Genomic DNA, 54,288 nt, shown 5'->3' with positions numbered 1-54,288 from the left:
ACGCGGGCTTCCCCGGCGCCGGTCAACGCGGGAAAGTTGTCGATGCTGAAGGGGCCGGATGGGACCTTGGAAGTTTGCCGCAGTGCGTCGTTGACATAGAGCTCAACGGTGCTGGGCGCCGCCGACAGGCCGGTCACCGTGGGAATGGGCTGGGTGACGAAGCCTGGTTGCAGCGAGAAGTTTTTGCTGAACTGGATCCCGCCGAAATACACCTGGCGTCCCGAAATGCCGGTGCGCGTGCTGCTGTCACCCAGTCGCAGGGAGCTGTTGCTGTCCAGGAAATTCCGGGTGTAGGTGGTTTCAAGCCGACGCCATGAGGCCTTGAGCGTCGGGTCCTGGCTGATGAGGTTGCGACCCACGTAGCTGCTTGTCAACAGCCCCATCTCGCCCGACACGCCGAATTCAGTCAGGGCACCCAGGTCTTTCGAGTCCATGGTGTTGCCGCCGACGCGGTTGCGGGTGGTGATGTAGTTCAGGTCATAGTTGGCAAATGCGGCGGGAATCGACGGTGACAGCGGAGGGCGCATGGCCGATTCCTGCGTCAGGCGCACGGCGTTGAAGGCGGCCGGCGAAAACACCAGATCCACTGACTGGTCGGCAAAATTCAGCCGCGCTTCGAATCCCGGAATAGCAGACAGCGGAAACCACTTTTGGCCCTGGAAATCAACGTCCTGCGCGCTGGGCCGATGGTTCAGCCGCCACTCTTCAAAGGCATCTTCCGGCGCATACAGGATGCCGTTGCGCTCAAGCAGGGTCCAGACGCCGCCCTTGGTGCTGTTGATGAAGACTTCCAGCGGAAGGAGCCGGTCGCTGGATGACCGGGCCGCTGGCGGCGCATTAGAGGAGGCGGGTGTCTGGGCGTGTGCCAGCAGGCCGTAACAAAGGCCTGCAATGCCAATCGCTACGGGGTGTTTTCGTAAAGTCCACCAGCGCCTCATTGAAATCGGGTACCAAATCAAGGCAGCGTGATGCTGGTCGTCAGGCTTTGTCCGTCATCAAAGGTCACCACCAGTTGGGCGTCCCCTTTTGTAAGGGCCTGCTCTGCCTTAAGCCCGACCGTTTTACGGGCACCGGGCAGGATGTAACTGCCACCCTCAAACCGGGCCAGGACTTGTGTGCTGCGCGTAACGGTCGCTTCCCGTATCTGGGCGTAAGCCGTACCGGTATTGCTGCATTGCAGGTTGAGGGTTTTGGCGTCCGCCAGCTGGTTAGTGCAACTAACCTGGCGTTTGGCCACAGGGGGCGTGATGAACACGGGCATGCTCAAGGCCAGCGCGATGGGAACCTGAATGCCAGTTGCGGGTACAGCTTCAGGAACTTCGCGAATGATCATGCGATAGGTCAGCTGCCGGCTTGCATCTGCGGGTTTCAGCAGGGCAAGGCGTACCACTTGCCGGGCCTTGGGTGCCAGCTTGATGATGGGAGGGGCCAGGATCAGGTCTTCGGTCAGGACGAGTTCGTCAGTACCGTCGGGTTTCTGGGTCCAGGTGTTGATGTCAGCCTGCAGCACGACTTCGGTATCGGCTTCGTTGGACAGTGTGACGGCGATGGCGCGATCGCGCGGGGTCATGTAGAGCCGCACCGGTGTCACGGAAAAAACGCCTGCCGTAGCAGCCGCCCAAGGCCCCAGCAGGCTTAGCAGGAAGGCGTAGGTAACAAGCTTGCTTCGGCGCTGTGAGACGTTCATCCTCAGAAGGATACCAGCATCTCAACCGATTTAGAGAGGTTACCGGCATGGGCGAGGTGCAGTGCCGTCACGGTACCGCGGTCATCCTGAAGCCGCAAACGGGCCTGTTTTTCAACCGCTGCGGCATCTGTGTCAAGGGCGTAACGCCGGCTTTCGATTTCCCAGCCGTCATCCGATTCTTCATCGGCCGTGGCCACCTGGCGCTGGTCTTGAAGCCGGCAGGTATAGCGGGCGCCAGGGTCGTTGCGGGACAACTCATTGCGGCAGTAGTCGGGCAGCAGGGAGTCCCGCGTGGGCCGGTAACCGGGCATGAAGCGGGCATCCCCTAGGCTGCGGACTTGCGAGATATTGACAAAGACATTCGAATTGCAGGTCACCTGTACCGAGGCGCCGCTGCCGCCAGAGCCGGTGGCGCTGGTACAGGCGTTGCCATTGCCGGTGGTGTTTCCCGGGACGTTCAGCGTGATCTGGACCGACAACTGCCCCGCCGCCGCGCCCGCAAAGCAGGCAGCAGCGGCAAGCATCAGGAGAACACCGAAGGCGGCCTTGCGGATCATGACTGTCGACGTGGCTGACATCAAGCCCGGGGGGCGATCAGTAGGTGATCGTCAGGGTCTTGGTCTTGTTGGTCGCGGCGGTATTGGTGCAAGTCGCCGTGGCGCAGGTACCAGCCTGGCCGGCGGCCATGGTGCCGTTGACCGTGAAGGCCTGGTCGGTGCCGTTGCCGGTGCCCGCAGCAGCGCTCAGTGCCAGGGTATAAGCCAGGTTGACGGCATCATCGGTCACGCCGGAGTTGCTCAGTGCCAGGGTGTAAGGCAGGGAGTTGGTGCAACGAACATTGAAACCGCCGCCGGTGGAGGTGGCCGCCGTGGTCTGGAACGAGGTGTAGTTGAACACCACGTTGTTGATGACCGCGCCGGTGGCGGCGTTGGTGGAGTTGATCTCGCACTTCGAGGTCAGGTTGATCACCACGTTGAAGGTGCCGGCAGCCGTGGCAGCGTAAGCAGGCAGGGTGGCGATAGCGGCAAGGCCGAGGGCGATTACTAAAATGAGCTTTTTCATGACTGTTCTCCAGTTAAAAAACGAATAACAAACAAGGGAAATGTGAAGGTGAATGGACTGTAACTAGATATTTCTGAAATCGGGTGATTTGTATCTGTAACAGCGCACCCTAGTGGGGAATTTGTCACGTCAAACCGTTGAAATTATTGGATTTATTTATAAATAGAGTCAAAAGACTTACAAGTAACAAGCGTAAATACTGCCGTCTGAAACGGCTTTTTCTTTCCGGATCCAGTGAATCAGTAACAAACCTGAAACAACCATGCCTCAAACCATGCAGAAACAAACCCTGTCTTTTCAAGCCGAAGTCGCGCAGCTGCTCAAGCTGGTCACGCACTCCCTGTACTCGAACCCGGACATCTTCTTGCGCGAGCTGGTTTCCAACGCGTCGGATGCCTGCGACAAGCTGCGCTTCGAAGCGTTGAACGATGCGTCGCTGTATGAAAGTGATCCCGAGCTCAAGGTGAAAGTGAGCTTTGACAAGGCGGCCGGTACGTTGACCATCACCGACAACGGCATCGGCCTGTCGCAGCAGGAAGCCATCGACAACCTCGGCACGATTGCCAAGAGCGGCACGCGCGACTTCATGGCCAAACTCTCGGGCGACCAGAAGAATGACGCGCAGCTGATCGGCCAGTTCGGCGTCGGGTTTTATTCGGGCTTTATCGTGGCCGACCGCATCGCAGTGGAAAGCCGCCGCGCCGGCCTTCCGGCAAACCAGGGTGTGCGTTGGAGCAGCGACGGCACTGGCGAGTTTGAAGTCAGCGAGCTCGAACGCGCCGAGCGCGGAAGCAGCATCATCCTGCACCTGAAAGAAGAGTCGCTCGACTACCTGAACGCCTGGAAACTCAAAGGCATCATCAACAAATACTCCGACCACATTTCGCTGCCCATCCTGATGCAGAAAGAAGCATGGAAGGAAGGCGAAAACGACCAGCCCGGCGAGATGGTGGTGACCGGCGAATGGGAAACCGTCAACCAGGCCGCGGCGCTGTGGACGCGCGCCAAAAAAGACATCACGCAAGACCAGTACGACGAGTTCTACAAGCAGATCAGCTACGACAGCGAAGCGCCGCTGGCCACCACGCACAACCGCGTGGAAGGCGCCACCGAATACACGCAGCTGCTGTTCATCCCGGCCAAGGCGCCCATGGACATGTTCAACCGCGACAAGGCTGCGGGCGTCAAGCTCTACGTCAAGCGCGTCTTCATCATGGACGACGCCCAGGCGCTGATGCCGACCTACCTGCGCTTCGTCAAGGGTGTGGTGGACTCGTCCGACCTGCCGCTCAATGTCTCGCGCGAATTGCTGCAGGAAAGCCGCGCCGTCAAGGCAATCCGCGAAGGCTGCACCAAGCGCGTGTTGTCGATGATTGAAGACCTGGCCGCCAATGACGCCGACAAGTTCAAGGCTTTTTATGGCGAGTTCGGCGCCGTGCTCAAGGAAGGCCTGGGCGAAGACTTTGCCAACCGCGAGCGACTGGCCAGGCTGCTGCGCTTTGCCAGCTCAACGACGGATACCGTCAGCGTGGGCTTTGCCGACTACAAAGCCCGCATGAAGGAAGGCCAGGACGCGATCTACTACATCACCGCCGACACACTGGCCGCGGCAAAGAACAGCCCCCAGCTCGAAATTTTCCGCAAGAAAGGCATCGAAGTGCTGTTGATGGCCGACCGCGTGGACGAGTGGGCGCTCAATTACCTGCACGACTTTGACGGCACGCCGCTGCAGTCGGTCGCCAAGGGGGCGGTAGACCTGGGCAAGCTGCAGGACGAAGACGAGAAGAAGGCCGCCGAAGAGGCGCAGACACAGTTCAAGCCCATCCTCGACAAGCTGAAAGAAGCATTGAAAGACAAAGCCAAGGATGTGCGCGCCACCTCGCGCCTCGTCGACTCACCTGCCTGCCTTGTGGTGCAGGACGGCGACATGTCGACCCAGCTGGCCCGCATGCTCAAGCAGGCCGGCCAGGCCGTGCCCGAGTCCAAGCCCATCCTGGAAGTCAATGCCCAGCACCCGCTGGTCAAAAAGCTCGAGGCTGGCGTGGACGGTGCGCATTTTGACGACCTGGCCCACATCCTGTTTGACCAGGCCTTGCTGGCCGAAGGCGGCATGCCTGAAGACCCGGCGGCATACGTGCGCCGGGTGAACGCGTTGCTGGTGTAGGCACCGCGCGCCGGCTGAGCGAATACAGGGCCTCCAGAAAGGCGGAGGGAGGCCTTTTTGTGAGTCAATTCGGCCTCTGGCCCTTTAAGGGTGTGCGCGAGCAGCTATTAAATTCATAGCGACAGCATGGACATGGCTGACTGCCTGGAGAGAGCCAGCAGTCCCTCAGCACACCAGCGGCGGATCCTGCATGGCCTCGGTTTGCTCTTCCAGCATGTCGACCTGGCTCTTCCAGTAGTCGCTGGAGCCGAACCAGGGGAAGTTGATCGGGAAGATCGGGTCATGCCAGCGCTGCGCCAGCCAGGCGCTGTAGTGCACCAGGCGCAGCGTGCGCAGCGGCTCGATCAGCGCAAGCTCACGCCGGTCGAATTCGCGAAACTCCTCATACCCGTCCACCAGCGCACCCAACTGGCGGGTGCACTGCGCGCGGTCGCCTGACACCAGCATCCACAAATCCTGCACCGCCGGCCCCGTACGCGCATCGTCCAGGTCGACAAAATGCGGGCCGGCCAGCGGCAGGCCCTCGGGCGTCCACAAGATGTTGCCGGGGTGGCAGTCACCGTGCAGGCGCAGGTTTTTCACGTCGCCCACGCTTTCAAATATTGTTTGCGCCACCAGCATGGCTTCTTCAAAGGCCTTGCGCCAGCGCGACTCCATGTCCAGCGGGATGTAGCCGTGGGAACCTTTGGCACCATGGTCGCTGCCCGCCAGCAGGATGTCGCGCGAGGCATAACCAAAGGTTTGCAGGTTCAGGGCCGGCCGGTGCGCAAAGGGCTTGGCGCTGCCGACGGTGTGGATGCGGGCCAGGAAACGGCCTATCCACTCCAGCACTTCCAGGTTGTCCAGCTCGGGCCTCCGCCCGCCGCGGCTGGGCGAAACGCTGAAACTGAAGCCCTTGAAGTGGTGCACGGTGCGGCCTTCCAGTACCAGCGCGCCCACCACCGGTATCTCGGCGGCCATCAGCTCGGCGGCAAAGGCGTGTTCTTCGGCAATCTGTTCGTCGGTCCAGCGGTCCGGCCGGTAAAACTTGGCCACCACGACATCGCCCGCCAGGTCGGCGTCACCCACGGGGCTCTCCAGGTGAATCTGGTAAACCCGGTTCTCGTAGCTTGAAAGTGCCATCAGGCGGCCGTCGCCCAGCAAACCGACGCTGGCCAGCGCATCGAGCACCACGTCGGGTGTCAATGTCTCGTATGCGTGCAGCGTTGCGTGCGCCTCAGCCTTGTGTTTTTCTGTCATGCCTGATTGTCGGCGCAGATGATGGTGCGCTGCCAGCAAGGGCTTGTAAACGCCTGTTTCTCGGATGAAAAAGGCCTGCAGCGCAATACCAAACTGCGCGAGAAGCTATAAAAATCATAGCAACTGCCGGTGAGGCAGGATGATTCAGGGCTGCAGGATATGGCCGGTGCGCGGGTCTCCCTTGCCGGCCAGCACTTCCTGGTAAGCGGCTTGCACCGCAACTTGCCCGGCATGCCGCTGGGCGATGAGCCAAGGCGTTTTGGCGCCCGTCACTTGCCGCGTGAAATCCCGCCAGGCGCGCACCAGCTGCTTTCCAAAGCCTTCTTCACCCCAGTCGGTGATGCGTTTCTTGACCTGTGAAGGTGCAAAGAACAGCGTGGGCCGGGGGCCGGGCAACTCCTTGGCGCTGCCTTTGGCGGCCAGGTCGTCCACGTGCGTGCCGCCTATCGAGCAGTTGTAGCGAAGCTGGCCAAAGCGGCTGTGAATGCGCTGGCGCAGGCTGGCGCTGCCCGCGAAGTCGACGTAAACGCAAGCCGTGTCGGCGCCAATCGCGTCGAGCTGGTCATAGGTCACCACACGGCTGTAGCACCCCAGGCTTTCACAAAAAGCGACGTTGCCTGGCGAAGTCAGCGCTATCACCTCAATACCCGGCCGCTTGGCCAGCTGAAAGGCCGTGCCATACGCCGTTTTGCTGGAGGCGCTGGACAGCAGCATGGCATTGGCACCAAAGAAGTCGTTGTCCGCCAGGAAGTCGTCAATCAGGAATGAGGTGATGAACAGCGGGCGCAGAAGCGACTGCACGTCTTCGGTGGCCGCGTCATAAAACGGGTCCGCGCTGCAGCGCATGTATTGGTTGTAGGCCACCGGCAGGGGCCGCCGGTGCGCGGCGCCGTCGAAGAAACCAGCGGGCGTCACGCGCGCCGGCTGCAGCACCAGCTCGCTCGCCATGGGGTAGTAGCCGTAAAACTTTTCCCCCACAGCCACGCCTTTGCATTGCGACTCCGCCACCACGGCAAAACCCCAGACGGGGATGCTGCCCCAGCCCTCTTCCCCGGTCGGGAAAAACTGCCAGTAATTCATAGCGTCGCCAAAGGCCGCATAGGTGATGTTGTTGGAGGTCAGCGCAAATGATTCGATGCCGAGCCGCACCTGGCCGGGCGTGAGCGGCAGAGGCGCATCGGTATGCCAGCGGGTTTCGGCAAGGGCGTCCTTTCGGACCTGGAAGGTGGTTGAAGCTGCGGTGTTCATGCGCACACCGTAAATGAAACGGCCCGCCGGTTCAACACCGGCGGGCCGCGTAGGTGACAACCACCCCCGTCCAGGCTCACTGCGTGTAGCCTGTTCCCCCCTCGAGGGGGCGGCGCCTGCGGTCTGGCAAAGCCAGTCCCGCGGCCCCTGCTGGCTTTATTTCAGGGTAATGGTCACGTCAATATTGCCGCGGGTCGCGTTGGAGTACGGACAAACCTGGTGGGCTGCATCCACCAGCGCTTGTGCAGCGGCGCGGTCCATGCCGGGCAGGGTGATGTCCAGGCGCACGGCGATGCCGTAGCCGTTCGGGATCTTGCCGAGGTCAACGCTGGAGTCGATGGAAACGTCTGCAGGCACGTCGATTTTCTTCATGCCGCCGACAGCCTTCATCGCGCCGATGAAGCAGGCTGCGTAGCCGGCAGCAAACAACTGCTCGGGGTTGGTGCCGGTGCCGGCGGTGCCGGGCGAGCTCAGCGTGACGTCCAGGCGGCCGTCGTCGGTCTTGGACTTGCCGTCACGGCCGCCGGTGGTGTGGGCGTGGGCGGTGTAGAGAACTTTTTCGAGTGTGGTCATGGTGGCTTCCTTTGGAAAATACCCCGGATCGGGGCGGGTTAAAAATTCAGTGAAATGGTGAAAGAAATCAGGCGGTGAGGCGGTTGCGAAACGACTGCACCTGCTGCGTCAGCGACACCAGCTCGGGAATCGAGCACTGGGTGGCACTCAGGATGCAACCCGGAATCTTGGCGGCCTTGGCCTTGAGCTTGCGGCCAGCCGCCGTCAGCGTGATGTGAACACGGCGCTCGTCTTCGACTGCACGGATGCGTGAAAGCAGCCCGGCGGATTCCATGCGCTTGAGCAGCGGGGTCAGAGTGCCCGAGTCCAGGTAAAGCCGTTCACCAAGTTCCGAGACTGTCAGGCCGTCTTGCTCCCACAACACCAGCATCGCGAGGTATTGCGGATAGGTGAGGCCCATCTCTTCGAGCATGGGTTTGTACAGCTTGGTCATGGCCAAAGAGGTGGAATACAGCGCAAAACACAGCTGGTTGTCCAGCTGCAGCATGGCGTCAGTGGCATTGGCGGTGTCGGTTTTGTTGGGCATGATTTGAATTATAGCGAGCAATTAAATTGTGTGCAAGTTAATTGTTTCCGGATGTTCCATGGGCGCTTTTCAAGGGCTTTGTACCGGGGCAGCCTGTAACGAGGGCGCGCCACTAAACTTGAGGCCATGCAACCCCCCAGTACCGCGCGCGCCGCAAAACCTCTTAAAGGCAGTGGAAAGCCCGCGCCCATTCCGCAAGTCATCGAAGAACTTCGCCCTGGCCAGTCGATTGAGCTGCTCAAGGAACTGCACATCCTCACGCGCGAAGGCAAGCTCAACCAGGACACGCGGCGCAAGCTCAAGCAGGTCTATCACCTGTACCAGTTCATCGAGCCCTTGCTCAATGAGGTGGCTGCGGAGAAGGCCGCCTTCAGCCTGGCCGACCACGGCGCCGGCAAGTCCTACCTGGGCTTCATCCTGTACGACCTGTTCTTTAATGTCGCGCACCGCGGCGAAAAAACCGCAGGCCATGTGTACGGCATTGAAACGCGTGCCGAGCTGGTTGAAAAGTCACGCGTGCTGGCCCAGCGGCTGGGTTTTGCGCGCATGTCGTTCCTGAATCTGTCGGTGCAGGAGGCCACCACTTCGGCTGAACTCCCGCCCACCGTGGACATCGTCACCGCCCTGCATGCCTGCGACACCGCCACCGATGACGCCATTGCATTCGGGCTGGCCAAAAATGCCCGCCACATGGTGCTGGTGCCGTGCTGCCAGGCCGAAGTGGCCGGTGTGCTGAAGAAAAGCCGTGCCCTGTCACTGTCCCGCACGCCGCTGGCCGAACTCTGGCGGCACCCGCTGCACACGCGTGAATTCGGCAGCCAGATCACCAATGTGCTGCGCTGCCTGCAGCTCGAAGCCAACGGCTACCAGGTCACCGTGACCGAGCTCGTGGGCTGGGAGCATTCGATGAAGAACGAACTCATTCTTGCCAGCCGGCCTGCGCAGCCGCAGGCCGGTAAAACCCGTGCCGCCCAAGCGCGTTTGCGTGAGGTGCTTGAAGAGTTGGGCCTGGGTGAACTGACCGCCCGCTTTGCGGTGCAGGCCGAGCCAGCCTAGAGCAGGGCCGGCGCTTCGCTGCGGCGCTCTGCCGCCAGCACCCGGATGGTGGTGATCAGCTGGTGCTGAGCCTCGGTGGGCGCCATGTCGGCGCGCAGCGTCAGCCCCACCAGCTCTTCGGTGCCGGCCATGCTGACGGGCAGGCGCACCAGCGTTCCTTTGTCCAGGTCCGGCCGCACAGCCCCCAGCGGCGCAAGCCAGACCGCATCGCTTTGCAGCGCATAGCCGCGTGCAATGGACACCGACAGCGTTTCGACCAGGCGCACGGGGGGCGGCAGGCCGCGTGTGAGGAAAAATCCGTCGGCGGTATGGCGTATGGCCGTGCCCTGCGTGGGCAGGATCGTGGTGAAGGCCTGCAAGCCGACCAGCGGATCGGCCTTGCGCCCTGCTTGCGCCAGCAGCGGGTGGTCGGGGCGTACCGCCAGTACCAGTGGGTCGGCATACAGGTGCTCAAACGTCAGGCCCAGCATATGGGCCGGTTCGGCAAAACGCCCAATCACCAAATCCAGCGCGCGCTGGCGCAGGCTGGCCAGCAGTTCTGGGTTGGCGCCGGTCTGGATGCGCAGGCTGGTGTGCGCATCCGGCCCGGACTGGGCCTCTTGCCGCGCCAGCAGCAAGGGCATCAGCCACGGTGCCACCGTCGGCAGCACACCGATGGCAATCACCGCGCTGCCCTGCCGCCGCGTCTGCGCAACGCTGGCGACAGCTTCGCGCAGCGCGCTCACGCTGGCGCCGGCATGCCGCAAAAAGGCTTCGCCCTCGCGCGTGGGCACGGCGCCCTTGCGCCCGCGCTCAAACAATCGCACCGCCAGCAGGCCCTCAAGTTCTTTCAGGGTTTTGGATACGGCGGGCTGCGTGATGGCGAGTACGTCGGCCGCCTTTTGCAGGCTGCCATGCTGCGCCACCGCCAGAAAGCACTGCAGGTGCCGGTATTTGATGCGTTCATCAACCATGCTCCAATTTGACCATTTGGTTATGGATAAGTCGAGAAAATGTCAATATACATAACTGTTTTGGCCGATTAAAGTCAGCTCAGCACGAAAAGCCCGAAAAGCGCCTGCTAAAAAGGCGCCCACCTCTTTCGACCTCTGGAGACATCGATGAAACCCGACCTGAACAACAGTTTTCTGGCCCCGCGCGACTGGACCAGCCATTCGCCCCATATCTACCCCGGCTACAAATCCACCTTGCTGCGCGGCCCCAAGCAGCCGCTGGTGCCCATCACGCAGGCGCTGGCGCAACTCAATGCACCTGTCTATGGCGCCGACCAACTGGGACTGCTGGACAACGATCTGACGAAGAATGCCGTCATGAACGGCGACCCGCTGGGCGAACGCATCATCGTCACCGGCCGCGTGCTGGACGAAGACGGCCGGCCCGTGCGCAATACGCTGGTGGAAGTCTGGCAGGCCAATGCCGCCGGCCGCTACGTGCACAAGGTCGACCAGCACGACGCGCCGCTGGATCCGAACTTCCTGGGTGCCGGCCGCTGCATGACCGACAACGAAGGCCGCTACAGCTTCAAGACCATCAAGCCCGGTGCCTACCCCTGGGGCAACCACCCCAACGCCTGGCGGCCGCAGCATATTCACTTCTCGCTGTTTGGTGATTACTTCGCCAGCCGCCTGGTGACGCAGATGTATTTCCCCGGCGACCCGCTGCTCGGCTACGACCCCATGTACATGGGCGCGCCCGAAAGCGTGCGCGAGCTGATGGTCTCGAAATTCAGTCTCGACGTGACCCAGCCCGACTACGCGCTCGGTTATGTGTTCGACATCGTGCTGCGCGGCCCCAAAGCCACGCGTTTTGAATAAGCGGCAGGAAGACAACGCCATGACGACTACAAGCCCACTTAAACAAACCCCTTCGCAAACCGTCGGCCCCTTCTTTGCCTATGGCCTCACACCTACGCAATACGGCTACGACCTCAAAAGCCTGTTCACGCCCGTGCTGGCCCAGCCGAATGCCAAGGGCGAGCACATCCGTATCACCGGCCAGGTGTTTGACGGCGCCGGCAATGCCGTGATGGACGCGATGGTCGAGATTGCCCAGCCCGACGGCAGCGGGCAGCCCATCTCGTCGGTGGCCGATGCCGAAGCACGCGGCTTCACCGGCTTTGGCCGCTGCGGCACCGGCACCCTGCCGCAAAGCCATTACGAATTCTTCACCGTCAAGCCCGGCGCTGTGGCGGGGCAAGCACCGTTCATCAACGTCTGCGTCACCATGCGCGGCCTGCTGGTGCATACCTTCACGCGTATCTACTTTGATGATGAGGCGGAAGTGAACGGCAAAGACGCGGTGCTGGCCAGCGTGCCGGCCGAACGGCGTGCCACCCTGGTTGCCCAACGCGACATGACGGGCGCCGGACCGGTTTACCGATTCGACATCCGCATGCAGGACAGCGCGGCCGGCAAGGAGACGGTGTTCTTCGACCTGTGAGTGTGGACCGGGGTTGTGCGGCTGGCCTTGTCTGCTATCAATAAGATAGCTTGTTGCGCTCGTCCCTATTGGCCTACGCCCACTTTTCTTATAAGAACCGCCCGTAAGGCTACAGCCATGCGGCCATGGCGGCAACGCCGCCATGAAGGTTGTTACGCACGCTGGTGTACAGGCGCGGCCCGCACACGCTATAAAACAGGCCATCACCATCAAGAGGCCTGCCATGACCATTCATCTGGACCACTTCATCGTATCGGCGCGAGACAAGGTGGCTTCGGCCAGGTTTTTGGCAGAGCTGCTCGGCGTGCGGTGGGCTGAAACCACGATAGGGCCTTTTTCAGCCGTCTACATCAACGACGGCTTGACGCTGGACTTCATCGACACCGACGAAGACTTTCCCGTCGAGCATTTCTGCTTTCGCGTGAGCGAGCCGGAGTTTGATGCGATCCTGGGGCGCATCCAGGCGGCCGGAATCCAATACCGCAGCTCGGTTCGCGGCCCCATGGACATGCAGGTCAGCACATACCTTGGCGGCAAGGGCATCTACTGGAATGAGCCCGAAGGGCATCAGTGGGAAATGCTCACGGTGAGTTATGCGCGTGGATGAGATCCACCCCCGTCCAGGCTCACTGCGTGTAGCCTGTTCCCCCCTCAAGGGGGCGGCGAAGCCGGACCCTCGGCCCCCGCTGGTAAATAACTTCGCCCCTGTTACGCTCCTGAATTCTTAACCCAGCATGAGCCGCGGGACTGGCTTTACCAGACCGCAGGCGGGCGGCCCCCTTGGGGGGCAGGGAGCTACACGAAGTGAGCGACCGTGGGGGCTCAGTCACCCTCCCCGTAATCGTGATCCGGGTGATTGACGGTGCCCAGCTTCCAGTAACCGCGGCCCACGATGTGTCCACGCTCCATGCCCAGCTCTTCAATCAGCAACTTGCGAATGCGGCGCATGGCCGCGGCCTCGCAGGCCAGGTAAATGCGCGTGCCGGGTGCGGGCGCGCCGGCTTTGCGCAACGCGGCTTCCAGTGCCTGGCCAGCCTGCGTGTTGTCACTGCCGCGTGCGGTCCAGTGCGCTTCTACTTTGGCAGCACTGTGCAGCGCGCGTTCTTCCGCCGCATCCACCACTTCGACCAGCACGCGCGCCTGCGCCGTGGCGGGTAGGGCGGCCAGAATGGTTTCAAACGCGGGCAAGGCACTGTCGTCACCGATCAGGAAATGCGCAGGCGCATCCAGCTGAACTTTGTAGCCAGGGCCGGGGCCCATCAAATACAGCACCTGGCCCGGTTGAGCCTGCGCAGCCCAGGTGGAGGCAGGGCCGTCGCCGTGCAGCACAAAATCCACATCGACCTCGTGCACATCGTTGCGCACTGCCAGCGGCGTGTAAGTGCGCATGGACTTCGGCCGCGGCCCATCGGGCAGTGGGCGCTCGGGCTCGGTCTGACCTGGCTCAGGAAAAATCAGTTTCATGTAGCAGGCCGGGTCGGCCACCTCAAAGCCTTCCAGCTCAGCGCCTTGCAGCGTGATGCGGCGCATCAGCGGGCTCAAGGTTTGCACGCGGGTGACCTGCACATGGCGCGGCGGCCGGCGCTTGCGCGGTGCGGCGTCGGGAGAAGGGGCGGCGGCTGAGGGTGTTGTAGACATGGTGTCTTTCAGGGCGGCGCGTCGCGCTGCAGAGGTTAAAAAGGGTTAAAACTCTAATTGAGAATAATTATCATCTGATTGCAATGGACTGATGGTTTGCAGGGGAAAGACTGGCACGCGTCCTACTTGAGGCGCGACTCTGCTGAAGTAGAGTAAGAACGGGCAAAGTCAAAAGCCCGGGCGTGCGCTGTTACCCATGCCCCAAGGCCTCCGGCCCCCGGCGTTACCCCATTCCCCGTTTTCCGTCCCCCGTTTCCATTTGCCACTTCACCTCCAGCGTATGACCATCATCGGAACCTCCGCTTTCCCCTCACCACCCAAAGTCGTGCAGGGCCGTCGAGGAGCTGAAGGGTGAACGAGGGCGCCACTGAATGAACTTCGCAGCACTCCTTTCCTGGGCGGACGACTCTTCGCTGCACGTCCTGCTGGCAGCCGGCATCGGCGTTGCCCTGGCGCTGGTGGCGCACACCATAGGTGCTGTCGTTGTCCTGCGGCTGACGCGTTCCATGCCTGTGATGGCCCGGGTTGCCGAACAATGCCGCTCTCCGGTGCAGGTGCTGTTGCCCCTGATTGCCCTGCAGGCCGTGTGGCACGGCGCGCCGGATACCTTTCCGCTGATCAACGGAGTGCGCCATGCCAATGGCCTGTTGCTGCTCGCCGCCCTGACCTGGGCGGGCATGCGCGCGGCGCGCGGCGCCGCGCTGGGCGTGATCGGGCTGCACCCGGTCGATGTGGAGGACAACCTCAATGCCCGCCGCATCCATACGCAGACCCGCATGCTGGCGCGCACCGCCATGTTCATCGTGCTGCTGACGGGGCTGGCCCTGATGTTGATGACCTTTCCCGGCGCCCGCCAGTTCGGGGCCAGCCTGCTGGCTTCGGCGGGTGTGGCGGGGCTGGTGATCGGTATCGCGGCCCGGCCCGTGTTCAGCAACCTGATTGCCGGCCTGCAGCTGGCGCTGGCGCAGCCCATCCGCCTGGACGACGTGCTGATCGTGCAGGGCGAATGGGGCCGGGTGGAGGAGATCACCGGTACTTATGTGGTGCTGAAAATCTGGGACGAGCGGCGCCTGATCGTTCCGTTGCAGTGGTTCATTGAAAACCCTTTCCAGAACTGGACGCGCACCGGCGCCCAGATCATCGGCACGGTCTTTATCTGGGTTGACTACCGCACGCCCCTGGCCCCGCTGCGCGACGCGGCACGGCGCGCCTGCGAGGAGGCGCCCGAGTGGGACAAGCGGCTGTGCCTGCTGCAGGTGGTGGAATCAGGCGAGCGCAGCATGCAGCTGCGGGTGCTGGTGACGTCCGCCAACTCCAGCCTGAACTGGGACTTGCGCTGCAAGGTGCGAGAGGCGCTGGTGGACTTCATGCAGCGCGAATACCCGCAGCATTTGCCGCTGGTGCGTACCGAGTCAGCCGAGCCGCGGCAGCCGGCGGAGCTGCCGGCTGCCGGCCCTCCTGCCGATCAGGCCGGCGAGTTCAGGCGGCCTTGAGCCGGACGGGCTGCTGGCCCTCGCCCACGCAGCGCATGAAGGCATGGCTGTCGATCAGCGGAAAGCTTTTGGCGTCCGGCAACTGGTAGTGCCACCATTCGTTGGGGTGGTGCACAAAGCCCGCTTCCAGCATGACCGTGAGCAGCCGCATGCGGTTGACCTGGACGGCCACAGGGTGTGCCGTGTGAAAGTGATGGGACCCGTGCGTCATGGTGTCGACCGGCGTGCCCATGTCCAGCTCCTGCCTGTCGTGCGCCAGCAGCGTGACATCAAGCGCCACGCCCCGCGTGTGGTTGGAACCCTTGGCCGGATCGGCGATGTAGGCGGGGTTGGGCGCCACGGCCCAAAGTGCCTCCTGCGCTTCCTGCGGCCTGAAGGCGTCGAAAATCTTGAGCTGAAAGCCCATGTCTTTTGCGGCCGCTATGGCTTTGCGCAGGCCGGCGTCTGCCTGCGGATGCAAGAAGCACAGCGGGCTGTCATAAATCACCTGGCCGGTGAAGTTGTTGGTGCTTGCGTAGATCAGGTCGATCACAACGCCATGACTGGCTTCTGTGACAGGAACGAGCGGTGAAAGATTTTTCATGGGCAGGTGGTATTTATGAAAAATAAGGCTGCAGGCCAATAGGGTCGTGCGCAAGCAGCTACCAAAAGTATAGCAACTGACGGACCTACTGGAACGCGACTTCCGAAAAGCTGCGCAGCTTGCGGCTGTGCAGCTGCGTGATGCCTTCGGCGCGCAGTAGCTCGATGGCACGGATGCCAATGCGCAGGTGCTGGTCGACGCGCTCGCGGTAGAAATGGTTGGCCATGCCGGGCAGCTTGATCTCGCCGTGCAGCGGCTTGTCGCTCACGCACAGCAGGGTGCCGTAGGGCACGCGAAAGCGAAAGCCGTTGGCGGCAATCGTCGCGCTTTCCATGTCCAGTGCCACGGCGCGGCTCTGGCTGAAGCGGCGCTGCGGCTGGTTGCCGGGCAGCAGCTCCCAGTTGCGGTTGTCGGTGGAGGCCACGGTGCCGGTGCGCATGATGCGCTTGAGGTCGGGGCCCACGGCGTGGGTCACGTCAGCCACGGCTTTTTCCAGCGCGACCTGGATTTCAGCCAGCGCCGGGATCGGCACCCACAGCGGCAGCTCTTCGTCCAGTACGTGGTCTTCGCGCACATAGCCATGCGCCAGCACGTAGTCGCCCAGTTGCTGGCTGTTGCGCAGGCCGGCGCAGTGGCCCAGCATGATCCATGCGTGCGGGCGCAGCACGGCGATGTGGTCGGTGATGTTCTTGGCGTTCGCCGGGCCCACACCGATGTTGACCATGGTGATGCCGGTGCGGTCGGCGCGCAGCAGGTGGTAGCCCGGCATTTGCGGCAGGCGGGGCGGCTGCACGCCAAGCTCGTCGCCGGCCTCGGCGGGCAGGCCGGCGCGCCGGGTCACCACGTTGCCGGGCTCGATGAAGGCGGTGTACTCGCTGTCCGGGTCGGCCATGGCTTCATGGCCCAGGCGCACGAACTCGTCGATGTAGAACTGGTAGTTGGTGAACAGCACGAAGTTCTGGAACCAGTGCGGCGAGGTGCCGGTGTAGTGGCGCAGGCGCTGCAGCGAATAGTCGACGCGCGCCGCGGTGAACAGCGACAGCGGCTGCGGCTCGCCGGGCAGGGGTTCGTAGGTGCCGTTGGCAATGCCGTCGTCCATGGCGGCCAGGTCGGGCAGGTCGAACACGTCGCGCATCAGCATGCGGCGCGCTGCATCCATGCTGCCTTCAATATGGTCGTTTTCCGCAAACGAAAAATGGATGGGGATGGGCTGCGTGCTGGTGCCTATTTCCAGCTCCACATCGTGGTTCTGCATCAGCAGGCGGAATTGTTCAAGGTAATAGTTGCCGTAGAGGTCGGGCCGGGTCAGTGTGGTTTCAAAGCGGCCGGGACCGGCCACAAAGCCAAAGCTCAACTGCGAAATGTCGGGCGTCTCCAGGATGGCCCGGGCCACGGTGTCGGTGTGGATGCGCACGAAAGGGTAGCAGGCGCGCACATGGCCGGGCAGGGTCTCGCCGGCCACATAGCGCTGCATTGCATCGCGCAGGTGGGCAATCTGCTGGTCATAAATGGCGCGAACCTGTGCCAGTGCGGCGGCCGGGTCGCTGTAGCGGGTCGGGGCTATGAAAGGCGGCAGATAGGGCATGAAAAAAGCCTTGTTTTTATGGTGAAGGTCCATCAGGTGGTTTTCGCAAAGCGTAGCACCGCAGGGCATGCACATCATTGTGCGGCAAGTGCCGCGGCACACCCTAGAATGCCCTGATGAAACACCACAACCTTTCGGGGCACCTGCGCACGCTGGCGGCAGTCTTGCTCGGTACCCTGTGCCTGCAGGTGGCCCAGGCGCAGGCCCCGGCACCGGGCCGTGCCCCGCAGGCGCCTGCTGCCGCCGCACCGGCGCAGATCTCCCGTGACGCCCAGCGCGCCTATGAAACCACGCGCGACAAACTGGTGCAGATCCGCACCCTGCTGCGTAACTCCAACACCCAGGCCAGTGTGGGCTCGGGCTTTTTTGTCTCGGCCAACGGGCTCATCATTACCAACTTCCATGTGGCCAGCCAGCTGGCGCTGGAGCCCGAGCGCTACCGCGGCGTCTACGTGCCGGTGGACGGCAAGGAGGCCGAGGTTGAATTGCTCGCCTTTGACGTGCGCAACGACCTGGCGCTGCTGCGCGTGAAGACGCCGGCAACGGGAATGCCGCAGCTGGCTTTTCGCGGGGCGGACAGGCCCCTGGCGCGCGGCGAACGCATTTATTCACTGGGCAATCCGCTGGACATCGGTTTTGCGGTCACGGAAGGCACCTACAACGGCCTCGTGCAGCGCAGCTTTTACCCGCGTATCTTTTTCGGCGGCGCGCTCAACCCCGGCATGAGCGGCGGCCCGGCGCTGGACGATGCCGGCCAGGTGGTCGGTATCAACGTATCCAAGCGGCTGGACGGCGACCTGCTGAGCTTTCTGATCCCTGCCGAATTCGCCCAGGCATTGTTGGCAAAGGCCGCTTCGGCCAAGCCCATTACCAAGCCGGCGCATGCCGAGGTGGCGCGCCAGCTGGGCGAGCACCAGGCACTGCTGACGCAAAAATTCACCGCGGTGCCGCTCACGGCGCAAAAGCACGGTGGCTACAGCGTGCCCGTGCCCGAAGATTCCCTGGCCCGCTGCTGGGGCCGCGGGCGCGAGCCCGACTTCAAGGCCTTTGACCTGGAGCGCACCGACTGCCAGATTGACAGCCACGTGTTCGCGGGCGATTTCAACACCGGCTACATCCGCCTGCGCTACGAAGCCTACAACGCGCCCAAGCTGGGCCCTCTGCGTTTTGCCGTCATGTATTCGCAAAGCTTCGGTAATGAGTACTTCTCCACCCGGGGTTCACGCAAGGCCACGGCGGCCGAGTGCTCTGAACGCTTCGTCGAAACGGGCGGCATGCCCATGCGCGCCGTGGTGTGCATGAGTGCCTACCGCAAGCTGCCGGGTCTGTATGACGTGTCGGTGCTGACGATGTCCGTCAACCAGTCCACACGCGGTGTGCAGGGACGCATGGACGCGCAGGGCGTAAGTTTTGACAACGGCCTCAAGCTGGTGGCGCATTACCTGGGCGGTTTTAAATGGGAGGCCGCACCATGAGCGCCGGCAATCTCGCCCTGCTGCAGGCCACCGACCGCAATGGCGCACTGGTGGGCCGCCTTGACGTGCGGCACTGGCCCGTTACCGTGGGCCGTGCACTCACCGCCGACCTGGTATTGGATGACGGCCATGTGGCCGCTGAACACCTGCGCATAGACCGCACGCCGGAAGGCGAAGTGATGGTGCAGGTGCTGGACACGGTCAACGGTGTCGCGCTGAACCGGACGCTGCATGGCCAGGGCACGCAGTTCAGCTGGCCTGCCGGCGAGGCCCTGACCCTGGGCCGGCTGAAGCTGGGGCTGCGCCTGGCGGAAGCGCCGGTGGCCGCTGAAGAGCGGCTGCCGCACTTTCCGTGGCGCACGACCGGCTGGACTTTGCTGGCATTGGCCGCCATGCTGACCCTGGTGGTGGGGCAATCGTGGCTGACCCTGACCGAGCCTTCCCAGCTGGCGCGGCAATTGCCCGGCCTGATGGCGGCGGTGGCCATGGCGATCACCGTGTGGGCGGGGCTGTGGGCCCTGGCCACCAAGCTGTTTACCGGCCACCTCCAGTTTTGGCGCCATGTCCGTATTGCCTGCACCAGTTCGGTGGCGATACAGCTGGTTGCCACGCTGGCCGGCCTGCTGGCTTTCATGTTCTCGCTCGAAAGCCTGGCGCGCTTTGAAACGCCGCTGCTGCTATTGGGGGCGGCTGCGGCCATCTATGTGCACCTGTCGGTCATCGTCCCGCAGCGCCGCCGTGGACTGGCGGGGCTGGTGGCCGGCGTGACCGTGCTGGGCATTGTGGCCATGCTGGGCACCAACTGGCTGCAGAACAAGCGCCTGTCCAACAAGCTCTACATGTCCACCCTCTACCCGCCGTCCCTGCGCATGGCGCCGGCTGTGCCCCTGGTGCAGTTTCTCGGAGAGGCCGGCACCATCCGCCAGCGCCTCGACGAACGCCTGAAAGACCGCGAGCCGGATTCGGATACGCCTGAAGATCCGGACGCGGACTAGGCAAAGCCTCCGGCCTGTTTCATGCAAGTTCAAAGTCGAGGTGGAGCCCGGGAAATGCAATCACGTCATCTGATGGTGCTTTCCGCCTGCATTCGTTTTGCATTGGCTGTGCTGCTGCTGGGCGGCGCTTTGCAGTCGAAGGCCCAGGACTGGACCGTGCAGACTTTGTCCACCCGTGTATCGCCAACCGGACAGAGTGTCACGCTGGCCATTGCCCTTTACGGCGATGCGGTTGGGGGCAACCAGCCGGTCAGGCACGTGCTGGTCTACCCGCAACCCGGCGGTGTACCCCAACTCAAGGTTGCCAACGGCCCTGCCGCGTTAACCCTCGGCGGGCCCTGGGTGCGTGGGGCGGTTCAGCTGCAGGCCCAGGGTGTGGCCCTGGTGTACGTGGACCCGCCCAGCGATGCCGAACGCCGTAACCTCAACGCCAGGCCGCGCCGGGAGGTGCGGCAAGACCTTGCCGCGGCGCTCAAGCAGGCGCAGCAGTCGTTTCCCGGAGCGCAGGTTCATCTGGCCGGCTTTTCCCTGGTGGCTCCGCTGCTGGACATCGCCGACGACCTGGAAGGATTCGGGAAGATCGTCGTGGCCTCCAGCGTATTGAAGAACAACCGCACCAGCGACTGGAGCGCCTTGCGCAAGCCCGTACTGATGCTGCACGCGCCTGGCGCTCAATGCGACAGTGCACCTTTTCCGGAGGCGCAAATCCTGGCCCAGCGCAGCCGTTTTACTTTTGTCCAGGTAGGTTACGAGCAGCAGGACGGCAAGGATGATTGCGGGCGTGGTAGCCAGCACGTGCTGCAGGGGCAGGAGGCCATTGTGGCCAAGGCCGTCGCCGGCTGGCTTGAGGGGCAGGAACCGGCCCCTGTTATCGGCTATGCCAGCCCGCCCATTGCCTGGCGAGAGGAAGTCATCACTTACCAGGTGCCCGGCACCTTCGGCACCAACCGGCTGGAAGCCACTTTGCTGTTACCCGAGGTCCGTCGTTTTGGCGGGGGCCCTTATCCGGTTACGGTATTCAGTCACGGGGATATCGTATTCAATCGCGACAAGGAACGGTTCCGCGATATGGTGGTTGCGCGCGAGTTTCTGCAAATGGGCGTGGCCGTGCTGATGCCCGCACGCCGTGGCGTGGGCATGTCTGAAGGCACTTATCCGAAAAACTTTTCCCATGAGGACGGCGACGCCACTTACAAGGCGCGTGTACAGTCCGAAGACGTCTTGCCCGCATTGGTCTGGCTCAAGACCCGCCCGGAGCTTGATGCCAGCCGGCTCATCCTCTCGGGCCAGTCGGCCGGAGGCTACCTCTCGATGTACCTCGCCAGCCAGAGCCCGACGGGGCTCATCGGGGCCATCGATTTTTCAGGCGGGCGAAACGATATAAGAAAAATCGGCAGCGGCCCCGGCCACCTCAACCGGATGATGGTGGATGGGTTCGCGGAGTTCGGAAAAACCACGCGCGTTCCCACGCTCTGGGTCTTCGCGGAAAACGACAGCCGCTATACCGCCAACACCATACGCGCTTCCTACGAAGCGTTTCAGGCGGCAGGGGGCAAGGGACGCTTGCTGCTTCAGCCCCCGATCGAGGGTGACGGACATCATATTTATCACAAACCTGCTTTATGGCGCACCGCCCTCAAAGAGTATTTGAGCGAGATCGGAGTGGCGGCGCGTGCTAACTGAAGTTTCGGCGGTCTTGCCATTTTTTCGTGGCGATGTCGTGCATCAAAGACCTTGAAACACAGCTGCATCGGCCCGCCAACGTGCGTGCCGGGCATTGCGTTGAGATTGCACCGGGAGGGCGCTGAAATCAGTCCTTGACCGGCTCGCGCATCGTCACAAACTCTTCCGCCACCGTGGGGTGGATGCCGATGGTGCTGTCAAATATTGCCTTGGTCGCACCGGCCTTCATGGCCACGGCAAAACCCTGCACGATTTCGCCGGCGTCCGGCCCCACCATGTGCAGGCCGACCACACGGTCGGTGGCGTCTTCGACCAGCAGCTTCATGAGCGTGCGTTCGGTGCTGCCGCTCAGCGTGTGCTTGAGTGCCTTGAAGTCGGCGCGGAACACCGTGACCTTGCCGAACTTTGCGCGCGCATCGGCCTCTGAATAGCCAACCGTGCCGATGTTGGGATGGGTGAAGACGGCGGTCGGCACAAACTCATAACTCATGTTGCGCGGCTTTTTGCCGGCGGCCGGCCCGAAGAGCTGGTCCACCACCACCATGGCTTCGCCCAACGCCACCGGTGTCAGCTGCATGCGCGCCGTCACGTCGCCCAGCGCATAGATGGACGGCACCGAGGTCTGGTAGTGCGCATTGACCTGGATCGCACCGGCTGCGTTGACGGCCACACCGGCAGCTTCAAGCCCGATGCCATTCGCATTGGGAACCCGGCCCGTGGCGTAGAGCACGGTGTCCACCTCCAGGCCGCCGCCGTCCTTGAGCGTCACCTGCAGGCCTGTGGCGGTTTTGGCGATAGCGGCGATCTCTGCGCCCAGCTGCAGGGTGATGCCGGTCTTGCTCATCTCGGCGGCAATGAAGCGCCGCACATCATCGTCAAAGCCGGTCAGCAGCATGTCGCGACGATGCACCTGGGTGACCTGTGAGCCCAGCCCATTGAAGATCGAGGCGAATTCGCAAGCGATGTAGCCGCCGCCCACCACCAGCAGGCGCTTCGGGAAGGGGTTGAGGTCAAACATGTGGTCCGAGGTCACCACATGTTCGCGTCCCGGCACGGCAGGCACTGTGGCGGTACCGCCTGTGGAGATCAGGATGTTTTTGGCCGTGAACTTTTTGTCGTCGACCTCGACGGTGTGCTCGTCAAGCAGCCGTGCCCAGCCGGTGATGATCTGCACGCCGGCGCTTTCAAGCAGCTGCACATAAATGCCGTTGAGCCGCGAAATCTCGCGGACACGGTTGGCCTTGAGCGTGTCCCAGTCAAACACCGGCGCCTCGCCGGTCCAGCCGAAGCCGCGCGACTCTTCAAAGCTGTCGCCGTAGTGGGCCGCATAGCTGTAGAGCTTTTTGGGAATGCAGCCCACGTTCACGCAGGTGCCGCCCATCGCAGCGAATTCGGCCAGTCCCACACGGGCGCCGCGCTGGGCCGACATGCGCGCGGCGCGCACACCGCCGCTGCCGCCGCCGATCACGAAAAGGTCAAAATCAAAAGTCTGCATTCGCTGTCCTTGTTCTGGTGTCTGCTGACGTTGCTTTTTCGGGTGCCTTGATGCCGGCTCTCAAGACTGGAATTCCCGGAGCTCTTTTTTCATCCACTCAATGAACACCCGCGTGCGCATGGGCAGCAGCCGGGCGTGCGGGTAAACAATGTTGATGGGCCGGGGCGGCGGCTCGAAACCCTCCAGCACGGTGCGCAATTGTTTGGTTTTTAAAAACGGCGCCACCTGGTAAGACAAAAAAGAACCGAATCCCACACCCGCCGCGCAGGCCGCCACAGCCGGTGCGATCTGGTTGAACTCCAGATTACCACTGACGGCAAGCCGAAGCGGTCGGCCCTGGTCTATGAACGGACCCCATGTGGGGGAATGGTCCGTCAGTCGCACGCAGTTGGCCTTGAGCAGGTCCTTGGGGTGTTTTGGTACGCCGTGGCGGCGAACCCAGGCCGGGCTGGCCACCACCAGGCGGCGGATGGTGCCCACCTTCTGCGCCACCAGGCTGGAGTCTTCAGGCTCGCCGATGCGAATACCGACGTCGATGCCTTCTTCCAGCAGATTCACCACGCGGTCCAGCAGCACCATGGAGCAGCGCATCTTGTCGTGGTGCTGCACAAAGCGCGTGACGGCGGGCGCCACATGCATCTGGCCGAACAGCATGGGCGCGGTAATGGTCAGGTGTCCGGCGGGTTCGGCCGCGTCGGCCGTCAGTGCCGCTTCTGCGTCCGCGAGTGTGGCCAGCACCTGCCGGCAGCTCTCCAGGTGGCGCCGGCCTTCCTCGGTCAGTGAGATGCGCCGGGTGGTGCGGTTGAAGAGGCGCACGCCCAGCTGCGCCTCGAAGCCGGCCAGCGTGCGCACCATGGCCGGCAGCGACGATTCCATGACCTGGGCTGCGGCCGTGAGGCTGCCTTGTTCGGCAATGTGAATAAAGGCCTGCATGGCCCGGAGTTTGTCCATGGCGACATGCTACGCCTGTTGCGAGGATTCATCCACTTAATGGACTAGTTAAATATCATTAGAGCCATTTATTCAGAATAACGGTTCAAACACAATCCATTCCCGAGAGCAAGATTTTTCAACCCGCCGAAAGCCCCGCCATGAGCACACCCGCCGCCAAAGCCCAGCCCGCACAACCCATACGCCTGTACCGCGTCGCCATCTCCGGCCATTCGCACCGGGTGGAACTGTTTCTCTCGCTGCTGGGCCTGCCCTTCGAGCGCATCGAGATCGACCTCGCCACCAAAGGGCACAAGACGCCGGCCTTCCTGGCCATGAACGCCTTCGGCCAGGTGCCGGTGATCCAGGACGGCGACGTCACGCTGGCCGATTCCAACGCCATCCTGGTCTACCTCAACGCACGCTACGCGCCGGATGCCGAGCAATGGCTGCCGCGCGACCCGTTGGCCGCTGCGGCGGTGCAGCGCTGGTTGTCGGTCGCTGCGGGGCAGCTCGCCTCCGGCCCGGCCGCCGCGCGCGTCATCCAGCTGTTCAAGCGGCCGGAAAGCCCGGAAGCCATTGAGCGCGCGCATGCCCTGTTCGCGGTGATGGAGCAGCAGCTGGGCCAGTCGGCTTTTCTCGCGGGCAGCACCCCCACACTGGCCGACATCGCCAACTACAGTTATTCGGCCCATGCGCCGGAGGGCAAGGTCTCGCTGGAAGCCTACCCGCGCATACGCGCCTGGCTGGCCCGCATAGAGGCCTTGCCGCGCTTTGTGCCCATGGTCAGGACGCCGACAGGGCTGGCCGCATGAGCACCGCCACTTTCCACGAAGGCGAGCGCGCTGCGCAAGCGCGCGTGGGCGCGGCCGTGCGCGCGCGCATGGCGGAAATCGGCCCGCGCGTGATTCGCGACTTCATGCCCGACCAGCACCGTGAGTTTTTTGAGCAACTGCCTTTTGTGGTTGCCGGCACGGTGGACGCGAGCGGCCAGCCCTGGGCCTCGGTGCTGGCCCAGCCGCCGGGTTTTATCCACTCGCCCGATGCGCATCACCTGGTGGTGCGCACGCAGCCGCTCGCAGGTGATCCCCTGCAAGGCACGCTGGCAGACGGCGCCGCGATAGGCCTGCTGGGCATAGAGCCGCACACGCGCAGGCGTAACCGCATGAACGGCATCGTTCGCGGCGTGAGTGCCTCGGGCTTCGCTGTGGAGCTGAGCCAGAGTTTCGGCAACTGCCCCAAATACATCCAGGCGCGCGAGCCTGTCTATGCGGACCGTCCCGCGCCCGCAGCCGGGCCGGTGGTGCACGCGTCGGCGCAGCTCAATGACGCGGCGCGCCGCATGATTGAACAGGCGGACACGCTGTTCATCGCCACAGCCTATGAGGGCAACGGTGAGCAAGCCGGCCGCGCCGGCGGCGTGGACGTGTCGCACCGCGGCGGCAAGCCCGGCTTTGTGCGCGTGGAGGCCGACGGCACCCTGACCGTGCCGGACTTCGTCGGCAACTACTTCTTCAACACCTTGGGCAACCTGGTAGTGAACCCGCGTGCCGGCTTGCTGTTCATTGATTTCGACAACGGCGACCTGCTGTACCTGGCCGTCACGGCCGACATCATCTGGGACGGGCCCGAGGTGCAGTCCTTCACCGGCGCGCAGCGCCTGATGCGTTTCAAGGTGCAGTCCATGCGGTTGGTGGAATCTTCCTTGCCGCTGCGCTGGGGCGAGGCGGAACTCTCCCCGGTGCTGGAAGCTACCGGCGCCTGGGCTTAGCCTATGGCTTCGAGCGCGAGTTCGCGCTCCAGCCACGCGCGAAACTTCTGCACGGCCGGCCGCTCTGCACTGTGGGCTGAGATCACGATGCGATAGCCCAAACCCGCGACCGTCTCGCCGGGCAAGACAACCGTGAGCTGGCCGCTGCGCAACAGCGGCAGCACCAGTGGCGTGCGCCCTATCGCGACGCCGGCGCCTTGCACGGCCGCGGTCAGGACATGCTCATACTGCGAAAAATACAGGCACGGCTGCTGCGCCGATTGTTTCAAGCCCAGGCGCTCGTACCAGTCCGGCCACGACATCCAGGGGAAACGCGTGGCCGGGTCGTAATAGACCAGTAGCGGTGTGGCCGTGATGTCGGCGGCGTTACGAATGCGCGTCGCGACGGCCGGCGCCGCCACCAGCAGGGCCTGCTCCTGCAGCAGGGGTGGCGGGTCTTCGCCGCCCGGCAGCACAGGGTAGAGCCGCACGGCCAGATCCATGCCTTCGCGCTCCAGGTTGACGCGCGCTTCCGTGGCGTCGACGCGCACATCGATGGCGGGCTCCAGCAACTGGAACCTGGCGAGTTTGGGCGCCAGCCACAGCGCGGCGAAAGAGGGCGTGGTGGTGACAGCCACAGAGACCCTGTCCACCGCCAGCAGGCGGTCCACGGCCGAGGCCAGCTGCGCCAGCGCGGCGCGGGCCGTCTCATAAAGCTCACGGCCTTGCGGCGTCAGGCTCAGGCCCTTGCCGCCACGCAGGAACAGCGTCGTGCCCAGCGCATCTTCCAGGCTTTTCACTTGCTTGCTCACAGCTGATTGCGTGATGCAAAGCTCTTCGGCCGCTGCCGTAAAGCTCAGGTGCCGCGCGGCGGATTCGAAACCGCGGATGGCATCGAGCGACATGGCGCGCAATGCGCTGGTGGAAGGGCTGTTCAGCATGGCATGAATGATTGGAATACCCCGTATGACAAACCATCCGGCCGCGCGGACCGGTTCCAAAGAAGAATCAAACCACACTTTTCAAGGAGTCCGCCATGCATGCCTCGCAAACCCCGCTGGAGCTCGGGTCCATCCCCAAACCCCTGCGCCTGCCGCGCGGCCAGGTTTTGGCCTGCACTGGGGGCTGCCTCTGGATCACCAGCGATGCGTTGGCCGGGCGCCGGGACAGCGACGTCGTGCTGGAGAGCGGCCAGTCCTTTGTCACGCCGCAAGCCGCGACTTATTTTGTGGGCGCCCCGCGCGGTTGCGGTGTGCTGTCGTTCGTATTCCCCGACGCTGCTGCCTGAAGCCCTGAGGAGACCCCATGCTGATAGAAACCGAACGCCATGGCCAGCACGTGGTACTGACCCTGAATCGCCCCGAAAAACTCAATGCGCTGAGCTACGCCTTGATCGATGAACTCATGGACAGGCTGAGTGCCCTGGAGCGCGACGACAGCGTGCGCTGCCTGGTGGTGACGGGGCAGGGTGACAAGGCTTTCAGCGCGGGCGCCGATATCGCGGGCTTTGCGCCCGACATCGCAGCGTCGCCCGAGGCGGCTTACCGCAACTTCGTCATGCGCGGCCAGACGATGACGCGGCGCATCGAAAACTACCCCAAGCCCATCATCGCGGCCGTCAACGGCATCGCCTTCGGCGGCGGTTGCGAAACCATGGAAGCCTGCAGCCTGGCGATTGCGGCGGAGCACGCCAGCTTTGCCAAACCGGAAATCCGGCTGGGCTTTCCACCGCCCTTTGGCGGCACGCAGCGCCTGCCGCGCCACATAGGGCGCAAGCGCGCCAACGAAATGATCCTCACCGGCGACGCCATCAGTGCAGAGGAAGCCCTGCTGATCGGCCTCATCAACCATGTGGTGCCGGCCCATGAACTGATACCGGCCTGCCTGCGAATGGCCGACCGCATCGCCGAAAACTCCGCCGTGGCCGTGACAGCCTCGCTGCGTGCGGTGACGCGCGGCCTGAATGTTTCCATCGACGAAGGCCTGGCGATCGAGGCCGCGCAGTTCATGATCGCCGCGGCTTCGCCAGACGCACGGGAGGGAACGGCAGCGTTTGTGGAGAAGCGGCAGCCTGTATTTCTTCATCGCTGAGGCTGCATTTTTCGCAGGCCGCACAGGATAGTGCATCACATCACATCAGGTGCGCCCGGGTGACATTTCGCGTCGTTTGCGACGCAGATCACGGATGCCAGGTTGCCCGCAGCGCCGTGGAAGGCATGGCGCCGAGCGCTTGCCCGAGCTGCTTCGCCGCCAGAACCGTGGCGGGCGCGTAACGCGCGAGTACCGCACCCGTCAGTCGTTCCACCGGGCCCGCCGTGCTGACAGAGCCCAGCACGGCGCCATGGCGTCCGCGCACGGCCGCGGAGACGCTCGCGATTTTCGAGTTCCGCTCGCCGCGGGTGATGTGGAAACCGCATCGACGGATGCGCTCATTCAGATCACCCGGTTCGCCCAGGGCAGCCAGAATCACCCGGCCGGCGGATCCGCGGTCCAGGGGAAAAACCTCGCCAGAGCGAATTTGGCTCTGAACACCTGCCGTTCCCTCGCAACGCATCAGGCAGCTGCGCAGGTTGCCTTCGAAGACGAAGAACGAGGCGCTTTCTCCCGTGGCCGTACCAAGCTGGCGAAGGATGGGTTCGATGGCGGAGTCGAGGTCGAACTGCGCCTGGTAGCGGGAGCCCATCCAGCCTACTGCAGGGCCGAGCCGCCACGCACCGTCTTCGCGCCTGACGAGGAATCTGGCTGCAGCGAGCGTGCGCGCAAGCCGCAGCACCGTGGGTTTGTGCATGCTGGTACGGCGTGCGAGCTCCGCCAGCGGGAGAAAGAGCTCGTCGCCTTCGAAGGCAGTGAGGATAGCCAGCGCACGCGCCACGGCCGTGACGTTCTCGTCGCCTGGACGCGTCGAGGTTCCCACCGGCCCGTCCGCGAGAAGTCGCTTCGGCGTCGCATGCGGCGGCTTGGACCTGGACTCTTGCGGCATGGCCGGATTGTATTCAAGCCCGCGCACCGTTACGTCAGGCGTAACGCATTGCCTATCCTGTATCTTTGTTCGGATCATGCGCTCCTTGATCCAGGAGACACGTTCCATGACAAACATGCACGCCAGGCGCCGTAGCTTCCTTGCTTCGGCGGCTGCAATCGCCGCGTTCGGCGCCTGGGCGCAGGGCGCCTCTTCGGTTTCGACCAGGATGGTGATTCCATTCGCCGCCGGTGGCGCGACGGACGTCCTCGGCCGCGATCTGGCCCAGGCCATGAGCGCCGCCCTGGGACAGCCTTTCATCATCGAGAACGCCGGCGGCGGCGCCGGCGTGCCTGCCATGCAGAAGGTGACAGGCTCGAAGGCCGATGGCCATACGCTGCTCTTCGCCGCCTCCGGCAACATCACGGCACAACCCCTGCTGCAGAAGCCGCGTGTGGACATCCTGACCCAGCTCACGCCGGTGGGGATGATCGCCACGGCACCACACGTGCTGGTGGTGACGGCGAAGATGCCGTTCAAGACGATCGCGGAGCTGGTTGCGTATGCCAGGGCACATCCGGGCCAACTGAACTTCGGCTCTGCAGGCGTCGGGGGATTGGCTCACCTCGGCACGGAACTGTTCGCGCGCGCCGCGCAGATCGACATCAAGCACGTGCCGTACCGCGGGGCTTCGGCGGCGACCACGGACCTTGTCTCCGGCCAGATCCATGCGATGTTCGGAACCATGCCTTCGTTCACCGGCATGGCCCAGAACGGCTCGCTGCGCGTCATCGGCCTCACCGCCCCCAGCGCCGCAGTACCTCTGAAGGGGATCCCCTTGATTTCGAACACCGTTCGCGGCTTCGGCTACAAGAGCTGGAATGCCATCTTCGCGCCCAACGGAACGCCGGCGCCCGTCGTCGCGCGCCTCTATGCGGCGATGAAGAAGGCGTCGCTCGACCCTGGGGTGGCCAGGCGTTTCGAAGAACAGGGGGTCGACATCGAGCTTGCGGACGCGGCCGAGCTCACCGACATGATCCGCAAGGAGACCGGACTTTGGGACAAGGTGATCCGCGAAGCAAACATCCAGGTGAACTGATCTCCATATGTCGCAATTCGCCTCTTCCGAGGCCGTGCCGAGGGTGACGCGCCTGTCACCGGGAGCACGTCCCGTCGCGGTACCGAGCTTGCGAAAATTCCTGTCGTTGCAGGATTTCGAAACAGGCGCCCGGCGCCACCTGCCGCGCCCGCTCTTTGAATACATCGCCGGCGGAGCGGAAGACTCGGCCTCGCTGCACGATAACCGCGCAGCGTTCTCGGAGTTCGGTTTCATCACGCGAGTGCTGCGCAACGTGTCCGGCCGCAGCCAGGCGGTCGATCTTCTGGGGAGGCGCTACGCATCACCGTTCGGCATCGCGCCTATGGGCATCAGTGCGCTCAGCGCGTATCGCGGCGACCTCGTGCAGGCCCGCGCAGCGGCGGCCGAGGGCGTGCCGATGATCATGAGCGGCTCCTCACTTATCCCGCTGGAAGAGGTGATGGCCGCGGCCCCGGAGACGTGGTTCCAGGCTTACCTGCCGGGCGAGACCGCCAAGATCGAGGCGTTGATCGACCGCGTTGACCGTGCGGGCGTCAAGACGCTCGTGCTGACGGTCGACACCGCCGTGCTCGCCAACCGCGAGAACAACATCCGTGCAGGCTTTTCCACGCCCCTGCGACCGGGCTTGCACCTGGCGTGGGAGGGGCTCACCCACCCCCGCTGGACGATCGGCACCTTCCTGCGGACGATGGTGGTGCACGGCATGCCGCACTTCGAGAACTCGTACGCGACCCGTGGCGCTCCGATCCTCTCGTCGCGGGTGGCACGTGACTTCGGCGCCAAGGACCACCTGGATTGGGAGCACCTGGCCCTCATCCGCCGCAAGTGGAAACGCACCCTGGTGGTCAAGGGCATCATGAACCACGAGGACGCACGCAAGGTGCGGGACATGGGCGCCGACGGTCTGATCGTGTCGAACCACGGCGGCCGCCAGCTCGATGGCACGGTCTCGCCGCTGCGCGTACTGCCCGAGGTTGTCCGGGCGGTTGGCGCCGACTTCCCGGTCATGATGGACAGCGGCATCCGGCGCGGGACGGACGTCCTGAAGGCGCTCGCACTTGGCGCCAGGTTCGTGTTTGTCGGCCGCCCGTTCAACTATGCGGCCGCCGTCGCCGGCGAAGAGGGCGTGCGCCATGCAATCCGCATCCTGGCCGACGAAGTCCAGCGTGATCTGGGCCTGCTCGGTCTGACCTCCATTTCGGAAGTACACGGTGCACAGTTGCGCGAGCTGGCACTCGCGAGGGATGGTGGCCATGGGCTGCAAATGCAGTCTGGTTCAGGCCGCTGAAGGCCCGGCACCGATAATGGGGGATGAGCTCCTCTCCTTCCCCTTCCTCCTCCTCTTCCGCCGGCAATACCGACTTCGCCAGCCTGCCCCTGAATGCCGCCGTGCTGGCCAACCTGCGGCAGCTCGGCTACCTCAGCATGACGCCCATCCAGGCTGCCAGCTTGCCGGTGGCGCTGCTGGGCAAAGACCTGATTGCCCAGGCCAAAACCGGCAGCGGCAAGACCGCCGCCTTTGCGATACCTCTGCTGGCCAACCTCAATGCACGGCGCTTTGCCATACAGGCCATGGTGTTGTGCCCCACGCGAGAGCTGGCCGACCAGGTGGCGACCGAGATCCGCCGTCTGGCGCGGGCCGAGGAAAACACCAAGGTGGTGGTGCTGTGCGGCGGTGTGCCGCTACGCAACCAGACCGCCAGCCTGGAAAACGGCGCGCACATTGTGGTGGGCACGCCCGGCCGCATCATGGACCACCTGGCGCGCGGCAATTTGACCCTGGAAGCGCTGAACACCCTGGTGCTCGATGAAGCCGACCGCATGCTGGACATGGGATTCTTCGAAGACATCGTCACCGTCGCCAAGCAGTGCCCGAAAGAGCGGCAGACACTCCTGTTCTCGGCAACCTATCCTGAAGGCATTGCCAAGTTGAGCCAGCAATTCATGAAGGCGCCGCAAACCATCACGGTGCAGGCGCAGCATGAAAAAACCAAAATCCAGCAGCGCTGGTACCAGGTGCCGGACAGCGACCATGACGAAGCCCGCCTGGGCGCCGTCGCGCAGGTGTTGCGGCATTTCCGCCCGGTCAGCACGCTGGCGTTCTGCAACACCAAGTCGCAGTGCCGCGCACTGGTGGCCTATTTGAAAGAGCAGGGTTTTAGCGCGCTGGCGCTGTTCGGCGAGCTGGAGCAGCGCGAGCGCGACCAGGTGCTGGTGCAGTTTGCCAATCGCAGTTGCTCGGTGCTGGTGGCCACCGATGTGGCTGCCCGCGGCCTGGACATCGCGCAGCTTGCGATGGTCATCAACGTCGACGTGACGCCCGACGCCGAGGTGCACATCCACCGCATCGGCCGCACTGGCCGCGCTGATGAAGAGGGTTGGGCCATCAGCCTGGCCAGCATGGACGAGATGGGTTATGTCGGGAAAATCGAGGTGCTGCAAAAGGCTGAATCCGAGTGGCACAAATTGACCGAACTGACACCCGCCAGCAATGAACCGCTACTGCCGCCCATGGTGACGCTGCAGATCGTGGGCGGGCGCAAGGAAAAAATCCGCGCCGGCGACGTGCTGGGCGCGCTGACCGGCGAGGCCGGCTTCACGCGTGAGCAGGTCGGCAAGATCAACGTCAACGAGTTCTCCACCTATGTGGCGGTGGACCGTGCGATTGCTGCCGAAGCCCTGCACAAGCTGTCCACCGGGCGGGTCAAGGGCAAAAGCGTGAAAGTGCGGCTGCTGGATGACGAGCCTGAGGGCCGCTGACCTGGATTTTTAAGCAAAATCGGCCCTCAGCCCATACCTGAATTGCGCGAGCAGCTATTAAATTTATAGCGAAGAGAGTGCTGATTCGTGCCGGCAGCCCTGACGTGTAGGCGCCCATGCCACCCGCAAGCCGGACGCCGCGTGGTCATGGCGGACGCCAAAGCCGCAAACCGCCGCAAATCGCCGGTATCCGCCTCGAAGAGGTCCACAATGACTGGTACCCCAGATCAGCGCGCTTTTGCGCAGGTGCCCGCCTGCGGCGAGCGCCACGCTGAGAGGCTCCCTTCATTGATTGACGATTGCGCGGCGGCAGGCTTGCTCCAGGCCTGACCCTTGCGCAACGGCAAGGAAAGAATCCATGGTCAGGCTCCAGTTTTCCGTCGAACTCAACTACGACGTCGCGCCTCCGGGCGGCGACTTCATCTTCAACGTCCACGCGGCGCACACGCAGCAACAGATCGTGCAGGCCGAAAACCTGCAGGTCAGCCAGCCGGTGCCCTTCACCATCGACACCGACCCGGCGAGCCGGAACCGCTACCTGCGCCTGCAGGCCCAGCCCGGCCCACTGAGCGTGCGCTATGAAGCCACCGTAGACATTTACCACTACACAGCGGCGCCCGGTGAGTTGGGCGAGGTGCCGGTCTGCCAGCTTCCCGGTGCCGTGCTGCCCTACATCTACCCGAGCCGCTACTGCCAGTCCGACCGGCTGCAGAAGCTGGCCTCCAACGAGTTCGGTCATTTGCAGCAAGGCTACAGCCGGGCAGAAGCCATCTGCCAGTGGGTGCAGCAGCGCGTGAGTTTCGAGTCCAACAGCTCGCACGGCAGCACCTCGGCGATCGACACGGTGGTGGAGCGCGTCGGGGTTTGCCGCGACTTCGCGCACTTGATGATCGCGCTATGCCGCGCCCTCAACCTGCCGGCGCGTTTTGCCACCGGCATTGATTACGGCGCCGACCCTGCGCTCGGCCCCACCGACTTCCATGCCTATGTCGAGGTCTACCTGGGCCATCGCTGGTACCTGTTCGATCCGTCAGGCACCGCCATTCCCATGGGCTTTGTGCGGTTTGCCACCGGCCGTGATGCGGCCGACGCGGCTTTTGCCATGTTGTTCGGCAGCGTCACGTCCAGCGCACCCATCATCCACATCCAGGCTGTGCCCGATGGCTATGGGCAACTGGTCGTGCCGCAGCGCGTGAACCATGCGCTTTCGACCGACGGCCTTTGAGCACGGGAGTCGGTAGCCGGCTTGGCTGCTAGCGTGCTGCGAGCGCCGCGCGGTTCGACGCGAGGACGTTGTTCTTCTCCAGCCGACCGCCGGCCTGGACCGCGGCGATCCAGGCGTCGGTGGAGCCTGTGGCGGCAAAGCGCGAGTGAAACACCACGCTGAAAACGCGGTGAATTTCCTCGGCACTGGCCCGGCCAGCCTCGTTGGCATACGGCAGTGCGCCACTGGCATCCTGCAAGAACTCCACATGCAGGCCGCGGTGCGTGGCCTCAAAAATCGTGGAAGCGTCGCAGTTGTGTGTCATGTAGCCGATCACGGTGAGGGTGTCGATGCGGTTTTTTTCCAGCCATCCGGCGAAGTCGGTGCCGGTGTAGACGCTGGGCCAGGATTTTTCAACGTAGTGGTCGCGCGGGCGGCTCGCCACGGTCTCATGCAGTTCCCACAGGGGGGAGCCTTTGGCGAACAGCGGCGACGCGGCCGATTCGCTGTGCTGCACCACCACCACCGGGATACCCGCAGCGCGCGCCGCGTCCATGGCGCGGCCGATATTGGGCAAGGTTTTTTCCACCGGCGGGTATTCGATGAGCAGGCCGCCGCCGCTGAAATATTCCTTTTGCACATCGATGACGACGAGGGCGCGGCGTGGTGCTGCGGGCTTTGAGTTCGGGATGGCCATGTGTTTGCTCCTGCGGGTTGTTGCTGAATCAAGTGATCAACGAATGCTGATGGTGTGATTGTTGGGCTGGGGGAGCTTTCATGAAAGTGGCCCAATTGACAATATTCGATAGAATCGGGTCATGTCGAAAAACACACTTTCACAGGTGCCGACAGCTGGCAAGTCACGCATCAAGTCGCGCACCACAAGTCAGCTCAGCACGGTCGCTGTGGTGGCGTTTGACGGCATCAGTCCGTTCCACCTCTCCGTGCCGTGCATGGTGTTTGGCAACGATTTTTCAGGGCCAGACCTGCCGCGCTTCAGGCTGCTGGTGTGCGCCGAAACGCCGGGCAGCCTGCGCACGACCGCCGGTTTCACCATTGCGGTGGAGCACAGCTTGAGCGTGCTGGCCAAGGCGCAAACCGTGGTGGTGCCGTCGTGGCGGGACCCGATGGAGCGGCCGTCCGAAGCCCTGCTCAAGGCTTTGCGTGCGGCGCACAAGCGCGGCGCGCGCATCGTCGGGCTGTGCCTGGGGGCTTTTGTGCTGGCCGAGGCCGGCTTGCTGGACGGCCGGCCTGCCGCCACGCACTGGGCGCTGGCGCCGGCTTTTGCCGAGCGCTATCCGCAGGTCAGGCTGCAGCCCGATGTGCTGTATGTGGACGACGGTGACGTGCTGACCTCGGCAGGCACGGCCGCCGGCATTGATTGCTGCCTGCATTTGCTGCGCCGGGACTTCGGCGCAGAAACCGCCAACCGGGTGGCGCGCCGCATGGTGGTGGCGCCGCAGCGGCAGGGCGGCCAAGCGCAGTATGTGGAGCAACCCCTGCCTGCCACAGGCTCCGACCACCGGCTGTCGGCCATCCTGGCGTGGGTACAGGAAAACCTGCGCCAGCCCCACAGCCTCGACACGCTGGCGGCGCGTGCCCTGATGAGCCGGCGCACCTTCACCCGGCATTTCCGGCACATCACCGGGACCACCGTGGGCCAGTGGCTGACCAGCCAGCGCCTGGCGCTGGCGCAGCGGCAACTCGAATCAACCGGCCGCTCGATGGAGCAGATTGCCCTGGATGCGGGATTCGGCTCGGCGGTATCCCTGCGGCAGCACTTTGCGGCGACGCTTGGTACCTCGCCGTCGATGTACCGGCGCGAGTTCCGGGGTGACTGATGTTGAGAAAATGAGGCTGTTAGCCAATGGTGACAAGCGCAAGCAGCTATTAAAATAATAGCAAATGAAGGACTTTAAAAGCAGCCGGACGGGACGGCCGCCCGGCCCTGCCGGTCAGGGTTTTGCCGCGGCAGCCTTGGCCGCGGCGCGGCGGCGTTCGAGGAAGGCCTGCAACTCACCGATCACGCCCTTGCGGAAGGCGAGCACGCACAGCACAAAGATCGCGCCGATGATGACGGTGACCCAGGAGCCGACCTTGTCGGCCAGCAGGTTCTGCAGCGCGATCACGATGCCCGAGCCCATGACCGGGCCGAAGAAAGTGCCGACGCCGCCCAGCAGGGTCATCAGGATGACCTCGCCCGACATGGACCAATGCACATCCGACAGCGTGGCAAAACCCATGACCAGGGTCTTCATCGAACCGGCCAGGCCGGCCAGCGCGGCCGACAGCACAAAGGCCAGCAGCTTGTAGCGGTCGACGTTGTAGCCCAGCGAGATGGCGCGGGGTTCGTTTTCGCGGATCATCTTGAGCACCTGGCCGAAGGGCGAGTGCACGATGCGCGAGATGAACAGAAAGCAGGCCACAAAAATCGCCACCACCACGTAATACAGCGTGACGTCGGATTCAAGCGGCAGCAGGCCGAACAGCTTGCCGCGTGGCACGCCCTGCAGGCCGTCCTCGCCGCCGGTAAAGCTCGCCTGCAGGCAGACGAAGTAGACCATCTGCGCAATCGCCAGCGTGATCATGGCGAAATAAATGCCCTGGCGGCGGATGGCCACCAGGCCGACCAGCAGGCCGATCAGCCCGGCCGCCACCGCGCCGGCCAGCAGAGCCAGTTCGGGTGTCCAGTTTTGCGACTTGATGAACCAGCCGGTGACATAAGCGGCAGAGCCGAAGAATGCGGCATGGCCGAACGAGAGCAGGCCGGTAAAACCCAGCAACAGGTTGAAGGCGCAGGCGAAGAGCGCAAAGCACAGCAGCTTCATCACAAACACCGGGTAGAGACCCAGGAAGGGCGCAGCCAGCGCAAAAGCCAGCAGGACGAGGTAAGTGATGCGCAGCATGTTGGCGGCTTTGGTGGAGAGGGCGCTCATGGTCAGGCTTCCTTTCCGAAGAGGCCGGCGGGCCGGAACATCAACACGATGACCATGATGACGAATACCACGATGTTGGACGCTTCAGGATAAAACACCCGGGTCAGGCCTTCGACGATGCCCAGGCCCAGGCCGGTGATGACCGAGCCGAGGATGGAACCCATGCCGCCGATCACGACGACGGCAAAGACCACGATGATCAGGTTGGAGCCCATCAGCGGGTTGACCTGGATGATGGGCGCGGCCAGCACGCCGGCCAGGGCTGCCAGGGCGGCGCCCGCGCCGTAGGTCAGCATCACCATCATGGGGACGTTGATGCCAAAGGCCTGCACCAGCGGCGCGTTTTCGGTGCCGGCGCGCAGGTAAGCGCCCAGCCGGGTGCGTTCGATCAGGAACCAGGTGCCCAGGCAGACTACCAGCGACACCACGACTACCCAGGCGCGGTAGATGGGCAGGCGCATGAAGCCGAGGTCCATGGAGCCGGCCAGCAGGTCTGGCACGTTGTAGTTCTGGCCCGAGACGCCGTAGATTTCACGGAAGACGCCCTCGAGCACCAGCGCCAGGCCGAAGGTCAGCAGCAGGCCGTAGAGCGGGTCCAATTTGTACAGATGCTTGAGGAAGAGCCGCTCAATGATGACGCCGAGAATGCCGACCGTCAGCGGCGCCAACACCAGCGCGAACCAGTAATTCATGCCGAACTGGTCCAGCATGATCCAGGCGGCGAAGGCGCCCAGCATGTAGAGCGCGCCGTGCGCAAAGTTGACGATGCCCAGCAGGCCGAAAATCACCGCGAGCCCCAGGCTCAGCATGGCGTAGAAGGCGCCATTGACCAGGCCCAGCATCAGCTGGCCCATAAACGCTTGCAGGGGAATGCCGAAAATTTCCATGGGAACCTGTCAGGACACCGATACCGTGAGTTGTGGCGGGAGCGCGAAGGTCTTTTAAGGAAGCAGCCGGTCATTCTGCATTTCTGCGAAATGACCGGCTGGATCGAACCCTCGTTCTACCCCGTTTTTTGTTTTTTCGTCAGTTCAACGTTTACGCAGTTGCAGTGATGCTTTACTTCTTGAGCGCCGAGCACTTGGAGTCGGCCACCGTGGTGAAAGCCTGCTCGCCCGGCACCTTGGCGATGGTCTTGTAGTAGTCCCATGGCGTGCCCGAATCCTTGGAGCTCTTGACTTCATACAGGTACATGTCGTGGATCATGCGGCCGTCGGCGCGGATCTGGCCCTTGTTGTAGAAGTCGTCGATCTTCATGCCCTTGAGCGTGCTCATGACCTTGTCGGAATCGGTTGTGCCGGCGGCCTGTACGGCCTTGAGGTAGCTCATGGTGGCGGAATAGTCGGCCGCCTGCAGGCTGGAAGGCATGCGCTTGTATTTATCGAAGAAGCGCTTGGCAAATTTGCGCGAGGCGTCGTCCTGGTTCCAGTACCAGCTGTCGGCCAGTTGCAGGCCTTCGGTGTTGGCCAGGCCCAGGGAGTGCACGTCGTTGATGAACACCAGCAGGCCGGCAACCTTCATGGTCTTGCCGATGCCGAATTCCTTGGCGGCCTTCATGGCGTTGGTGAAGTCGCCGCCGGCATTGGCCAGTGCCAGGATTTGCGCCTTGGAAGACTGCGCCTGCAGCAGGAAAGACGAAAAGTCCGAGGCGTTCAGCGGATGGCGGACGGTGCCGGCGACGGTGCCGCCGTTGGCCTTGACCACGGTGGAGGCATCGCCTTCGAGCGAGTAGCCGAACGCATAGTCGGCGGTCAGGAAGTACCAGCTCTTGTTGCCGGCCTTGACCAGCGCGGAACCGGCGACCTTGGCCAGCGAGACCGTGTCGTAGGCGTAGTGGATGGTGTAGGGCGAGCAGTCTTCATTGGTCAGGCGGGCCGAGCCGGCGCCGATGACGAGGAAGGGCTTTTTCTTTTCGGTGGTGACTTTGGACATGGCCAGCGCCGTGCCGGAGTTGGTGCCGCCAATCAGCATCTGCAGGCCATCCTTGTCGATCCACTCACGCGCCTTGGATGATGCAACGTCGGCCTTGTTCTGATGGTCGGCGCTCAGCACTTCGATGGGGCGGTTCAGGACCTTGCCGCCGAAATCCTGCACGGCCCACCTCAGCATTTCAGCGCCGGCGGGGCCGTCGATGTCGGCGTAAAGGCTGGACATGTCGGTGATGATGCCGATCTTGATCGGGCCGGTGTTCTGTGCGAAGGCTGCGCCTGTGAGGCCAAGGGCGAGTGCGGCGGCAAGTGCTTTGAGTTTCATGATGTCTCCTGTTATGGATGGGGGGTGAACTGGGGGGGACCAAATGAGGACTGAAAAGGGATTCGGCGCACCCGGCCTCAGACGCCGAGGTATTCCTGCAGCATGCCCATGTTTTGTGTCAGCTCGGACTGCGCAAATTGCTTGACGATGCGGCCGTGCTCCATGACATAGAAGCGGTCGGCCAGCGGCGCGGCGAAGCGGAAGTTCTGTTCGACCAGCACGATGGTGTAACCCTTGGCCTTGAGCGTGAGGATCATCTCTGCCAGCTTCTGCACGATGACCGGCGCCAGGCCTTCGGAAATTTCATCGAGAAGCAAGAGGCGCGCGCCTGTGCGCAAAATGCGCGCCACGGCCAGCATCTGCTGCTCGCCGCCGGACAGCCGCGTGCCGGGGCTGCTGGCGCGTTCCTTGAGGTTGGGAAACATTGCGTAGATTTCGTCCAGGCTCATGCCGCCGGGCGCTATGGTGGGCGGCAGCATCAGGTTTTCTTCGGCTGTCAGGCTGGCGAAAATGCCGCGCTCTTCAGGGCAGTAGCCCACGCCCAGCCGGGCCACCTTGTGCGGCGCCAGCTTGATGGCTTCTTCGCCGTTGATGCGGATCGAGCCCTTGCGTGCACCCGTCATGCCGACGATGGCGCGCATGGTGGTGGTGCGGCCGGCGCCGTTGCGGCCCAGCAGTGTTACCACTTCGCCTTCGTTGACGCTGAGGTTCACGCCATGCAAGATGTGCGACTCGCCGTACCAGGCGTGCAGGTCTTCTATCTTGAGGAGCTCTTTGGTCATCTAGTGCGCCCCTTGAAGCTCGGTGTTCGCTGTGCCCATATAAGCTTCGATCACCAACGGATTCGCTGACACTTCTGCATAAGGCCCGTCGGCAATGATGGCGCCGCGCTGCAGCACCGTGATGCGATCGGCGATCGACGACACCACGTTCATGTTGTGTTCGACCATCAGGATGGTGCGGCCGGCCGAGACTTTCTTGATCAGCTGCGTCACGCGGTCCACGTCTTCGTGGCCCATGCCCTGCGTGGGTTCGTCCAGCAGCATCAGTTCGGGTTCCAGCGCCAGCGTGGTGGCGAGTTCGAGCGCACGCTTGCGGCCGTAGGGCAGGTTCACGGTGAGCTCGTCGGCGAAGTCGCTGAGGTCGACCTCGGCCAGCAGCTCGCGAGCACGGCCATGCAGGTGAAACAGGGTGTCTTCCGCTTTCCAGAAATGGAACGAGGTGCCGAGGTTGCGCTGCAAGGCGGCGCGCACGTTCTCCAGCACCGTCATGTGCGGGAAGACCGCAGAGATCTGGAATGACCGCACGATGCCGCGCCGCGCGGTCTGCGCGGGTTGCTCAAACGTGATGTCATTACCGTTGTAGACAATGCTTCCGCGCGTGGGGATGAGGAACTTCGTCAGCAGGTTGAAGAAAGTCGTCTTGCCGGCGCCGTTGGGCCCGATCAGCGCATGGATATGCCCGCGCTGGACTTTCAGGTCCACGTTGTTGACCGCCACGAATCCCTTGAATTCCTTGGTCAGCCCTCGTGTTTCGAGAATGAACTCCACTGACAAATTGGTTCTCCGGAAGATGGGTTGGATATCACGGGCGCAAGGTGCCGCGGCGGCTGATGCGGCAGCAGGCGCGAACCCGTGAAACACAGGTGGTCATCCTAGCCACCCACCCTCCGAGGCGGTACCGGGTCAGACCCTTAAGTAGTTTTGCGTGATCCCCTAAAGCCCCCACGCTCCCCATTGCGTGTGGTTCGCGAGGCCTTGCAGGCCGCAGCTTGCGAGACGCTTCGCCTCTGTCGCCCGTCCAAGCCTGCGCAGGCAGGCTTGGAGCCGCGGGCTCCAGCCCCTCGGGGGCGCTGCGCCTGCGGCCCGGCAAAGCCGGTTCCGCGGCCCCTGCTGGTTTAAGAGTTCAGCGGGCCCAACCAAACGGGGGCCGAGGGTACGGCTTTGCCGGCCCTAGGCGCCGCCCCCTTGAGGGGGAGCAGGCTACACGAAGTGAGCCTGGACAGGGGTGGGCTTGTTCTGCCCGGCAAAGCCGGTTCCGCGGCCCCTGCTTGATGAAGAGTGCCCCCTCCGGTAGGAAACCGGCGCCCGTATTGGCTTTTTTATTGCTCGCGGTTGCGGCCTGGGCCGCCTTCGCCGCGCTGGCCGCGCGGATTGGTTGCGTCGGCCTGGCGGGACGGTTTGTCTGGGGTGGCGTCGCGTTGTGACTGCTGTTGCTGCTGCTGTTGCTGCAATTGGTGTTGCCGCCGCTGTTGTTGTTCCTGGGCTTGGGCCTGGCGCTGCTGCTCCTGCTGCGCACGTTGTTGCTGTTGTTGCAAATGCTGCTGTTGTTGCAAATGTTGTTGCTGCAGTTGCTGTTGGTGTTGCTGCTGCTGCTGCTGCTGTCTTTGCGCGGCCTGTTGCTGGCGGGTGTTTTCCTGGTCGCGCTGGGCCTGTTCGCGCAGGGCGCGCTGGCCTATGGATTCTTCACCGGAACGGCGCTGCTGTTCCAGCTGGGGACCCTGAAGCTTTTCTCGTTGTTCCTGTTGCTGGCGCAGCTGTTCGCGCTGCGCTTGTTGCTGGCTGCGACGGGCCTGTTCGGCGGCATGGCGGTCGGCGTTGGCGCGTGCATCGGCATTGGCATCCGCGGCCTGGGCGCGTTCCTGCGCTTCCTGGCGGGCCCGCGCATCGCGCTGGGCTTGCTCGCGCAGGGCGCGCTGGCCTATGGCCTCTTCGCCCTGGCGGCGTTGCTGTTCCAGCTGGGGGCCTTGCAGGCGTTCTTTTTGCTCCTGCTGCTGGCGCTGCTGCTCGCGTTGCGCGCGCTGGCTGGCCTCGAGGGCGCTGCGGTCCGGTGCGGGCGAGGGCCGTGCGGCTGGCGCTGCGCCGACAGGCGCGGCGGGGGAAGCGGGAGCGGCGGCTTGTGACCGGGCGTCGTGGTCCCTGCCGGCGGCGGGACCGGCGCGGTGCTCGTCCCGGTTGTTGTTATCGCGCCGGCCGTCCCGGCGATCATCCCCGCGGTCGTCGCGGCTGCTGACCACCGGCCGCGTGGCCACGGCGGGCGGCGGCAATGCGGCGGCGGCCACGGGGCGCTGCTGCGCGTGCAGCTCCGACGGATTCGGGCGCTGCGGCAGGGCGCCGCGGTCGGCCACGAGTTGTGCGCGGCCCAGGTCGGCGCTGCTCAGCCGGTGGGGATTGCCGTGCACCGGCCGGCCGCGCTCGAAGTCCTCGCGGCTGACAGCCGTCACCGCTGCAGGCTGGCGCTGGTAGCGGTAAATGTTGGTCACGTTGACGGTGTTGTTGACCACGATGTTGTGGTTCACCTGTGTGACGTAGCGCGGGCTCACGCGGTAGGCCGGGCGAAAGGCTTCGCCGGGCGCCAGCGGGAACCAGCCCACACCGGGCCGCGGTGAACCACCGATGGAGATATTCCAGTTCACACCGCCGCTGCTGCCGCCCACAAAAGCGACGAGGGCGGGCGCATAGACAGGGCGCGGTGCCAGCCGGCCCGGTACCCAGGCCCAGCGCGGGCCGATCTGTGCCCAGCGGCCATAGTGAAACGGCGCAAACCCCCAGGGCGCGTCATCGACCCAGGTCCAGCCCCAGGGCGAAACCCAGGCCCAGTGGCCGACGCGGTAGGGCGCCCAATTGGCGGGCACGGCGCGCGGTATCCAGACGGCGCCGTAACCCGGGTCCTGGCTCCAGGTGCCATAGCTGTCGAGCTGCTGGTAGCCCACGGTTTCGCGCGGTATGTAACGCGCTGAAACTGACTGGTCTTCACGCCGGTCGCGGTCAGCGGCCCACAGATCAAAGCTGTCCTGCTGTGCGGCGCCCGGTGCCGCCGGGGTGAGCTGCGTGCCGCTGAAGTTGGCCTGCTGTCGGCTTTCCAGTGTCACAGGGGCGACGCCGTCGCCGTAGATCACGCCGCTGCCCGACTGGGCCACCACGCGCGTCGTGTTGCCGGCAGGGTCGACGTCCAGCCGGTAGTCACCTGGCTGCGACACCACAAACGCGAGGTTGGGCGTATCCACTTCCAGCCGCTGGCCTTCATAGAGGGCCCGTACGCGCAGCTTGAGCGTGCCCTGGGCCAGGCGCAACTGGGTGGTGTTGTCGTCCAGTGCCTGGAAATCCAGGCTGGTCTGGCCGTTCATGCGCAGCGCGGTAGAGCCCACGTACAGCTCCGAGCGGGCGCCGGGGCCCGTCCACAGCCTGTCGCCGGCTGTCAGCGGCCGGTTCAGCACGGCGGGTGTCCAGGCCGACGCTCCTGCCGGGTTGTTGCCGTCACCCGGTGCGAAGCTCACGGCGCCTTCGGCCAGGTTAAGCCGGGCGACCCGGCCGGGTGGATCCAACTGGGCGCCCTGAGGCGCAGGCTCCTGCGCCCAGGCAACGGGCTGCAGCAATGCCAGCAGGACTGCAAAGGCCAGCAGCGTGAGGTAGCCGTAAAGGTGCGAAGGCCGGAAGGCCATGTGATCGGTATGGGACACGTTTGTGTCGCCGGTGTCGATTGCTGTCATGTTGAACGCTCTCTTCCTGTCTTGCGGGACATGGATGGACTGGAAGGCGGGCTGACGTAACCGTCGTGATCGCATCGTGATCGCCGCCTGATGAGGAGACCTTACCCAGTACAACGTGCGTGACGATGGATGGAGTGCTAACAGGCGGTAAAGATTGCGAAACAGAAGGCTGGAATGAAACGGGATGTAATGCCTGCAGCGGCCGATCGTTCTGTTAATGACACTTTTGTTAGAGAAAAATGTCTGCAGGCCAATGCAGATGGGCGCAAGCAGCTATCAAAAAAGGAGCGACAGGACTGCGGCGAAAAAATGGCGCGTGCAATATGAGACGATTGCCCCATGCAAGATTTCTGGCCTTCCAGCGGCTTTTCCCGGCTCCAGCGCAACGCACGCGGCTGGCTCGCACCCTCCGACGACTATCTGCGGCTCTTTCTCGTGCGGCCCGAACTCGCGCTGGTGGCGGAGTCATGCGATGCCGAACGTGCCTTGCACGCCGCACTGGTGGCCGCGCCGTCCCGGCCGGTTTCGCCCGCCGAATTGGGGGCTCTGGAAGATGCGGATGCACGTGACAACTACAACCTGTTTTTGCGATTTCGCGACGGCTTGCTCGCCGCCGGCACGCTGGAGGCGTACTACCTGGGCCTGTTCCCGCGGGACGGAACGGGCCGCATCGACATACCGCCCCTGTTCATCGACCTGATCGCCCAGGCAGTTGTCCACAACCTGCTGGAAGGCTCCACCGATGCGTATGAAGTGCGCGCCGCTGAAATGCTGTTTCGCCCCCAGCGCATCAGCACACAGGACGGCCAGGTGCTGAGCGGTGACCAGGAGGTGATCGACATGTTCAATGAGACCGGCGGTGTGGGCGACTTCGGCCGCTTCCTGGCGGAGGCCAAGGCGCCGGTGCCCGTGGTTGAACTGCAGGTGCTCAATGACGACAACGCTTTCACGTATTGGCAGCAGCCGGGCCGCCACCGTTTTTTGCTGGACCTGACCCATGAGGTCAGCAACGACCTGAGCCACGGCCTGGTCTTGACGATGGTGCGCGCCCGTTCAGGCCTCAAGGCGCTGGCCGGCGTGTTGCAGAAGTGGGTGAAACATTTTCTGGGCGTTGAAGTCACTATCCGGCCCGTGCAGAAAGTGGACGACGAAGCATGGCGCTGGCATGTGGGGCTGGACGTGGAGGCCACGGCCTTGCTCAATGACCTGTATGAGGGAAGGGAGGTTGCACCCGACCGCCTGCAACGCCTGGTCAGCCTGTTCCGTCTGGAATTCGTGGACACGCGGGAAATGCGCAGCGATGTGGCGGGCAAGCCGGTGTACCTGGGGTTGATGATGAACGCCGACGGGGTGGTGAGGCTCAAGCCGCAAAACCTGCTGGTGAACCTGCCGCTGCTGCCTGCAGCTTCCTAGGGGCGTGGGCGGATCAAGCCGGATCGTTTCAGTCGCTGCCCTCCACTTCCACCACCAGCACGCGGGCCTCGCCCACCGGCGAGGCCACATGTTCGGTGCCCACGCTCGCGAAAAAGATGTCACCGGTTTCCAGCATCACGGAGCATTGCCCGCAGTTGTCGCGGTAGCGCATTTCCACACGGCCATCGAGCACCGCAAACACTTCTTCGCCCTCGTTGATATGCCACTTGTAGGGCTTGTCGGTCCAGTGCAGCCGGGTGGTGATGCCCTGCATATTGGCTACCGTCAACGCGCCCCAGGCGCGTTCTGCGGTGAAATCCTTGCTTCGGATGATCTTCATGTCGGTCTCCATCAGGTGCAGTGAAAGCTTCGCCATGCTACGTCGCGGGGCCGGAGGAACCATGAATTCTTCGGCTTCCATTGATTCCGTATCCGCATCACTGAAACGCGCCGTTGAGGACTTGGCAGCGATAAGATGGTTTGCATGAAAAGCGTATTGCTGCCTTGCGGCGAAACCATTCCTGCCTTGGGCATGGGCACCTGGAACATGGGCGATGTGCCGGCGCGGCGCGCCGGCGAACTGGCGACCTTGCGCCTTGGCCTGGACCTGGGCTGTACGCTGGTCGATACCGCGGAAATGTATGGCGAGGGGCTGGCCGAAGAGCTCGTGGGCGAGGCTCTGCAGGGAAGGCGTGATGAGGCCTTCATCGTCACCAAGGTGTATCCGCACAATGCCTCGAAGGCGGGCACGGTGGCCGCCTGCGAGCGCAGCCTGCGGCGGCTGCGCACCGACCGCATTGACCTTTATTTGCTGCACTGGCGGGGTTCGGTGCCGCTGGCCGAAACCATGCAGGCTTTGATGGCGCTGCAAAAGGCCGGCAAGATACGTCATTACGGCGTGAGCAACCTTGGCCTCTCCGACATGCAGGAGCTGTGGCAAGTGCCCGGCGGTCAGGGCGTGCAAACCAACCAGCTGCTGTACAACCTCACGCGCCGCGGCATTGAGTGGGATCTGCTGCCCTGGCTACGCGAACGCAAGGTGCCTGTGATGGCCTATTCGCCGATTGAGCAGGCGCGGCTGCTGCGCCATGCAGGCCTGACCTGCTTCGCCGTGCGCCACGGCATGCAACCCGCTCAGGCGGCGCTGGCCTGGGTGCTGGCGCAGGACGGCGTCATCGCGATTCCCAAAACGGGCCATCCGGAACGGCTGCGCGAGAACGCCGCGGCGGCGCAGATCCGGCTCAGCGATGAACAACTGGCTGAACTGGATGTGTTGTTCAAGCCGCCTTCCCGCGCCACCTCGCTGGAGATGATCTAGACCTTTCCAGGGGTCAACGCGTCAGCCACATCCCTATTGCCAGCAAGGCCGCCTGGACGGCCATGGCGATGTAGAGCGGCTTGCGGGAAGGCGTGGCGGCATCCTGAAGCGTCTGGCCAATACGCTGCGCGAGCAGCGTGCGCAACACGGGATCAGGCGCACCTGGTGCTGGCGCAGGTGCGGCCTCGGCGGCGCGGGCCTGCTGCCATTGCGCCAGTACATCAGCCAGCGGCAGGCGGTTCACCACAAAATTGATCATGCCGCGCACGGCGCGTCCCTGGCCCAGCACGGGCGCCAATTGCTGACCAATGGCATCGGCCGACAGCATCTCTGACACCCGCTCCAGCGCGCCTTTGGTTCGCGGCATGGCCTCGATGCGTGCGGCAATCGCGTCCGTCAGGCGCTGCGACATGGCCTCCCCATGGCCCATCACGACTTGCTGTATGGCCCGGCTGCGGCCACGCGCCACGCCCAGCATCAGGTAAATCGGAACAAAGGCCAGCAGCAGCATGCTGACCAGCAAGGGCGGTGAAAACAGCAAGGCGAGGACGGTGCCGGCGCCGCCTGCGTGCGCTGCGGCAGGCATGCCAGGGCCGGACAGCCGGCTCAGGTAGAAGAAGAACACGCCACCGCCCAGCAGGAAAGCCAGCAAACCACCCATTGCGACAGAACCGGCAAACGCCACACCGGCTTTGGCGCCGGTCCGCACCATCGATGGCGCAGCGGAAGAGTTTGATGACATGCAAGGCCTCCTTATTTTTTAAAGGGCTGATCATAAGCGGCGCTTGCGGCGGCACAGGTGGTGCACGGCAGGTACTGCAGCCCCGTCCGCGCCATCGCCGATCGAGACGCCAGCCCCCTCGGATCACGGCCGGGCCGCGCGGCACCGCCGCGTTGCATAGACAGGCCGGCGAATAAAATTGAAGGTCAAACCGGCTGCAAGCGGATGCGTCTTTTTCATTCGCCTTATGCTTGCAAGCCCCATAAGGAGACCTTCCCCCATGCTTCGCAAATTTTTGTCGTTCATCGCCCTCGCGCTCGTGCTCTGTGCGGCGCAGGCCCAGACATACCCGGCCAAGCCGATACGCCTGATCGTTCCGTTCCCGCCTGGCGGCGGCACCGACATCCTGTCACGCCTGGTGGCCACCAAACTGACGGAGGCCAGCAAGTGGACCGTGGTGCCCGACAACCGCGGCGGCGCCGGCGGCACCATCGGCATTGCCGAGGCTGTGCGCGCAGCGCCCACCGGCTACGACATGGTGATGGGCCAGAAAGACAATCTGGTGGTTGCGCCCTGGCTGTACAAAAACCTGAGCTACGACCCGACCAAAGACCTGGTGGCTGTCGCCCATGTGGCCTACACACCGGTCGTGATCGTCACCGGTGTGCAGTCGCGCTTCAAGACGCTGGCCGACGTTGTGGCCGCAGCCAAGGCCGCGCCTGACTCCATCACCTATGGCTCGCCCGGCAATGGCACCACCATTCACCTGGCTGGCGAAATCTTCAACACCGCCGCCAACATCAAGCTGCGCCATGTGCCTTACAAGGGCTCCAACCCCGCGATGATGGATGTGCTGGCCGGCAATGTGGACCTCATGGTGTCGTCTCTGCCTTCGGCCATCGCCCAGATCAAGTCGGGCAAGTTGCGCCCGCTGGCCGTCACGTCGGCCCGCCGCAGCACCTCGCTGCCAGACATTCCTACGGTGGCGGAACTGGGCTACAAGGACTTTGATGTCAGCACCTGGTATGGCCTCTTCATGCCGGCGGGTACTTCCAAGGACATCGTCGCCACCGTCAATGCCGAGGTCAACAAGCTGCTGGCCACACCCGAGATGAAGGCGGCCATTCACGCCCAGGGCGCCGAAGTGCAGAACATGACGCCCGAGCAGTTTTCCGCCTTGCTCAAGAGCGACTACCTGAAGTGGAAGAGCATCGTGCAGGCTTCCGGCGCGACCATCGAATAAGCTGGTTCACGCTTTTTCGCGCAAGGCGGCGCCCCGATGGGCGCCGCCTTTTTTTATGGGCCGCAGCGCTCCGTGTAAACCCTAGGCGGCAAAAGTCCGGGTACGTGACATGATCTAGTCATCTATAGGACTAGATCAATCATGGCCATTCCAGCAAACCCTTCGCTGACCTTGGTGCCCACCGAACCGGGCCAAAGCCGTTATGCCGCCCTGGCCGCCGCCTTGCGCGCACGCGTGGTGGCGGGCGAATGGCCGCCAGGCAGCGCCTTGCCGGCCGAGCAGACCCTGGCCGCCGAGCACGGCGTGGCCTTGGGCACGCTGCGCCGCGCGCTGGAACTGCTGGCCGACCAGGGGCTGATCGAACGCATCCACGGCCGCGGCACCTTTGTGCGTGCCGGCATGACGGGCGGCACCATGATGCGGTTTTTCCGCTTCGGCGAGGGCACGGGTGAAGTGCCAGCCTCGCACATCGTCTCGCGCCGGCTGCTGGTCGCACCCGCCGAGGTGGCGCGGCGCCTCGGCCTTGCACGCGGCGATATGGCGCTGCGGCTGCAACGCGTACGCTCGCTCTCGGGCCAGCCCTGTGTTTATGAAGAAATCTGGCTGCCGCCGGCCCTGTTCGCCGGGCTCGCCGAGGGCGATATCGCCAGCTGGGGCGACCTGCTCTATCCGATGTTTGCCGAGCGCTGCGGCGTGCACGTGGCCCGCGCGGTCGATGAAATCAGTTTCGGCGCGCTCACGGCGGCGCAGGCCGGCCACCTGGCCTTGTCGGCCGGCCATCCTTGTGCGCTGGTCACGCGTTGCGCCTACGACCTGGCCGGCCATTGCGTCGAAGTGCGTTACACGCGGGGCGACGCCCATGCCTTTCACTACACCGTCACCATCACCTGAACGCCCAGCCCCCTCACCGAAACTGGAGAAAACCATGTCACACCCAAGCAACCGCCCTGCAAGCAAAGTGCAACCTTTGAACCGCTCGCGCCGCCTCGTGCTGCAGGCCGCGGGCGCGGCCGTCGTCGCCCCCTGGGGCTTTGCCGCCCATGCCGCGGGCCAGATCGCCGGCGGCAAGCCGATCACGCTGGTCGTGTCCTATGCCGCGGGCGGCGGCGCCGACTTGATGGCGCGCCTGATCGCGCCGCGCATGGCCGAGTTCCTGGGCCAGCCCGTGCTGGTCGACAACAAGCCCGGCGCCGGCGGCCAGATCGCCGCGACGCAGGTGGCGCGCGCCGTGCCCGACGGCACGCAGTTGCTGGTCGATGCCTCGTCCTTCGCCGTCAATCCCGCGCTTTACCCCAAGCTGCCCTACGACACCGACACGGCTTTCGCGCCGCTGGCCGTGCTGGCGCAGTTCCCCAACGTGCTGGTGTGCACGCCCGGTTTTGAGGCCAAAAGCGTCAAGGACCTGATACGCCTGGCCAAGGCCAAACCCGGGCAGATTGCCTATGCCTCTTCGGGCAACGGCTCGGCCCAGCACCTGGCTGGCGCGCTGTTTGAAGACCTGGCCGGCGTGAAGCTGGTGCACGTGCCTTACCGCGGCGGCGGCCCGGCCATGAACGACGTGATGGCTGGCCAGGTGCCGCTGTTCTTCGCCAACGTGGCCTCCTCGCTGGGGCAGATCCAGTCGGGCCGGCTGCGTCCGCTGGCGGTGACCAGCCGCCGCCGCACGCGATCGCTGCCCGACATGCCGACCATGGAAGAAGCCGGCGTGCCTGCGTATGAAGTGCTCGAATGGAACCCGGTGCTGGCGCCCGCCGGTATAGACGCCAAATCCAAGGCCGCGCTGATCGCCGCCATCCGCAAGACCATGGGCGATCCCGAAGTGCTGGGCCGCATTCGCAGCCTGAGCGGCGAGGCTTTTCCCGATGGCCCGGAAGCCCTGACCCAGGCTTTCCTCAAGGCCCAGCAGCTCAAATGGGGCCGCATCATCAAAGACCGCAAGATCACCACGGGTTAAGCGGTGCAGAGTTCCACGCCTGACCTGGTGGCGCCCGGCTGGGACAGTCACGTCCACGTCTTTGACGCCGCTGCGCTTGTTGCGCCAGGCCACTACCGGCCCGCGCACCGGCCGCTGGCGGACATCGAGCAACTGGCCCAAAGCCATGGTTTTGGCCACCTGGTGCTGGTGCAGCCCAGCGTCTATGGCACCGACAACACAGTGCTGCTGGACGCCTTGCGTGCCGGAGGCGGGCGCCACCGCGGTGTGGTGGTGCTGCCGCCGTTCATCGACGACGCGGCGCTGCAGGCCATGCATGCGCTCGGCGTGCGGGGTGTGCGCTTTAACCTGGTGTCTCCCGTCGGAGACAGCCTCAAGGCCGGGGAGGGTGAAGGTGCACGGGACAGCTTCCAGGCCCTGGCGCCGCGCTTGCGTGCGCTGGGCTGGCATGTGCAGTGGTATGCGGCACCGCAAGACCTGCCCGTGATCGCGGCCCTGCATGCGGCCAGCCCGGTACCGGCGGTGTTGGACCACCTCGCCGGCATGTACGCCGGGGTTCCTCCGGATCACCCGGCCTGGCTGGCGCTGGAGCAGCTCGCCGACCAGGGCGCCTGGGTCAAGCTCTCGGGCTGGTACCGCCTGGGGGCGCAGGCGCCGTATGAGACGCTAGACGAGACCATCCGCAAGGTCGCGGGGCTGTTCGGGCGGCGCATGGTCTGGGGCTCCGACTGGCCGCACACCGCCTTTGCACCCGACGCGCTCCCCGCCTATGCCAGCACCTGGGAGCCCGTGGCGCGCACGCTGGCGGCGGCCCAAACACAGTGCGTCCGGGAGCAGGCGCCGGCCGCCTTGTACGCCTGATAAGCCCGGCGGGAGGCCTGCAGCCCCGGAGTGGCTTAAAATCACGGGCTACGCCATTTTTAACCCGGAGTCTTCCATGCCCAAGAAAATCAGAGTCGAAGCCGACATCTGCGCCCCCAAGCCAGTCCCTCCCAAGGGCTACACGATCACGACCGGCCGCGGCCAGAAGATCAGCCTGGAGCGCGGTTCGCACACCCGCAGCAAAAAGAACCCAGGCAAGCGCCCTCACCAGGGTTGAGCCGGTCTGCTGATGCGGCCCCTTGAGGCTGCATCCAAAAAAAGCGCCCTGGGGGCGCTTTTTTTTATGCCGTTGGGATCACGCGCCTGAATGAACAGCATGGGCACGGCGGCTCAGGCCTGGCCTGTTTTAGCTCTCAAGCGCAGCCGCTATGCGGTGAGGCATGAGGCGTTCGCGTGGCGCTTCGCCACCCCACAGGCTCAACATCAGGTCCACGATGACCGGTCCGAAATCCTGATGCGGAATTTCGACCGAGGTGAGCCACGGGGCGAGCCAGGCATTGATCGGGTTGCCGTCGATGCCGACCAGCTCGCAGTCGCCGGGCACCCGGATCCCGCTCTCGCGGGCCACGCGGTGCAATCCATAGGCGACCTGGTCGCTGATGCACATCGCGCCACGCGGCCAGGCACCGGGCGCCGCGAACTGGGCCCCGGCGGCGTAGCCGATTTCCAGGTGCGAGATGCCTGGGGCCTCTACCCGACGGATCCGGTCGGCTGACAAGCCTCTGGCGCCGGCCCGCTCGCAGAAGCCCTGCACGCGTTCCCTGGTAGTGGACGATCCGCGCGACGGAAATACCACGGCCGGCGCGTCGATGCCGCGGTCGAGCAGGTAGTCTGCGGCGGCGGCGCCGGCCGCCAGGTTGTCCGGCCCCACGAAGGAACATGTGCCGAACGGGCTGCGCCGGCTCACGAAGACCATCGGCGCGCCGCGCTCCACGAAGTCGCGCAGGCCGGCACTGGGCTGGGCCGCGACCATCACGTAGCCCTGCACGACCTGCGAACGCATGGCGTTGAGATAGTCGTCCTGCAGCTCCGGCCGGTCGTGCGTGTCGCACAGGATCATCGTGTAGCCGGCCTCGCGCAGCGCGGCCTCGGTGGAGGCGGCCAGCGTGGCCATCACCGGGTTGTCGAGGTTGGCGGCCAGCATCGCGACCAGGCGGCTCTCACGGTTGCGTAGCGCGCGCCCCAGCTGGTTGGGGTGGTAGCCCACGGTCTTGATCGCCTCGCGCACGCGCGCCAGCGTTTCCGGCGAAGCCCGCCGGGTCTCGCCGTTCACGATGCGCGAGACGGTGGAGATTGAGACGCCGGCCTGCACAGCGACTTCGCTCAGCGAAACCGGGCCGACGCCCTTGCGCCTGCGCGGGGTGTCGTCGGTCATCGGTGCGGGCGGCAGGCCTGCCGGGTCTGGACGCCGCAGCGAATGACGGGTTGGCGCGAAGGCCGGACATGTGGATGGCCAGGCGGGAGCCCGGCGAGTGGAAAGCGAAGCATCGATGGGTCGTATTTTGGGAAAACAAGGGCCGAGGGCGGTGGCCGATCGGTGGCCCGATTAGTGCGGGCCAAGACAAAACATATAACCGAGAAAACTGCAGCTGACAAGTATGGCAAACGATTGCCAAGCATTGGCAAACGTTTGCCATAATAGCCAAAACCGATAACGATCGCAAACCAACGGCCCAAGACGACATGGTTTTCACCTCTAGCGGCACGCACAGCGACGGCAAGCCTCTGCCGGTGCTTTTGCTCGACCCGTCTCCGCGCATCGGGGAAATGCTGCCCGGTGATGGAGTGGATGCCGCGCTGCGTTCCGTCGCGCGCCTTGCATCCCATTTCGGCTCGCGTGCCCAAGGCACCTTCATCGACGCTGCACTGTGCGACTGGCGCGAGACGCCATCAGGTTTCGCCTTTGCGTCGGCGGCCGACGCGCATTCCTGAAGCCGACGACAGATCGGCCCCTCCCTTCCTTTTTTCCAGAAAGAGACAACCATGAACTTCCAGCTTCGTTTTCTCGCCAGGCGCGCCACGCGCGTCGGCCTTCTGGGCGCCGCCGTCGCCACGCTGGCTACCAGCGCCTTCGCCGACATCCGCGTCATGTGCTACCAGGACGGCAATGAGTGCGATGTCACGGCCGACCTCATCAAGCGTTATGAAGCCCAGAACGCCGGCGCCAAGGTGATCCTTGACGTGGTGCCGTACAAGACGGTGGTTGAGCAATTGCCTGTCCAGCTCGCGGCCGGCCAGGGCCCCGACATCGCGCGTGTCGCCGAAATCGGCGGCCTGTCGAAGAACTACATCGACATCAGTGCCTATGTGAAGGACCGCAAGTACTGGGAAGACAACTTCGGCAGCACCTTGCCCTGGATGCGCAACAAGGCGGGCGACAAGGGCATCTACGGTTTCCTGTCGCAAATGACCATGACCGGCCCCTTCGTCAACAAGACCTTGTTTGAGCAGGCCAAGGTGCCGATGCCCGGCCCCAAGGCCACCTGGGAAGAGTGGGCCGATGCGGCGCGCAAGGTGGCCAAGGCTACGCAGACCCCGGCCGCCATGGCCTGGGACCGTTCGGGCCACCGTTTCGCCGGCCCGGCCGTCAGCTATGGCGCGAAGATTTTCGACGCCAAGGGAAACCTCACGGTGGATGCCGGCTACAAGACCGCCGTGGGCAAGTTCGTTGCCTGGCACAAGGACGGCACCATGCTCAAAGACGTCTGGGGCGGCTCGGGCGGCTCCAGCTATGCCGATGCGGTGGGCGAATTCAAGAACGGCCGCGTGGTGATGATCCTGTCGGGCTCCTGGCAGATCAACCGCATGCAAAAGGAAATCGGCAACGCCTTCGACTGGGTCGCCGTGCCCAATCCCTGTGGCCCGGCTGCCTGCTCGGGTATGCCCGGCGGCGCGGCCTGGGTGGCGCTGAAGACCACCAAGTCGCCGAAAGAAGTGGGCCGCTTCCTGGACTTCATGGCGCAGGAGGCCAATGTCGCCGAATTCGCGTCCCGTACCAACAATATTCCGGCCCATGCAGGCGTGGCCAAAAAAGGCGTGGACTACCCGAGCGCCGGCCCGACGGCGCGTGCCGCGCTCGGCGTGTTCACCAGCGGCACCTCCACCATCGTGCCGCCGGCCTACGCGCTGCAAGGCTACAAGTACAACCGCGCCCTGATGCTGCCGACCGTAACCCGGGTCACCCAGGCCATCGTGGGAGAGATCAGCGTGGATGAGGCCGTGACCAAAATCGGCACCGACATGGCCGAAGCGGTAAAACAAGCCGAAAAATAGGCGCACCCCCGTGGCGCGCACTGCGTGCGCGCCTCCCCCTTGCAGGGGGCGACACCTGCGGCCTGGCGGAGCCAGTTCCGCGGTGTCACTGGCATAAGACGGCGCAGAGGGCGTCATGTTGGGCACAGTAGATCGGAGTCGGTATGTCGGTTTTTTCGGCCTTCCTGGGCTTTTTGTTCAACCT

55 protein-coding genes (2 of these 55 only partly in view) are annotated in these 54,288 nt (G+C 64.0%); 29 read left to right on the top strand and 26 right to left on the bottom strand.

Features of this window, described 5'->3' with window-relative positions; all coding sequences use genetic code 11:
- The 4 genes in view from AC1DVV_RS15235 to AC1DVV_RS15220 are tightly spaced (at most 37 nt apart) and all read right to left on the bottom strand, a layout consistent with a single transcriptional unit that may run on beyond the window.
- Positions 1–938 carry the 5' portion of a fimbria/pilus outer membrane usher protein gene (locus AC1DVV_RS15235; RefSeq protein WP_457281348.1) on the bottom strand. The gene continues 1,453 nt to the left of window position 1, outside the view, so the window shows 938 of its 2,391 coding nt (coding positions 1–938); it begins with the start codon at positions 936–938; its stop codon lies off the left edge, out of view.
- Positions 939–955: 17 nt separating this feature from the next.
- The gene (locus tag AC1DVV_RS15230; RefSeq protein ID WP_457281347.1) at positions 956–1,687 is read right to left on the bottom strand and encodes a fimbrial biogenesis chaperone; all 732 of its coding nucleotides are present in this window, start codon (positions 1,685–1,687) and stop codon (positions 956–958) included.
- Positions 1,688–1,689: 2 nt separating this feature from the next.
- Positions 1,690–2,244, bottom strand: coding sequence for a hypothetical protein (locus AC1DVV_RS15225; protein WP_477666491.1), 555 nt, complete (start codon positions 2,242–2,244; stop codon positions 1,690–1,692).
- Between the two features lie 37 nt (positions 2,245–2,281).
- Complete coding sequence (locus tag AC1DVV_RS15220) at positions 2,282–2,749, bottom strand: Csu type fimbrial protein (RefSeq protein ID WP_348044688.1); 468 nt, start codon at positions 2,747–2,749, stop codon at positions 2,282–2,284.
- Between the two features lie 274 nt (positions 2,750–3,023).
- Between AC1DVV_RS15220 and htpG the strand changes: the two genes are divergently transcribed.
- Positions 3,024–4,913, top strand: coding sequence for a molecular chaperone HtpG (gene htpG, locus AC1DVV_RS15215; RefSeq protein ID WP_477689553.1), 1,890 nt, complete (start codon positions 3,024–3,026; stop codon positions 4,911–4,913).
- Positions 4,914–5,078: 165 nt separating this feature from the next.
- Here the strand turns inward: htpG and AC1DVV_RS15210 are convergent, their stop codons facing one another.
- The 4 genes from AC1DVV_RS15210 to AC1DVV_RS15195 form a co-directional block, all read right to left on the bottom strand.
- Positions 5,079–6,152, bottom strand: coding sequence for a serine/threonine protein kinase (locus AC1DVV_RS15210; protein ID WP_457281344.1), 1,074 nt, complete (start codon positions 6,150–6,152; stop codon positions 5,079–5,081).
- A 144-nt stretch (positions 6,153–6,296) separates the two neighbouring features.
- Positions 6,297–7,400, bottom strand: coding sequence for a DUF2855 family protein (locus AC1DVV_RS15205; protein ID WP_477701696.1), 1,104 nt, complete (start codon positions 7,398–7,400; stop codon positions 6,297–6,299).
- A gap of 156 nt (positions 7,401–7,556) precedes the next feature.
- Positions 7,557–7,973 carry an organic hydroperoxide resistance protein gene (locus AC1DVV_RS15200; RefSeq protein WP_477647553.1) on the bottom strand — a complete coding sequence of 139 codons (417 nt, stop codon included), beginning with the start codon at positions 7,971–7,973 and terminating at the stop codon, positions 7,557–7,559.
- A 67-nt stretch (positions 7,974–8,040) separates the two neighbouring features.
- Positions 8,041–8,499 (bottom strand): MarR family winged helix-turn-helix transcriptional regulator, encoded by a 459-nt coding sequence (locus AC1DVV_RS15195; RefSeq protein ID WP_477701695.1) that lies wholly within the window; start codon positions 8,497–8,499, stop codon positions 8,041–8,043.
- A 126-nt stretch (positions 8,500–8,625) separates the two neighbouring features.
- Between AC1DVV_RS15195 and AC1DVV_RS15190 the strand changes: the two genes are divergently transcribed.
- Positions 8,626–9,555: a class I SAM-dependent methyltransferase gene (locus AC1DVV_RS15190; protein WP_457281340.1), complete on the top strand. Its 930-nt coding sequence runs from the start codon at positions 8,626–8,628 to the stop codon at positions 9,553–9,555.
- Here AC1DVV_RS15190 and pcaQ read toward each other — a convergent pair.
- Positions 9,552–10,508 carry a pca operon transcription factor PcaQ gene (gene pcaQ / locus AC1DVV_RS15185; RefSeq protein ID WP_477701694.1) on the bottom strand — a complete coding sequence of 319 codons (957 nt, stop codon included), beginning with the start codon at positions 10,506–10,508 and terminating at the stop codon, positions 9,552–9,554. The two genes, AC1DVV_RS15190 and pcaQ, sit on opposite strands and share 4 nt — an antisense overlap.
- A 147-nt stretch (positions 10,509–10,655) precedes the next feature.
- On the opposite strand from pcaQ, the gene pcaH reads away from it, so the two are divergent.
- The 3 genes from pcaH (at position 10,656) to AC1DVV_RS15170 (ending at position 12,601) form a co-directional block, all read left to right on the top strand.
- On the top strand, positions 10,656–11,369 hold the full coding sequence (gene pcaH / locus AC1DVV_RS15180; protein ID WP_457281338.1) for a protocatechuate 3,4-dioxygenase subunit beta: 714 nt from the start codon (positions 10,656–10,658) through the stop codon (positions 11,367–11,369).
- Between the two features lie 19 nt (positions 11,370–11,388).
- Complete coding sequence (gene pcaG / locus AC1DVV_RS15175; protein ID WP_477689555.1) at positions 11,389–11,994, top strand: protocatechuate 3,4-dioxygenase subunit alpha; 606 nt, start codon at positions 11,389–11,391, stop codon at positions 11,992–11,994.
- A 223-nt stretch (positions 11,995–12,217) separates the two neighbouring features.
- Positions 12,218–12,601 carry a VOC family protein gene (locus tag AC1DVV_RS15170; RefSeq protein ID WP_477701692.1) on the top strand — a complete coding sequence of 128 codons (384 nt, stop codon included), beginning with the start codon at positions 12,218–12,220 and terminating at the stop codon, positions 12,599–12,601.
- A 215-nt stretch (positions 12,602–12,816) separates the two neighbouring features.
- On the opposite strand, the gene AC1DVV_RS15165 is transcribed toward AC1DVV_RS15170, so the two are convergent.
- Positions 12,817–13,632 (bottom strand): siderophore-interacting protein, encoded by an 816-nt coding sequence (locus AC1DVV_RS15165; protein WP_477701691.1) that lies wholly within the window; start codon positions 13,630–13,632, stop codon positions 12,817–12,819.
- 371 nt (positions 13,633–14,003) lie between these two features.
- Between AC1DVV_RS15165 and AC1DVV_RS15160 the strand changes: the two genes are divergently transcribed.
- Positions 14,004–15,125, top strand: a complete 1,122-nt coding sequence (locus AC1DVV_RS15160; RefSeq protein WP_477701690.1) for a mechanosensitive ion channel family protein — start codon at positions 14,004–14,006, stop codon at positions 15,123–15,125.
- On the opposite strand, the gene ddpX is transcribed toward AC1DVV_RS15160, so the two are convergent.
- Together ddpX and AC1DVV_RS15150 are read right to left on the bottom strand one after the other, a co-directional pair.
- Positions 15,112–15,708 (bottom strand): D-alanyl-D-alanine dipeptidase, encoded by a 597-nt coding sequence (gene ddpX / locus AC1DVV_RS15155; RefSeq protein WP_477701689.1) that lies wholly within the window; start codon positions 15,706–15,708, stop codon positions 15,112–15,114. The genes AC1DVV_RS15160 and ddpX overlap by 14 nt on opposite strands.
- Positions 15,709–15,793: 85 nt before the next feature.
- The gene (locus AC1DVV_RS15150) at positions 15,794–17,293 is read right to left on the bottom strand and encodes an AMP nucleosidase (protein ID WP_457281652.1); all 1,500 of its coding nucleotides are present in this window, start codon (positions 17,291–17,293) and stop codon (positions 15,794–15,796) included.
- 116 nt (positions 17,294–17,409) lie between these two features.
- Here AC1DVV_RS15150 and AC1DVV_RS15145 point away from each other — a divergent pair, with 116 nt between their 5' ends.
- The 3 genes from AC1DVV_RS15145 to AC1DVV_RS15135 are packed head-to-tail and all read left to right on the top strand — an operon-like array spanning position 17,410 to position 21,446.
- Positions 17,410–18,768, top strand: a complete 1,359-nt coding sequence (locus tag AC1DVV_RS15145; protein WP_457281332.1) for a S1 family peptidase — start codon at positions 17,410–17,412, stop codon at positions 18,766–18,768.
- Positions 18,765–19,763 (top strand): FHA domain-containing protein, encoded by a 999-nt coding sequence (locus tag AC1DVV_RS15140; protein WP_477701688.1) that lies wholly within the window; start codon positions 18,765–18,767, stop codon positions 19,761–19,763. The genes AC1DVV_RS15145 and AC1DVV_RS15140 overlap by 4 nt, the downstream gene beginning before the upstream one ends.
- Before the next feature lie 54 nt (positions 19,764–19,817).
- A complete protein-coding gene (locus AC1DVV_RS15135) occupies positions 19,818–21,446 on the top strand; it encodes an alpha/beta hydrolase family protein (protein WP_457281330.1) in 1,629 nt (542 codons plus the stop codon).
- 127 nt (positions 21,447–21,573) lie between these two features.
- Here the strand turns inward: AC1DVV_RS15135 and gorA are convergent, their stop codons facing one another.
- Both gorA and AC1DVV_RS15125 read right to left on the bottom strand, forming a co-directional pair.
- The gene (gene gorA / locus AC1DVV_RS15130; protein ID WP_457281329.1) at positions 21,574–22,941 is read right to left on the bottom strand and encodes a glutathione-disulfide reductase; all 1,368 of its coding nucleotides are present in this window, start codon (positions 22,939–22,941) and stop codon (positions 21,574–21,576) included.
- Positions 22,942–23,001: 60 nt separating this feature from the next.
- Complete coding sequence (locus AC1DVV_RS15125) at positions 23,002–23,892, bottom strand: LysR family transcriptional regulator (RefSeq protein ID WP_477666504.1); 891 nt, start codon at positions 23,890–23,892, stop codon at positions 23,002–23,004.
- A 140-nt stretch (positions 23,893–24,032) separates the two neighbouring features.
- Between AC1DVV_RS15125 and AC1DVV_RS15120 the strand changes: the two genes are divergently transcribed.
- The gene (locus AC1DVV_RS15120) at positions 24,033–24,686 is read left to right on the top strand and encodes a glutathione S-transferase family protein (protein WP_477701687.1); all 654 of its coding nucleotides are present in this window, start codon (positions 24,033–24,035) and stop codon (positions 24,684–24,686) included.
- Complete coding sequence (locus AC1DVV_RS15115; RefSeq protein WP_457281326.1) at positions 24,683–25,642, top strand: pyridoxamine 5'-phosphate oxidase family protein; 960 nt, start codon at positions 24,683–24,685, stop codon at positions 25,640–25,642. The genes AC1DVV_RS15120 and AC1DVV_RS15115 overlap by 4 nt, the downstream gene beginning before the upstream one ends.
- Here AC1DVV_RS15115 and AC1DVV_RS15110 read toward each other — a convergent pair.
- Positions 25,639–26,562, bottom strand: coding sequence for a LysR substrate-binding domain-containing protein (locus AC1DVV_RS15110; protein WP_457281325.1), 924 nt, complete (start codon positions 26,560–26,562; stop codon positions 25,639–25,641). The two genes, AC1DVV_RS15115 and AC1DVV_RS15110, sit on opposite strands and share 4 nt — an antisense overlap.
- Before the next feature lie 95 nt (positions 26,563–26,657).
- On the opposite strand from AC1DVV_RS15110, the gene AC1DVV_RS15105 reads away from it, so the two are divergent.
- Both AC1DVV_RS15105 and AC1DVV_RS15100 read left to right on the top strand, forming a co-directional pair.
- A complete protein-coding gene (locus tag AC1DVV_RS15105) occupies positions 26,658–26,909 on the top strand; it encodes a DUF2917 domain-containing protein (protein ID WP_457281324.1) in 252 nt (83 codons plus the stop codon).
- 17 nt (positions 26,910–26,926) lie between these two features.
- Positions 26,927–27,712, top strand: coding sequence for a crotonase/enoyl-CoA hydratase family protein (locus tag AC1DVV_RS15100; protein WP_457281323.1), 786 nt, complete (start codon positions 26,927–26,929; stop codon positions 27,710–27,712).
- An 88-nt stretch (positions 27,713–27,800) separates the two neighbouring features.
- On the opposite strand, the gene AC1DVV_RS15095 is transcribed toward AC1DVV_RS15100, so the two are convergent.
- Entirely contained in the window at positions 27,801–28,601 is an 801-nt protein-coding gene (locus AC1DVV_RS15095; RefSeq protein ID WP_457281651.1) for an IclR family transcriptional regulator, read from the bottom strand.
- Between the two features lie 106 nt (positions 28,602–28,707).
- Between AC1DVV_RS15095 and AC1DVV_RS15090 the strand changes: the two genes are divergently transcribed.
- The 4 genes from AC1DVV_RS15090 (at position 28,708) to AC1DVV_RS15075 (ending at position 33,664) form a co-directional block, all read left to right on the top strand.
- On the top strand, positions 28,708–29,679 hold the full coding sequence (locus AC1DVV_RS15090; protein ID WP_457281322.1) for a Bug family tripartite tricarboxylate transporter substrate binding protein: 972 nt from the start codon (positions 28,708–28,710) through the stop codon (positions 29,677–29,679).
- Positions 29,680–29,686: 7 nt separating this feature from the next.
- On the top strand, positions 29,687–30,967 hold the full coding sequence (locus AC1DVV_RS15085) for an alpha-hydroxy acid oxidase (protein ID WP_457281321.1): 1,281 nt from the start codon (positions 29,687–29,689) through the stop codon (positions 30,965–30,967).
- A gap of 23 nt (positions 30,968–30,990) precedes the next feature.
- Entirely contained in the window at positions 30,991–32,439 is a 1,449-nt protein-coding gene (gene dbpA, locus AC1DVV_RS15080) for an ATP-dependent RNA helicase DbpA (protein WP_457281320.1), read from the top strand.
- Between the two features lie 358 nt (positions 32,440–32,797).
- Positions 32,798–33,664 (top strand): transglutaminase-like domain-containing protein, encoded by an 867-nt coding sequence (locus AC1DVV_RS15075; protein WP_457281319.1) that lies wholly within the window; start codon positions 32,798–32,800, stop codon positions 33,662–33,664.
- A 28-nt stretch (positions 33,665–33,692) separates the two neighbouring features.
- Here AC1DVV_RS15075 and AC1DVV_RS15070 read toward each other — a convergent pair whose 3' ends face one another.
- On the bottom strand, positions 33,693–34,340 hold the full coding sequence (locus tag AC1DVV_RS15070) for a cysteine hydrolase family protein (protein ID WP_477666505.1): 648 nt from the start codon (positions 34,338–34,340) through the stop codon (positions 33,693–33,695).
- 121 nt (positions 34,341–34,461) lie between these two features.
- Here AC1DVV_RS15070 and AC1DVV_RS15065 point away from each other — a divergent pair, with 121 nt between their 5' ends.
- Positions 34,462–35,484: a GlxA family transcriptional regulator gene (locus tag AC1DVV_RS15065; RefSeq protein WP_477666506.1), complete on the top strand. Its 1,023-nt coding sequence runs from the start codon at positions 34,462–34,464 to the stop codon at positions 35,482–35,484.
- Between the two features lie 114 nt (positions 35,485–35,598).
- Here the strand turns inward: AC1DVV_RS15065 and AC1DVV_RS15060 are convergent, their stop codons facing one another.
- The 6 genes from AC1DVV_RS15060 to AC1DVV_RS15035 all read right to left on the bottom strand — a co-directional run bounded on the left by AC1DVV_RS15060 (position 35,599) and on the right by AC1DVV_RS15035 (position 43,321).
- Positions 35,599–36,579 (bottom strand): branched-chain amino acid ABC transporter permease, encoded by a 981-nt coding sequence (locus tag AC1DVV_RS15060; protein ID WP_457281316.1) that lies wholly within the window; start codon positions 36,577–36,579, stop codon positions 35,599–35,601.
- Between the two features lie 2 nt (positions 36,580–36,581).
- Positions 36,582–37,466: a branched-chain amino acid ABC transporter permease gene (locus AC1DVV_RS15055; RefSeq protein ID WP_457281315.1), complete on the bottom strand. Its 885-nt coding sequence runs from the start codon at positions 37,464–37,466 to the stop codon at positions 36,582–36,584.
- Between the two features lie 172 nt (positions 37,467–37,638).
- Positions 37,639–38,832 carry an ABC transporter substrate-binding protein gene (locus tag AC1DVV_RS15050; RefSeq protein ID WP_477701686.1) on the bottom strand — a complete coding sequence of 398 codons (1,194 nt, stop codon included), beginning with the start codon at positions 38,830–38,832 and terminating at the stop codon, positions 37,639–37,641.
- Between the two features lie 77 nt (positions 38,833–38,909).
- Positions 38,910–39,614, bottom strand: a complete 705-nt coding sequence (locus AC1DVV_RS15045) for an ABC transporter ATP-binding protein (protein ID WP_457281313.1) — start codon at positions 39,612–39,614, stop codon at positions 38,910–38,912.
- Positions 39,615–40,388, bottom strand: a complete 774-nt coding sequence (locus tag AC1DVV_RS15040; RefSeq protein WP_477666507.1) for an ABC transporter ATP-binding protein — start codon at positions 40,386–40,388, stop codon at positions 39,615–39,617.
- Between the two features lie 545 nt (positions 40,389–40,933).
- Positions 40,934–43,321: a DUF6600 domain-containing protein gene (locus AC1DVV_RS15035; RefSeq protein WP_477701685.1), complete on the bottom strand. Its 2,388-nt coding sequence runs from the start codon at positions 43,319–43,321 to the stop codon at positions 40,934–40,936.
- Between the two features lie 174 nt (positions 43,322–43,495).
- Here AC1DVV_RS15035 and AC1DVV_RS15030 point away from each other — a divergent pair, with 174 nt between their 5' ends.
- Entirely contained in the window at positions 43,496–43,648 is a 153-nt protein-coding gene (locus AC1DVV_RS15030) for a hypothetical protein (protein ID WP_457281310.1), read from the top strand.
- Positions 43,649–43,660: 12 nt separating this feature from the next.
- Positions 43,661–44,734: a DUF6352 family protein gene (locus tag AC1DVV_RS15025; RefSeq protein WP_477701684.1), complete on the top strand. Its 1,074-nt coding sequence runs from the start codon at positions 43,661–43,663 to the stop codon at positions 44,732–44,734.
- A 28-nt stretch (positions 44,735–44,762) separates the two neighbouring features.
- On the opposite strand, the gene AC1DVV_RS15020 is transcribed toward AC1DVV_RS15025, so the two are convergent.
- Complete coding sequence (locus tag AC1DVV_RS15020) at positions 44,763–45,074, bottom strand: cupin domain-containing protein (protein WP_477647520.1); 312 nt, start codon at positions 45,072–45,074, stop codon at positions 44,763–44,765.
- A 144-nt stretch (positions 45,075–45,218) separates the two neighbouring features.
- Here AC1DVV_RS15020 and AC1DVV_RS15015 point away from each other — a divergent pair, with 144 nt between their 5' ends.
- The gene (locus AC1DVV_RS15015) at positions 45,219–46,052 is read left to right on the top strand and encodes an aldo/keto reductase (RefSeq protein WP_477701683.1); all 834 of its coding nucleotides are present in this window, start codon (positions 45,219–45,221) and stop codon (positions 46,050–46,052) included.
- Positions 46,053–46,065: 13 nt separating this feature from the next.
- Here AC1DVV_RS15015 and AC1DVV_RS15010 read toward each other — a convergent pair whose 3' ends face one another.
- The gene (locus AC1DVV_RS15010) at positions 46,066–46,794 is read right to left on the bottom strand and encodes a hypothetical protein (RefSeq protein ID WP_477701682.1); all 729 of its coding nucleotides are present in this window, start codon (positions 46,792–46,794) and stop codon (positions 46,066–46,068) included.
- Positions 46,795–47,053: 259 nt separating this feature from the next.
- Here AC1DVV_RS15010 and AC1DVV_RS15005 point away from each other — a divergent pair, with 259 nt between their 5' ends.
- From AC1DVV_RS15005 to AC1DVV_RS14985, 5 genes are all read left to right on the top strand, one after another.
- Positions 47,054–48,016 carry a Bug family tripartite tricarboxylate transporter substrate binding protein gene (locus tag AC1DVV_RS15005; RefSeq protein ID WP_477701681.1) on the top strand — a complete coding sequence of 321 codons (963 nt, stop codon included), beginning with the start codon at positions 47,054–47,056 and terminating at the stop codon, positions 48,014–48,016.
- 141 nt (positions 48,017–48,157) lie between these two features.
- Positions 48,158–48,907, top strand: a complete 750-nt coding sequence (locus AC1DVV_RS15000) for a GntR family transcriptional regulator (protein ID WP_477701680.1) — start codon at positions 48,158–48,160, stop codon at positions 48,905–48,907.
- A 34-nt stretch (positions 48,908–48,941) separates the two neighbouring features.
- Positions 48,942–49,970 (top strand): tripartite tricarboxylate transporter substrate binding protein, encoded by a 1,029-nt coding sequence (locus tag AC1DVV_RS14995; RefSeq protein WP_477701679.1) that lies wholly within the window; start codon positions 48,942–48,944, stop codon positions 49,968–49,970.
- 3 nt (positions 49,971–49,973) lie between these two features.
- Positions 49,974–50,810, top strand: a complete 837-nt coding sequence (locus AC1DVV_RS14990) for an amidohydrolase family protein (protein WP_477701678.1) — start codon at positions 49,974–49,976, stop codon at positions 50,808–50,810.
- A gap of 76 nt (positions 50,811–50,886) precedes the next feature.
- Positions 50,887–51,048 carry a hypothetical protein gene (locus AC1DVV_RS14985; protein WP_007863796.1) on the top strand — a complete coding sequence of 54 codons (162 nt, stop codon included), beginning with the start codon at positions 50,887–50,889 and terminating at the stop codon, positions 51,046–51,048.
- 129 nt (positions 51,049–51,177) lie between these two features.
- Here AC1DVV_RS14985 and AC1DVV_RS14980 read toward each other — a convergent pair whose 3' ends face one another.
- A complete protein-coding gene (locus AC1DVV_RS14980) occupies positions 51,178–52,206 on the bottom strand; it encodes a LacI family DNA-binding transcriptional regulator (RefSeq protein WP_477701677.1) in 1,029 nt (342 codons plus the stop codon).
- Between the two features lie 308 nt (positions 52,207–52,514).
- Here AC1DVV_RS14980 and AC1DVV_RS14975 point away from each other — a divergent pair, with 308 nt between their 5' ends.
- From AC1DVV_RS14975 to AC1DVV_RS14965, 3 genes are all read left to right on the top strand, one after another.
- Positions 52,515–52,763 carry a hypothetical protein gene (locus AC1DVV_RS14975; RefSeq protein WP_477701676.1) on the top strand — a complete coding sequence of 83 codons (249 nt, stop codon included), beginning with the start codon at positions 52,515–52,517 and terminating at the stop codon, positions 52,761–52,763.
- 51 nt (positions 52,764–52,814) lie between these two features.
- Positions 52,815–54,104 carry an ABC transporter substrate-binding protein gene (locus AC1DVV_RS14970; RefSeq protein ID WP_477701675.1) on the top strand — a complete coding sequence of 430 codons (1,290 nt, stop codon included), beginning with the start codon at positions 52,815–52,817 and terminating at the stop codon, positions 54,102–54,104.
- Positions 54,105–54,247: 143 nt separating this feature from the next.
- On the top strand, positions 54,248–54,288 hold the 5' portion of the coding sequence (locus AC1DVV_RS14965; protein WP_457281295.1) for a carbohydrate ABC transporter permease. It continues 949 nt past the right edge of the window; the window shows 41 of its 990 coding nt (coding positions 1–41); the start codon lies at positions 54,248–54,250; its stop codon lies off the right edge, out of view.

The organism is Polaromonas sp. P3_B4, from assembly GCF_056402835.1.
Note: the sequence above shows the minus strand (reverse complement) of the source record. Positions and strands in the feature narration are given on the sequence as shown.

What these genes read in the sequence shown, in the direction of transcription:
- AC1DVV_RS14985 (WP_007863796.1), top strand. Translation starts at nt 50,887, where the DNA reads ATGCCCAAGAAAATCAGAGTCGAAGCCGACATCTGCGCCCCCAAGCCA.
- AC1DVV_RS15135 (WP_457281330.1), top strand. Translation starts at nt 19,818, where the DNA reads ATGCAATCACGTCATCTGATGGTGCTTTCCGCCTGCATTCGTTTTGCA.
- AC1DVV_RS15000 (WP_477701680.1), top strand. Translation starts at nt 48,158, where the DNA reads ATGGCCATTCCAGCAAACCCTTCGCTGACCTTGGTGCCCACCGAACCG.
- AC1DVV_RS15145 (WP_457281332.1), top strand. Translation starts at nt 17,410, where the DNA reads ATGAAACACCACAACCTTTCGGGGCACCTGCGCACGCTGGCGGCAGTC.
- AC1DVV_RS15105 (WP_457281324.1), top strand. Translation starts at nt 26,658, where the DNA reads ATGCATGCCTCGCAAACCCCGCTGGAGCTCGGGTCCATCCCCAAACCC.
- AC1DVV_RS15190 (WP_457281340.1), top strand. Translation starts at nt 8,626, where the DNA reads ATGCAACCCCCCAGTACCGCGCGCGCCGCAAAACCTCTTAAAGGCAGT.
- AC1DVV_RS15165 (WP_477701691.1), bottom strand. Translation starts at nt 13,632, where the DNA reads ATGTCTACAACACCCTCAGCCGCCGCCCCTTCTCCCGACGCCGCACCG.
- AC1DVV_RS15100 (WP_457281323.1), top strand. Translation starts at nt 26,927, where the DNA reads ATGCTGATAGAAACCGAACGCCATGGCCAGCACGTGGTACTGACCCTG.
- AC1DVV_RS15125 (WP_477666504.1), bottom strand. Translation starts at nt 23,892, where the DNA reads ATGGACAAACTCCGGGCCATGCAGGCCTTTATTCACATTGCCGAACAA.
- AC1DVV_RS15010 (WP_477701682.1), bottom strand. Translation starts at nt 46,794, where the DNA reads ATGTCATCAAACTCTTCCGCTGCGCCATCGATGGTGCGGACCGGCGCC.
- AC1DVV_RS15065 (WP_477666506.1), top strand. Translation starts at nt 34,462, where the DNA reads ATGTCGAAAAACACACTTTCACAGGTGCCGACAGCTGGCAAGTCACGC.
- AC1DVV_RS15075 (WP_457281319.1), top strand. Translation starts at nt 32,798, where the DNA reads ATGGTCAGGCTCCAGTTTTCCGTCGAACTCAACTACGACGTCGCGCCT.
- AC1DVV_RS15035 (WP_477701685.1), bottom strand. Translation starts at nt 43,321, where the DNA reads ATGACAGCAATCGACACCGGCGACACAAACGTGTCCCATACCGATCAC.
- AC1DVV_RS15160 (WP_477701690.1), top strand. Translation starts at nt 14,004, where the DNA reads ATGAACTTCGCAGCACTCCTTTCCTGGGCGGACGACTCTTCGCTGCAC.
- AC1DVV_RS14980 (WP_477701677.1), bottom strand. Translation starts at nt 52,206, where the DNA reads ATGACCGACGACACCCCGCGCAGGCGCAAGGGCGTCGGCCCGGTTTCG.
- AC1DVV_RS15085 (WP_457281321.1), top strand. Translation starts at nt 29,687, where the DNA reads ATGTCGCAATTCGCCTCTTCCGAGGCCGTGCCGAGGGTGACGCGCCTG.
- pcaH (WP_457281338.1), top strand. Translation starts at nt 10,656, where the DNA reads ATGAAACCCGACCTGAACAACAGTTTTCTGGCCCCGCGCGACTGGACC.
- htpG (WP_477689553.1), top strand. Translation starts at nt 3,024, where the DNA reads ATGCAGAAACAAACCCTGTCTTTTCAAGCCGAAGTCGCGCAGCTGCTC.
- AC1DVV_RS15090 (WP_457281322.1), top strand. Translation starts at nt 28,708, where the DNA reads ATGACAAACATGCACGCCAGGCGCCGTAGCTTCCTTGCTTCGGCGGCT.
- AC1DVV_RS15170 (WP_477701692.1), top strand. Translation starts at nt 12,218, where the DNA reads ATGACCATTCATCTGGACCACTTCATCGTATCGGCGCGAGACAAGGTG.
- AC1DVV_RS15220 (WP_348044688.1), bottom strand. Translation starts at nt 2,749, where the DNA reads ATGAAAAAGCTCATTTTAGTAATCGCCCTCGGCCTTGCCGCTATCGCC.
- AC1DVV_RS15030 (WP_457281310.1), top strand. Translation starts at nt 43,496, where the DNA reads ATGAAACGGGATGTAATGCCTGCAGCGGCCGATCGTTCTGTTAATGAC.
- AC1DVV_RS15230 (WP_457281347.1), bottom strand. Translation starts at nt 1,687, where the DNA reads ATGAACGTCTCACAGCGCCGAAGCAAGCTTGTTACCTACGCCTTCCTG.
- AC1DVV_RS14970 (WP_477701675.1), top strand. Translation starts at nt 52,815, where the DNA reads ATGAACTTCCAGCTTCGTTTTCTCGCCAGGCGCGCCACGCGCGTCGGC.
- dbpA (WP_457281320.1), top strand. Translation starts at nt 30,991, where the DNA reads ATGAGCTCCTCTCCTTCCCCTTCCTCCTCCTCTTCCGCCGGCAATACC.
- AC1DVV_RS15195 (WP_477701695.1), bottom strand. Translation starts at nt 8,499, where the DNA reads ATGCCCAACAAAACCGACACCGCCAATGCCACTGACGCCATGCTGCAG.
- AC1DVV_RS15070 (WP_477666505.1), bottom strand. Translation starts at nt 34,340, where the DNA reads ATGGCCATCCCGAACTCAAAGCCCGCAGCACCACGCCGCGCCCTCGTC.
- AC1DVV_RS15095 (WP_457281651.1), bottom strand. Translation starts at nt 28,601, where the DNA reads ATGCCGCAAGAGTCCAGGTCCAAGCCGCCGCATGCGACGCCGAAGCGA.
- AC1DVV_RS15025 (WP_477701684.1), top strand. Translation starts at nt 43,661, where the DNA reads ATGCAAGATTTCTGGCCTTCCAGCGGCTTTTCCCGGCTCCAGCGCAAC.
- AC1DVV_RS15150 (WP_457281652.1), bottom strand. Translation starts at nt 17,293, where the DNA reads ATGCCCTATCTGCCGCCTTTCATAGCCCCGACCCGCTACAGCGACCCG.
- AC1DVV_RS14995 (WP_477701679.1), top strand. Translation starts at nt 48,942, where the DNA reads ATGTCACACCCAAGCAACCGCCCTGCAAGCAAAGTGCAACCTTTGAAC.
- pcaG (WP_477689555.1), top strand. Translation starts at nt 11,389, where the DNA reads ATGACGACTACAAGCCCACTTAAACAAACCCCTTCGCAAACCGTCGGC.
- AC1DVV_RS15050 (WP_477701686.1), bottom strand. Translation starts at nt 38,832, where the DNA reads ATGAAACTCAAAGCACTTGCCGCCGCACTCGCCCTTGGCCTCACAGGC.
- AC1DVV_RS15020 (WP_477647520.1), bottom strand. Translation starts at nt 45,074, where the DNA reads ATGAAGATCATCCGAAGCAAGGATTTCACCGCAGAACGCGCCTGGGGC.
- AC1DVV_RS15045 (WP_457281313.1), bottom strand. Translation starts at nt 39,614, where the DNA reads ATGACCAAAGAGCTCCTCAAGATAGAAGACCTGCACGCCTGGTACGGC.
- AC1DVV_RS15110 (WP_457281325.1), bottom strand. Translation starts at nt 26,562, where the DNA reads ATGCTGAACAGCCCTTCCACCAGCGCATTGCGCGCCATGTCGCTCGAT.
- AC1DVV_RS15115 (WP_457281326.1), top strand. Translation starts at nt 24,683, where the DNA reads ATGAGCACCGCCACTTTCCACGAAGGCGAGCGCGCTGCGCAAGCGCGC.
- pcaQ (WP_477701694.1), bottom strand. Translation starts at nt 10,508, where the DNA reads ATGGTTGATGAACGCATCAAATACCGGCACCTGCAGTGCTTTCTGGCG.
- AC1DVV_RS15210 (WP_457281344.1), bottom strand. Translation starts at nt 6,152, where the DNA reads ATGACAGAAAAACACAAGGCTGAGGCGCACGCAACGCTGCACGCATAC.
- AC1DVV_RS14975 (WP_477701676.1), top strand. Translation starts at nt 52,515, where the DNA reads ATGGTTTTCACCTCTAGCGGCACGCACAGCGACGGCAAGCCTCTGCCG.
- AC1DVV_RS15140 (WP_477701688.1), top strand. Translation starts at nt 18,765, where the DNA reads ATGAGCGCCGGCAATCTCGCCCTGCTGCAGGCCACCGACCGCAATGGC.
- gorA (WP_457281329.1), bottom strand. Translation starts at nt 22,941, where the DNA reads ATGCAGACTTTTGATTTTGACCTTTTCGTGATCGGCGGCGGCAGCGGC.
- AC1DVV_RS15225 (WP_477666491.1), bottom strand. Translation starts at nt 2,244, where the DNA reads ATGATCCGCAAGGCCGCCTTCGGTGTTCTCCTGATGCTTGCCGCTGCT.
- AC1DVV_RS15015 (WP_477701683.1), top strand. Translation starts at nt 45,219, where the DNA reads ATGAAAAGCGTATTGCTGCCTTGCGGCGAAACCATTCCTGCCTTGGGC.
- AC1DVV_RS15055 (WP_457281315.1), bottom strand. Translation starts at nt 37,466, where the DNA reads ATGGAAATTTTCGGCATTCCCCTGCAAGCGTTTATGGGCCAGCTGATG.
- ddpX (WP_477701689.1), bottom strand. Translation starts at nt 15,708, where the DNA reads ATGAAAAATCTTTCACCGCTCGTTCCTGTCACAGAAGCCAGTCATGGC.
- AC1DVV_RS15060 (WP_457281316.1), bottom strand. Translation starts at nt 36,579, where the DNA reads ATGAGCGCCCTCTCCACCAAAGCCGCCAACATGCTGCGCATCACTTAC.
- AC1DVV_RS15200 (WP_477647553.1), bottom strand. Translation starts at nt 7,973, where the DNA reads ATGACCACACTCGAAAAAGTTCTCTACACCGCCCACGCCCACACCACC.
- AC1DVV_RS15120 (WP_477701687.1), top strand. Translation starts at nt 24,033, where the DNA reads ATGAGCACACCCGCCGCCAAAGCCCAGCCCGCACAACCCATACGCCTG.
- AC1DVV_RS15005 (WP_477701681.1), top strand. Translation starts at nt 47,054, where the DNA reads ATGCTTCGCAAATTTTTGTCGTTCATCGCCCTCGCGCTCGTGCTCTGT.
- AC1DVV_RS15205 (WP_477701696.1), bottom strand. Translation starts at nt 7,400, where the DNA reads ATGAACACCGCAGCTTCAACCACCTTCCAGGTCCGAAAGGACGCCCTT.